Below are 57,671 nucleotides of genomic sequence, written 5' to 3' on the forward strand. Positions count from 1 at the left end.
CGTATATGTCAGAAGAAGGTTACCAGAAACTGGTGGCTGAATTGAAACATCTGGAAGCGGTGGAACGCCCGAAGGTAGTAGCGGCCATCGCCGAAGCCCGTGATAAAGGCGACTTATCGGAAAACGCGGAATATGATGCGGCTAAAGAGGCACAGGCTATGCTGGAAATGAAAATCAACCAGCTGAAAGCGACTATCGGCGATGCGAAAATCATCGACACATCCAAGTTGAAAGCAGATACCGTTCAGATTCTAAGCCGTGTGGAGCTGAAGAATGTAAAGACTGGCATGAAGATGGCATACACCATCGTATCGGAAACGGAAGCCAACTTGAAGCAAGGAAAGATTTCGGTAAATACTCCGATTGCGCAAGGTTTGTTGGGCAAGAAGGTGGGTGATGTAGCTGAAATCACTATTCCGCAGGGAAAAATCAGCTTGGAAGTAACAGGAATTTCATTTTAACAAGTAAGGCAAGCTTGCGTAAGCGCGCAGGTTTGCCTTACTTTTATTATATATAAAGGTATGGCAACAATATTCAGTAAAATCATTGCGGGAGAAATCCCCAGCTATAAAGTGGCAGAAGATGACCGCTTTTATGCTTTCCTCGACATTAACCCGATGGTAAAGGGACATACATTGGTTGTCCCGAAACGGGAAGTAGATTACATCTTTGATTTGGAAGACGAAGAACTGGCGGCTATGCACGTATTTGCCAAACATGTGGCACAGGCCATCCAGAAAGCATTCCCTTGCCGGAAGGTAGGCGAAGCGGTATTGGGCTTGGAAGTGCCTCATGCACACATCCATCTGATTCCGATGCAAAGCGAGAAAGACATGCTGTTCTCCAATCCGAAACTGCAACTGAGCGATGAAGAATTCAAGTCTATAGCCTCAGCTATACACAAAGCCTGGGAAGGCAATGCATGACGGAACCTCCCTCCTGACGATTTAATATATCAGCATAAAGCCATCCCGCAACGGGTGGCTTTAATTTTTTTCCACACCCAAAGCGGTTCATACGTATGATAAGAAAATTAGGGATAAGCTGGATACTGGCTATGCTCGGATGCCTTGCCTTTGCCCAACAGACACTGTATAAGATAGAGGGTACGGTGATAGACCGTAACACACGCGAACCCTTAGAATTTGTCAATGTACTGGTGGTAGGCCTGAATATAGGCTCCTCCACCGATGCGGAAGGCCGCTTCCGCATCGAACAAGTCCCGCCGGGCATCTATGCGCTTCAAGCCTCGATGTTAGGATATAAAACCGTCACGACTTCCGAATACCGGGTAAACCACCGCTCTCCGCATATCCAAATAGAAATGGAGGAAGAAAAGACACAATTGTCCGAGGTCACGGTCACCGCATCCCCCTTCCAGCGCATTACAGAAAGCCCGGTAAGCTTGCGGGTTATCGGCCTGCAGGAAATAGAGAAGGCTCCGGGAGCCAACCGGGACATCTCCCGTGTGGTACAGAATTATCCGGGCGTCGCCTTCTCGCCCGTCGGCTATCGGAATGACCTGATTGTGCGCGGCGGAGGTCCTTCGGAAAACCGGTTTTTCTTAGACGGAGTCGAGATTCCCAACATCAATCACTTCAGTACGCAAGGAGCGTCGGGCGGTCCCGTAGGTTTAATTGATGCCGACTTAATCCGGAACGTGAAATTCTATAGCGGCGCATTCCCAGCCAACCGGGGGAATGCACTGAGTTCGGTACTCGACTTCAGCTTGCGGGACGGAGATATGGAGCACCGTTCCGTAAAAGCCACATTGGGAGCATCCGAAGTCTCGTTAAGCTCTAACGGGCATATCGGCGAAAAGACTTCGTATGTAGTTTCCGTACGGCAATCCTACCTGCAAATGCTATTCAAGGTTTTAGGCTTGCCTTTCCTGCCCAAATATACGGATGCTTCATTCAAGGTCAAAACCCGTTTCGATAGCCATAACGAACTGACATTGTTGGGCTTGGGAGGCATTGACCGGATGAAATTGAATTTAGGCATAGACGGAGAAGACGCCGAATACATTTTAAGCTATCTCCCGAAAATAGAACAGGAAACATTTACATTAGGCGGAGTGTACCGCCATTACGCCGGACCGCATGTCCAGTCGGTCACACTAAGCCATAGCTATCTGAATAACCGCAACCTGAAATACCGAGACAATGATGAGAGCAGCGAAGAAAACCTGACATTGCGCCTGCGCTCCGTAGAACAGGAGACCAAGCTCCGCATGGAGAACACTTCACGCTGGGACGTATGGAAACTGAATGCAGGGATAGAGCTGAACTATTCACATTACACCAATACCACTTACCAGCAAGTCTATACCCAAGAGGCACATACATCCGATTATTATACCGACTTAAATCTGTTCAGGTGGGGGCTGTACGCCTCAATGGACTATACCGCTCCAGACGAACGGTTTACCGCCTCGTTAGGCGTACGTGCCGATGCCAGCAATTACAACGATAAGATGAAAGAGCTATGGCGCCAGCTCTCGCCACGCTTATCCGTATCCTGGAAATTAGCGGACGGATTATATCTGAGCGGGCACACCGGCTTGTATTACCAACTCCCGCCATACACGGCATTAGGTTTTAAAGAGGAAAACAACCGTTATGTAAACCGCCACCTGGACTATACATCGGTATCGCAAACCAGCGCCGGGCTCACTTGGACTCCCAACGAAACCATGGAATTATCGGCAGAAGGCTTCTACAAATACTATAAGAACATGCCTCTATCAGTGGCAGACGGCATCCCCTTGTCATGCAAAGGAAACGATTACGGCGTTATCGGAAATGAAGCACTGGTTTCAGATGCCGAAGGAAGGGCGTATGGGGTAGAGCTTATGTTTAAATGGCTGATTGTCCAGCGCTTGAACCTCTCTTCTTCGCTTACGGTTTTCAAAAGCGAATTCCGCGACCGGCGGAAGGAAAGCGATTATATATCTTCGGCATGGGACAACCGCTTTATCCTGAACGTAAGCGGCACATACAATTTTCCCAAACAATGGAGCGTAGGAATGAAAGCAAGCTGCATTGGCGGTTCCCCTTACACACCCTACGATGCAGAAAAGTCTTCGCTGGTCTCTGCATGGAATGCACAAGGGAAAGCCTATTACAATTACGATTTATACAATACGGAACGCCTCTCTGCCTTCGGCCAACTGGACATACGGGTAGACAAGACATTTTATTGGAAGAAGTGCATGTTTGGTATCTATCTTGATATTCAAAATATTACGGCAAGCAAGTTGCGCCAGCCCGATGTCCTGATGAGTACAGGTCAAATAGACAATCCCTCAGCACCGCTTGCCGAGCAACGTTATGTAATGAAATCCATCAAGCAAGAAAGCGGAACGCTACTTCCTACTCTCGGAATCACATTCGAATACTAACGCCCTTTCATTCACCACGGATTACACAGATTGAAAAATAAGACTGGAATTATTTAGAAGCTGTTTTGAATTTATCGTGCGCTGATTTGGAATGAGTTTTTGAGGCATTTTCGCTTCTGTGATGAGGAAGATAGCGGGCTATCTGACGAAGAACAGGAGCGGAAAGGACCAAAAAATCGCCCAAAGCACACACGAAAACGGATGCATCAAGCCAAGAAAAACTTTTTGGAGAAATTCAAAACAGCTTCTTATTAAATCTGTGTAATCTGTGGTGAAACCAGTTATGAATATTTTTCACCGAATTTCATTTCCACATCATTGATAAATTTACGCATCGCATCCTGATTGTCTTTCTTACAGATAAGCAACGCATTGCCATGCGCCGCAATCAAATAACCGTCCAAATCCTGAATTACCGCCAACTGGCCTTCAGGAAGAGAAACGATATTGTTCCTGCTATTATATAATAAGGTGTTGCTATGGATAATGACATTCTGGTTCACATCCTTAGGCGAAGCATCGTACAAGGACTCCCATGTCCCTAAATCCGCCCAGCCGAAATCACACAACTGCACGTATACATTATCTGCCTTTTCCATAATGCTATAATCAATCGAAATATTAGAGCAAGAAGCGAAATCCGGATTGTCACACTCAATACGCGGACACATGTCCGGCATGATTTCATGGAAAGCCCGCAAAATGGTATTTACATTCCATACGAAAATGCCTGAGTTCCAATAAAACTCATCGCTTTGAATAAATATTTCAGCAAACTCTCTGGCAGGTTTCTCGATAAACGTCTTGACCTTATAGAAATCCCCTTCTTTCTCTTCATCTATCTGAATATAACCGTATCCCGTATCCGGACGGTTGGGCTTGATGCCTAACGTAACCAGCTTATCATTCTTTGAGGCAAAATCCAATCCCTTCAATATCGCTTCCTTAAATTCATCCTGCTTTAGTATCAAGTGGTCGGAAGGAGCTATGACTATCGTTGCATTCGGATTGATTTTCTGAACGACGTACGATGCGTAAGCAATAGACGGAGCCGTATTCCTCCTTTCAGTCTCTACAAGAACATGCCCTTCCGGAAGTTCAGGAAGCGATTCGCGCACCAACGGTTCATAATCTTTATACGTCGTAACATAAATATTCGTGACAGGGATGATTTGCTTATACCGGTCAAATGTCTGCTGCAAAAGTGTCTGACCCGTACCAAAGAAATCCAGGAACTGCTTGGGCAGGTTTTTCCGGCTACTCGGCCAAAACCTGCGTCCCATCCCTCCAGCCATAATAATACAATAAAAGTTGTTATTCATGATAAATCAGAGTAGCTTTAAAAGTTTACGCTAAGATAACTTTTTATTTTGAAAAAACAGGCAGAGATTATTCTAAATAGTGTTAGATGAAAATATTTTCACTTTTTTATTCACTTCTCTTGCTATTTAAAAAGATTTGCCTACCTTTGCATCACAATTCAACGGAACGCCCAGATGGCGGAATCGGTAGACGCGCTGGTCTCAAACACCAGTGGAGTAAAATCCATCCCGGTTCGACCCCGGGTCTGGGTACAGAATAAAAGGCTAAGTGATTAACTATCAGTCACTTAGCCTTTTTATTTGTTTGATTTTTCCCCACATTTTCCCCACTAATGCAAACTATATGATTAAATTTATTTTTTACAGTACTAGAAAATTATTTTTCTTCTAAAGATTCTTTCTTGTTTAGTCCCATATTATATTATCATCACAAAAATTATTTGTTGAAGACTTTAATGTAATGGTTGGATATTTCGTTATATCTTTTTCGTCGAAAATTACATGATATTCAGAAACTTCCTCCAAACAAAAACTTTCCTCTGTAAATAAAGATGGTGCAAAAGCATAGTTAAAACCTTTATATAAGTATCGTACGCTTGGATATATAATTCCTTTTATTTCAGTTTTATCAAGTAGTTGTTTTGAGAAATTAGCAGTAATAAAATAGTCCATATTGGTGTTTGCCTCTTTTGCAAACTGCTCTGCTATAAATCTTGTTTTAAGAAACCATGTTCTGTAGCTATGAGCAGATGATATTTCTTTTCTTTTTAAGCGGCATTTATTATAATAATAAAATAAATCAGTACCAACATTTTGAGTCTTAGGGCAATTACAGATGAGGAGTATAGGTATTCTTTTTTTTATTTTCCATTTAGATACTGTTAGCAAAAATGATCTTTCATGGGATTGACGTAACTTGTCATGACAAGCTTCAAGTAGTGCAACATCATAATTACAAGCATAATAGGCTATAGGTTGCTTCACTAAATTGGCTCTTGATATATAACTAGGCGATGGATTAAATGCAATCCGACTAATAGTCTTAAAATGCTCATTGGCTTGATTCATGACAGCCCTATATATATAATTATTGCTTGATGGTTCTATATCGTGAATATCGTAAGGTATACTTTTTAGTAAGGGAATCTGTTTAAAATACCTTTCTTTATATAGAGAGAAATTAGTTCTATTTAATCGTTTAAGTGTTTTTGATAAAAATCTATTGCTTTTCTTCATACTGATACTTTTACTTTTCATTTATTATTGTCAATGTAGAATTATTGTAATCAATTTCTATTTTTCCTAATTTACTTAATGCGCTTTGCCCTAGGAGTAATGGGGCATTTTCATTATGAACAACGGACGCTTCAACATTTCGAAGTGTCAATCCACCAATTTCAATTTTTTTTATAATTATCTTAGTTCCGACTTGTATGTCGCCACTTGCTGTTTGAAATTGTTGATTACCAAGAATATCATTAACTGATAAATATCCATTTTTCAACATAAAGATAGCTTCACTTTTGGAAATAGAAACGGAGCTAGCACCTGTGTCAAATATGAAATTTAAAGCAAGCCCATTAACTTTACATGGTATAGTATATACATTGCTAGCTTGCCGATATAATTTTATTACTTTTCTAGTATATTTATTTGCATTATTTCCAGAAGTAGGCATATTGTTTGTGCCTAGACTTCCCATAAAGTTACTATTATTTACCAAACTTTGAAAATGACAAAACTCATTATATATTTTCTTTGACAGAATGTCGTCTTTAGTCAAAATAGTCCATAATCCTTCTAATGACTTTTCTCCACATTCCATGATTTCAATGCCATCTGTAGTATTAAATATCTGTACTTGATTATAATTTAGACGGAAAGTTGTACTTTTTAGTGGTGTCGTAATCGAGTTCTTTCCCAATTTTGTTGTTGGTAAAGGAGAATAACCTGGAGCGATTCGTGTATCAAATGAGATTATTATATTAGGATGTTTATATGTCATTTTTACATTTTTATATATAGTTCTCCAATCTTTATCCATAGAACTAATATTATAACTGCGGAATAAAGAATTTATTCGGTCAAAACTGTTTTTCAATTCTTGATTTTGTGCATTAACAGAAATAAAAAATAGACATAGAACAACAAATAATTTAAGACTTAATTTCCTTTGCATATTTAAATATGATTTATTGATTTTACAATAATATAATGAAGCGTGGAACTGTATGTCACATCTTAATTGGAGGTCCTGAGAAAACCTAATGAGCAGATACAACAATAGCAGCCCACGCCATATGCGTGAGAACCACTATGCTATCCTTGCTCATTTGAAAATTTCTCAGGTTTCCAATTACAAGATAAGCATAACGCTTCTTCTAAATTCTTAAATATTATATTGGATGGAGTTGTCTCTATCCGGCTACAAAGGTAACGAAAGTCTCTGATAATTTGCACTATATATTTATAATTTTATACCACGGTTTTTCTTTTCTTCCTGTTGCGGCAGTATTGTTCCGTATTTAAGCCTGTGCCATTGTTCCCTGAACCATTCGGTAATCGGCTTCCTGTTTATAGTCAGGTTCAGCCTGCTTTCATCGTCAGGGTCATTTTCCACCCTTAAAATATCATCCTTTATATCAAAGTTCCGTCTGTGCTGTTCTGAATAGATTTTACCGCTGCATTTCAAGGCTTCTTTCTTGACCAAAAGACTTTCTGTCATTTCTTTAGAGAATCCCAGCATGGCACAGAACTTTTCCATGCGCAGCATTTCCCTGGACATCGGAAACCATCTGAAAGCCTTGTCTATGATTCTGGCGAGCTGTGATAGTTCTTTTTCTTTCATGTCAAGTTCCTGCCTGTGCATTTCTCTGAGATTGTGGATTTGCGTATCATGCTGTTTCTGCATCTGCTGTATTTGGCTCTGCAATTTTTCAATATTGGTGTTCCGTTTTGAAACCTCGTCTTGCAGTTTTTCGTTGGCATGTTCCAGCTCTTTCAGTTTTCCGCTTCCGAAAAGAGAAGCAACTCCGCTTGTTATGGCTGTTGCAGCCGTGGTGGCTGTCTTCTTTAGCTTGTCAGTGCGAATTTCTGATTTTACCTGTTTAAGTTCCTGCTCGGCAAGATTTATCTGTTCTTCTTTGTGCCGTTTGGCAGCATCCATGCGTTGCAGTTCGGCTTTCTGTTTCTCGATGATAAAGTCGTTACGTTCCAGATGTTCCTTGCCTGTAACAGCCTTTGACTGCCCACGCTCCATCAGCAGGATGTCAGATGCCAAGGTCTGCATCTGCATCATGTCATCGTCATTGAGCTTTCGGCTCTTTCCGGTTTCGTGGTTCATCCAGTCGAAAACGATATGGGCATGATAGTTCGGCTTGAACCATCTTTCACCTACTTTGAAACTCTCCCTGTCTTCCACTTCCGGTTGACCGTTCAGCCAATGCCCTTCGTCCTTGTGCAGGAAGATTTGCAGCGGTGTGATTCCCCAGCGTCTCTGGCACTCCTCACCGAATTTGCGCACATCTGCCAGTGTCGTGTCCGACCTGACAAGCAGCACTCCTTCGCGTATGGGGGAGCATCCCGCAATCTTGACTGTCTTGCCGTTCTTGCCTTTGCGCTCCCGTTCTTTTTCCTGCATGGCACGTCCGGTCTTTTCCTTTACCATCTGTCTGATATTGTCATAATGCGTCCGCAAATCCGGACTGCCGAAGTCGGGATTTATCCACTGCTCGTTATCGGTGGAGAGTTCAGGAACTACATAGATTCTGGACTCTCCGATGTGGCGCATATATTCGGCAGTCCTTCTGTTGTGAGCCTCGCTCGATGCGATGTTGCAGGGCTTGATATGTATGCTTGATTTTGTTGCCATAGATACTTGTTCTTGGGTTTGTACTTTATTGTTTGCTTTTCTGCTGTCCGTAAACGCATGGGGTTCTTAGGGGTGCAACCCATAAGCGGAGATTGCAAAGAGAGGGTCACTCTTTGCTCTGGGTTCTCAGGGGAGAAACGCCCTGAGTGGGTTATTAGGGTAAAACCCTAATCCCCTCGGGAGAGCCCACAACTACGTAAGCGAAGCGTGTAGTTATAGTGGGCTATAACCGAAAGCCTCCCGGTTTATTGGGCGGTGTCTTCACTTTGATGGATTGAGCCTGTTTCTTTGTCTCTGCCCGTTTTTGCAGGTATTCGTTCAAATCCTTGCATCCGCTGTAAATGTGTGAAGCGTCACGTATATGTCTGGTATTGTCATACTCCTTTCTGATTTGCTGCAGGGCTTCCATTCCTGCACGGTCATTGTCAAGGAAACAGTGGATGCGTTCATAGCTGCCCAGCGGATAGAGTGCCTTGGAAACATTGGCAACAGAGTTCAGAACCATGTAGTCCTGTCTGTCGAAATCAGGGAATTGCGGACAGCTTTCAAGCCTTAGTGTCAGAAAGGAAAGGTAGTCCATGAACCCCTCAAAAACGTAACATGCTTTTCTCGGCTCTCCCGATTGTCTGATATGTGATATTTCTTTCGGTGCGATGCAGCCCTTGAAATATCGGTTGCGGATTTCATATCCACCCGATATGTTCGGAAAGGCAATGGCGAAATACCGTTTGCCGTTGTTGGTGAAGTGTGCCTCACGGCATTCTTTTTTCGCCAGTGCCGTATTTATCCCCCTTTCCTGCAGGTAAGAGAGCAGGGCAGGAGAAGACAGCTGCACGATGTCAAGTTGCTGGAAACTCGGCTCGGTGGCAGACTGCCTGCGAAAAGAGAAAGACACGGGACGGACATGCGGTGTCTGTTCCTCTATGCGTTTCAGGATATACGGAACACTCTCCGTTGCGTAGAGGTGTGCTGCCAGTGCGATGATGTTGCCGCCCTTTTCCAGACCGAAGTCGAACCATTGTTCACGTTCTGTGTTTACTTTGAACGAGGGCTCGTTCTCTTCCCTGAACGGGGATTTGTACCAGAGGTTTACCCCCTGCTGCTTTACTGGGAAATACCCCAGACTGTGCAGATAGTCTGCGATTCTTATCTTTTTTGCTTCTTCTGTTGTCATTTTCGTACGGTTTTGTGATGAGTGAAAAAACGATGATTTGATGAACTTTGCTTGTAATAAGCTGTTATACAGAATGGTAACACTTCATCATTTTTTCATCAGACTGCTTGCCAAAAAAGAAATGATGATTTCTCTTTTCATCAGCATTATATTCCGATGAATGAATGATGAGCTTGTATTATACTGTAATACAATGTGTTATATACCGTATTCATCATTTCATCAAAATAATCATATAGCGGTCAGCTGTTCTTTGGTTATCGTGTAGAACCTTCCTATTTTCCTTTTCGTCTCGTAGTGGCAGTCACGGTGGGGAGCAATCTCATAGGCGGTGTAGGAAAGTGAGTTCGGTGCGGAAGTCAGCTTCCATACTTCCTGAACCACTTTCCGCACCTGATATTTCTCTGCCTTTACCTGCGAATAGACAAGCAGTGTCATGAGGTCGTTCAGGCAGAATGATACGCTTTCCACATCCATGTTTGACATGATGTCAAGGAACAGTTCAGCCATTTCTATCTCCAGACGGTTGCGGTTGCTCCGGATGATTTTCTGCAGGGCTGCCGTATGTGTCAGCTTCGGGTTGAACCACATACGGCTTTCCTTTTCCGTTGAAAGCTCCCTTTGTGTCAGGAAGAACAGGAAGGCAGGAATTTCCTCTTTCAGCTTTTGCAGGAAATTCGTGTCATCGTTCTGTAGCGGATTTATCTTCCTTACCCAGTATCGTGTTTCCCCTGCGTCTATGATAACAGGCAGATACTCGTTGTTTGAACACAGTACGAACTTGGCGAAGAAGGCTATTTCCGTGCGGTCTTTCCCTTTGGCCTCCACCTTGTAATTGAAAGTAGTGCTCAGGTTCTTCAACCGCTCGCTGTCTTCCCTGCGGTTGAGCAGCACCTCGTCCACGACAATGAGCAGCTTTCCGGCCCAGTCGGAATTGAACTGGCTCCGGAAATCCTCGTTGGTGTTGAATGTCACGTTATCCCCGAATACGGCTTTCAGGAAATTAAGGAACGTGCTCTTGCCCGTGTTCCTCTCTTCCGATACCAGCAGGAGTATGGGGAGTTTCTGCAACGGCTGCAGGAACAGCAGTTGCAGATAGTCCAGTCCCAGATTGTACTGCTCACCGAAAATGTGTAGCACCAGAGAACGTATGTTCGGGAAATCCCCTATCTGCGGAGTATGCTCTATCGGTTCGTACAGATTCAGGAAACCGTCAATTTCCTTCCGGTAGTTCAGATGGTCGGGAACGGTACAGAATCCGTCATACTTCGGGACGGTCGCAAGATAGTTCTTCCCGTAGTCCTGCCTGAGTGTGCTGTTGTTCCATATCACACGTCTTTTCTCATATCCTCCGCTGGCGCAGGGCTGGTTTACGACCTTGTACAGTGTCGTTCCCACACGCATGTATTCTTCCTCTTTCATAGGCTCAGATTGAAGGATTGCGTTCACCCAGGATTTTCTGTATGTCCGACTGTCGGTATCTGACCTTGTTCCCCACCTTTACGGGTTTCAGGTAGTTCTTTTTTGCCCAGTGCCAAAGGGTGGTGTCGCACACGTCGCACATTTTCTTCACTTCCTCCTTTGTGAGGTACTTTTCCTTTCTCGCTTCCGCAATGGCGGTGGAGAGTTCATGCTTGGCACGGCTTATCAGCTGGTTTGAAAACATGAGCAGGTCTTCGCCTGTCACTTCCAGTTTGATGTTGCCGTTTCCGCTTTGGATAATTGCCATCAGGTCTGTCATAGGCTTGTTGAAACTGCCGGTTGTAAGACTTCCCGTTTCGGCAGTATTATAAACGAAAAGCCACTACCCCGATTAGGATAGTGGCACAAATATATAACGAAAAATAATCGTAAATCAATGGATTTCAATGCGTTAAATTCGTAAAATCCAAAAACGAATTAAACGAATTTCAAGCGGATAGATAAGCCTTCAATTCCTCTATGGCAACATGGTCTTCCCCGATGTCCTTTATCAGTTTTTTGCTGCCTCCGAAAGGTGTGGTAAGGTTCCTGTACGCTTTCTGTATTCCCCTTTCGTGTACGATGTTGAGGTCTGTGTATTGCTGTTGCAGTGCGTTCCGGAAAGTCTTTATGGGACAGGGGCGCATGAAGCGGTATTCCACCAGTGCGATGTACAGTCGTGCGATGTCCGTTTCGGTCGTATGTGTTTTCAGCCTTGTTCCGATTCTTTCCATAATGACATCCTTGTTCTCTATCAGCAGCTCCGGCAGGGTGCGTGTGTCGGCTTTTCGTCCGGCACTCTTGGGCTGTCCTTGCTGTAGGCTGTCCGTATCTTCCGTTTTGGTTTCTTCAATGTTTTCTTCATCCTCAATAGACCATTCCACGAGGTTGTTTTCCTCAATGGCTTTCTGCTGCTTCCTGAAAGCCACCCAGTCCTCTTTGGTTCTCATGCCGCTGCTGATGCTCTTTTTGATGATGAACCTGACCATGTAGGAAACAAGCCATTTGTATAGTCCGGTAATACCTTTTCTTTTGGCCAGTTCCTCTCCCTGTTCCACCATGCACTCATAGCTCCGCCCGTAGTACAACCATGCGAGCATGGCAGGTATGATGCTCCGCCTTTTTGAATGATGGAACTCGTTCACAATCTTTTGGGCAAGGTCAGAATCCAGAAGCACATTCTCCAGTTCCTCGAAATCGGAGATTTTGTCGTCTCCGATCCGTCTGCGTGTGGCTTCCTTGTATCTCGGTACCAAGGTTGTGGCAACCTTGAAAACCTTTACGAATCCATTGAACTCCTTGTCGTTCATTTCTTCCACGAAAGTCGCATATTCATCGGGGTGGCTGTCAAGCCACTCCCTTATCAGTCTTTTGAAATTGTCGTATTCCTGTTGTCCCATATAGGCTTAGTCTAAAAGTTTAACGAGGTCTTTCTTCATCTCTTCGTCAATATCCCTGTACCGTCTGAAAGCCTTGCTGCCTTCCTTGTGTCCCGACAGTGCCGAAACAAGATTCGGGTCTTTCACCTTCTTATAAATATTACCGATGAAGGTGCGTCTTGCAAGGTGGCTGCTTGCCACTTCATAAAGCGGTTTTTTGACTTCATCACGTGTCAACGGGTCTAATATAGTGACAATCCTGTCCACTCCTGAAAGTTTGAATATCTTTTTTATTGCCTCATTATATTTCTGTTCGGAAATGAACGGCAGGAGTTTTCCCTCATGGTCTTTATACCGTTCGAGAATTTCCTTTGCCTTGTCGTTCAACGGAACACGTACCGTTACAGGATTGCCCTCTTTGGTTTTCTTCGGTATGTATTCAATGGCTTCATTCACCACGTTCAGTTTGGTCATTCTGTACAGGTCGCTTACTCTGCATCCTATAAGTGTCTGGAAAATGAAGATGTCCCTCTGTATCTCCAGTTGTGGAGTGGCTGACAGATCAGCATTGAAAATCTTGTCCCTTTCTTCAAGGTTGATATAAACAGGGGTTCCGTATTTGCACTCCTCTATCGGAAACTTGTCAAACGGTCTGTTGGCGGTCAGATTGTTGTCGAGGCACCACAGGAAGAATGTGCGTATTCTTGAAAAGCAGTCTATCAGGGTATTTTTCCCTCGTGGTTGCGGAGTTCTCTTTTCTGGAATGGCTTCATAAATGCTTGGGTACAGTTCATAATACTGGTATTCGTTCTCGAAGAAGTCCCACATGTCCCGAAGCGTTTCAGGCGTGACGGTATCAATATCAAGAACAAATCCTTTTTGTCCTCTTTTTGTTTCCCGTACATACAGTTCATAACGCAATAAGGCTCTTTTTACCACCCTGAAATTCTTTTTCCTTACTTCCGATAACGGATGCTTTTCCAGAAAGCTGTCAAACAGCTCTCCGAAAGTCGGCTTGATGACAATCTCTTCCGGTGTGAAATACTTTTCAGGATGATAATATCTGTCTAAGGTCAGTTTCAGCCATTCTTTATCAACGGACTCTTTTTCCGTATGAAAGGATTTTTCCACATAGGTTTTCAGCTTTCGTATCTCTTCATTTATGCCAGTCCTTAAATCTTCGTTGCAGACAGCTTTTGTTTTTACACACTCTGCTTTTTCATCCCACAGGTTGGGATTGATTGAAAGCTGGGTAGGAGCAACAGAATCAAGCTGTCTTCCATTTCTCAGACGGATATAAATAGTTGCGGTTGATTCAGTATCATACCGTTTTGCCGCTTTTTTAATGATGAAAGTTACTTTCATAGGCTTACAGGTTAAATATCTATCTGGATGCAAATATAGATATTTTCCCCACATTTTCCCCACATCTGCTAAATAATTTGCAATCGGATTAATTCGGATTAAAATTTAATATGATTGTAAATAGTTGATATATAGTTTTATTAATGTATTTTTCTGCGTTTTTCTTTTTACCCACATTTTCCCCACTTTAATTATTTCAAATGCGGGTCTGGGTACGAGGTAAAAGCTAAGTCATTGATAGTTCAATGCTTAGCTTTTTCTTATTTTATCCGTATCTATGAAAGGAATTTGGGCTTACCCGATTATCAGTAAGGTTAACATAGAGTTTCATCAGCCTAAAAGGAAAGAACCTGAAGTCAATGACTCCTCTAAGTTATGCCATGAACCATTTTGATACGAAGAACAAACGCGAACGCCCATACAGGCTGAGACGAACGGTCCTACCGGGCACGTCAAGCGGTTACGTTGCACGACACGTACGCCCGTGTTTGGGAGTGTCGCAAGTCATTTGTGCTATAAACGCCCTCGAAAATATTCAAACACTTACGCTAATAACGAATACACGGCTGCTGATATACGTGCCGCAACTTGGGAAGCCTGTGACTCATTGCCCTTAAAATCTTTGATAAATACAGCCAGCGCATAACTTACACCGTTGGGCAGACAAATGTAGGCAACATCATTATGGGCTGCAAGGACTCCGTTTTCGGTATAACCGGAACCGGTCTTGTGGGCAATAGATATCCCTTCCTTTCCAAGGAGAGGGGCTGCGATACGGTCTTTCCCGGTAGTACATTCACCCAAAGATTTCATGATGAAGTCTTGCTTCTCACGGCTTACAAGAGCATCCGTAAACAGCCTGTGAATCAGCATCGCCGCTCCAAGCGGAGATGTACAGTTGGCATAGGCTTTCGCATGGTCTGCCGCCATCTCCGATTCTGTATAAGCTATCCGGAAACTCGAACGGGGAATGAGCGTAGCGATAAAACTATCTGTTTCGGCAACACTTACCAAGCGCTCAAACAGGAGATTGCTCGCGTTATTGTCACTTTGAATGAGTGTATAACGCAACAAATCCCTGACCGGTAAAGTAATCAATGGCTCCCGATGCTCCTTCAGCATGGGACTCCATGTCTTAGGGTCAAGGTCTTCCCGCCGGATAGTCAATGAAGTATCAAGAGACAATCCGTCTTGGTCAAACCGGTTGCAAATAGCCAATGCCTGATGAAGCTTGAACACGCTCATCATCGGATAAATGCTTTTGTTATTGACGGTAACGGTATCGGAGTTGTTGACAATAAGAGCCACCCCGACCTCACCCGGACAGGCTGATACGATTCGGGAGATGCTGTCGGTCAGGACATTAGCCAATGACATGCCAGCACGACCGCCTTTCACCGGTTGGGAAAAGAATAAAGTCAAACCTGCAACGCAGGCCAAAGCCAAGCACAAAAGAACGATATGTTTTTTCCTGATTGTTGCCATCTTCTACTACAATTAATTAACCGCTTGCAAAGATACATGATTTTACCGAAAAAAGATAAAGCCGGAAGCATTTGAGAATTTTGTTTCACTTTACAAGAAAAGCAATATGCACAATGCGGCAAGCTCTAAATTCACGGTTACAAAGATAAGGCTTTTACCTGAAGAAGATACCTGTGCACTTGTACTTCATTATATAAGTTTCCCTTCAATATTATCTGCCTCTCCAGCACGATTACTAATCGTGCAGCGTTACGATTACTAATCGTATCGGTTGACGATTACTAATCGTACAAGCTACGAAGTTATGTTGCTCAGGCGGACAAGGCATGTATTACTTCCCGAGAACATACGTATCCTGACAAAACAAAACCGGCATATAGCTGATTCACATCAGATATATGCCGGTTCATACGGTTAAGAGGGTCTTCCGATTGCCTCCCTGTACGTTTGCAGCAAGTAATGAAATTACTTACGCAGACCGAGTTCCTTCACAATGGCACGGTATCTTTCGATGTCGCGGTTCTTTAAGTAAAGCAACAAAGAACGGCGCTTTCCTACCAATGTAGTCAGAGCTCTTTCAGTGCTATAATCTTTTCTGTTGAGCTTCATGTGCTCAGTCAGGTGAGAAATACGGTATGAAAACAATGCAATCTGAGATTCAGGCGATCCAGTATCAGTGTTAGACTTTCCGTACTTTTCAAAGATTTCTTGTTTTTTAGCTGCGTCTAAATACATAGTTTTGACTGTTTGATTATTAGATAAAATTCGATTTGCGGGTGCAAAGATAGGAATAATCTTTCAGATAGCAATACGTTTACAACATTTTTCTTATGGAAATAAAGCGTGAATCCGCATTTTTTTGTACCTTTAGCCCGATTAAAATAAAAAAGTTTCACACAAAACCTTAGTACAACATGAATACACATCTTCATGCCCGGTTCATCAGGCTCGCCTGCTGGCTCTGCCTCTTGCTTCCGCTCGGAAGCATGGCACAGGAGGTATCTGTCTCACACTTAACCACCGAACACCTTGCCAACCCCATGGGAATCGATACGTCCACACCCCGGCTAAGCTGGCAATTGGAATCGGACCAAAAGAACGTCCGGCAAGAAGCGTATCATATCCTGGTCGCTTCCACGCCGGAATTGCTGGCGCAAGACAAAGGCGACCTTTGGGATTCGGGGAAAACAGCATCCGCCGAGTCACAAAACATCGTATACGCCGGAAAAGCATTGAAAAGCGACACCCGGTGCTATTGGAAAGTGAAAAGCTATACATCGGCGGGCGAAACGGCTTGGAGCGAGACCAGCCGATGGAGCGTCGGGCTATTGGGAGAAGTGCATTGGAAAGGAAGATGGATTGGCTGGGACCAGCCCTCCGCATGGGACAGGGAAGATGCCCATAGCCGTCTGAGCGCGCGCTACCTGCGCAAAGAGTTCGAGGTAAAAAAGCCCGTCAAGCAAGCCACGGTCTACATCTGCGGGCTGGGCATGTACGAACTGTTCATCAACGGCAAGCGGATAGGCGACCAAGTGCTTGCCCCTCTCCCTTCCGATTACCGCAAGACCTTATTCTACGACACATACGATGCAACGTCCTTGCTTACAGACAAGAATGCCATCGGTGTCACACTGGGGAACGGACGCTACTACACCATGCAGCAACACTACCGGACCTATAAAATCGTCAATTTCGGTTATCCCAAGCTCCGCATGAACCTGCTCATCACGTATCAGGACGGAACCACCGAAACCATCAAGAGCGATACCGACTGGCGCATCACCACCGACGGCCCCATCCGGAGCAACAATGAATACGACGGGGAGACGTATGACGCACGCAAGGAACTGGGCGACTGGACCCTGCCCGGATATGACGATAGCCAATGGAAACCGGTGCAACGTGTCGGAGCACCGGGAGGAACTCCGCGTGGAATGATTACTCCGCCGATGAAGGTCATCAAAACCATCCAGCCGGTGCATATACGTGCGAAGGGCGACCGATATATAGTGGACATGGGGCAGAATATAGCCGGATGGCTCCGCGCACGTATATGTGGAAACGAGGGTGACACCATCCGCCTGCGCTTTGCCGAGACTTTGACACCCGAAGGAGAACTGTACACCGCCAACTTGCGCGAAGCACAATCCACCGATTATTATATATGCAACGGGAAGGAGAACGGAAAGACCTGGGCGCCCCGCTTCGTTTACCACGGCTTCCGCTATGTGGAAATATCCGGATACAAGGACGCGGAACTCTCCGACTTTACGGGTGAGGTGGTAAGCGATGAGGTAGAGCCTACCGGCACGTTCGAGTGTTCCGACGAGACCCTGAACCGTGTGTACAAGAATGCCTGGTGGGGTATTTTAGGAAACTATAAAGGCATGCCCGTCGATTGTCCGCAACGCGACGAACGCCAGCCTTGGCTGGGCGACCGCACCATGGGATGCTGGGGCGAAAGTTACCTGTTCGACATCAACACGCTTTATAGCAAATGGACGCGCGACATCTGCGAATCCCAGCGCGAGGACGGATGCTTCAGCAATGTCGCTCCGGCTTTCTGGATGTATTATGATGACAATGTCACCTGGCCTGCCGTGCTTCCTTTCGCCTGCGACATGCTTTACACCCAGTTCGGAAACCGGGAACCGATGGAACGGTGCTACCCTGCCATCCGCAAATGGATGCTTCACCTGCGCCGGGAATACATGCAAGACGGGCTGATTACCAAAGACAAATACGGAGACTGGTGCGTTCCGCCCGAATCGCTGGAACTGATTCATAGCAAAGACCCGGCACGCATCACCGACGGGACATTGATTTCTACGGCTTATTACATCAAATTGCTCGATGTCATGCAACGCTTCGCCTCCCTGCAGAACCTGAAAGAAGACCAGGCGCAATGGGCTGCATGGGCAAAGGAGATGAAAGAAGCGTTCAACCGCAAATACCTGCATATCCGGCGGAGAACTTCCCAAAAGCCCGGGCATCCGCTTTATCCCGACAGTGTCTACTATGGGAATAATACGGTGACTTCCAACGTATTGCCATTGGCATTCAACATCGTCCCCAACGATTGCAAGGAAGATGTTGCCAAACAAATCGTTTCTACCACCATTCTGAAAAACGGAGGACACATCAGTTGCGGAGTCATCGGCGTACAATGGCTATTGCAGGAACTTTCCCGGAACGGCTTTGCCGATGTCGCCTTCCTGCTGGCTTCGAAAAAGACATATCCTTCGTGGGGGTACATGGCAGAGCAAGGAGCCACCACCACATGGGAACTCTGGAACGGGAATACCGCCGACCCCAAGATGAACAGCGGGAATCATGTCATGCTGTTAGGCGGCCTCCTGCCCTGGTGCTACGAGCATGCGGCAGGCATCCGAAGCGACAGCACCCAGACCGGGTTCCGGCATATCATCTTGAAGCCGGACTTTGACATACAGAACTTATTCTGGGCAAAAGCCTCCTACCGTTGCCCGTACGGCACCATCAAAAGCGCATGGAAAAAGACACTGACCCACCTGGAGTGGGACATCACCATACCGTGCAACACCACGGCTGAAGTCCATCTTCCCGACGGGAGAGTAGAGCAAATCGGCTCGGGAGACTATCACTATTCGGCAGACATTCCCGCACTTCACCCAGCGGTACTCGAAAACCAGTTCCTCTATGAAAAAGCCTCATTCCCCGAATGCCATGCCTCTACGATTGTAGAACTGGAAAACGGGGACTTAGTGGCTGCCTTTTTCGGCGGAACCAAAGAGCGCAATCCGGACGTATGCATCTGGGTATGCCGCAAGCCGAAAGGAAGCGACACGTGGACGGAGCCGGTGAAAGTAGCCGACGGAGTATTCGACCTGAACGACCCGGATGCCAAGATAGCCGGCATCACCGCCGATATCAAAGACCACCGGAAAGCTTGCTGGAACCCAGTACTGTTCCAAGTGCCCGGAGGAGACCTGTTGCTCTTCTTCAAAATCGGACTGAACGTGCCCGACTGGACAGGTTGGCTGGTACGCTCTAAAGACGGAGGAAAGACATGGAGCCGGCGCGAAGCACTTCCCCAAGGCTTTTTAGGGCCGATTAAAAACAAGCCCGAATTTATCAACGGACGCATCCTCTGCCCTTCGAGCACCGAAGGAGAACAAGGCTGGCGCATCCACATCGAATATTCGGACGACATGGGCAAGACGTGGAAAACAACAGGCCCGATACCCGCAGAGCTGGAATTCCCCAGCCAATACCGGAACATGAATGCGGACGAAAAGGAAAAACGCCCCATTCTGGTTATCCAGCCCAGCATCCTGAAACACAAAGACGGTACCTTGCAAGTCATCTGCCGCACCCGCAACTCGCACCTTGCCACTTCGTGGAGCAAGGACAACGGAAGCACCTGGAGCAAGGTGACACTCATTGAGGGTCTGCCCAACAACAATTCGGGAACCGATGCCGTCACGTTGCAAGACGGACGCCACGCACTGGTATACAACAACTTCAGCCCGCTATTAGGCGACAAGAAGGGCGTGCGCACGCCTATCAACCTTGCCTTGTCGGACGATGGCATCCACTGGACTCCTGTGCTCACGCTGGAAGATTCGCCGGTACGCGAGTATTCATACCCTGCCATTATCCAAGGGAAAGACGGGAAATTACACATTACGTTCACTTGGAGACGCGAACTTATTAAATACATGGAGATTGATTTGAACAAATTGGAGAAAAAATAGTAACTTTGCGCCCAAATAATAGGTATAGTATGCAAGACATTAGAAACATTGCCATCATTGCCCACGTAGACCATGGAAAGACAACGCTGGTGGACAAGATGATGCTGGCGGGACATTTGTTCCGCAACGACCAGACCAATGGTGAACTGGTATTGGATAACAACGACTTGGAACGTGAAAGAGGGATAACCATCCTTTCGAAGAATGTATCTATCAACTATAAGGGTACGAAAATCAACATCATCGATACGCCGGGACACGCCGACTTCGGTGGTGAAGTGGAACGTGTATTGAATATGGCAGACGGATGCATCCTGCTGGTAGACGCTTTCGAAGGCCCGATGCCGCAGACACGTTTCGTGCTGCAGAAAGCATTGCAAATCGGCTTGAAACCCATCGTAGTAGTGAACAAGGTAGACAAGCCCAATTGCCGTCCCGAAGAAGTATATGAAATGGTGTTCGACCTGATGTTCAGCCTCAACGCAACAGAAGACCAGCTGGATTTCCCCGTATTATACGGCTCGGCAAAAAACAACTGGATGGGCGAAGACTGGAAAACGCCTACGGGCACTATCGAACCGTTGCTGGACGCTATCGTAAAATACATTCCTGCCCCCAAGCAACTGGAAGGCACCCCGCAAATGCTGATTACATCGCTCGACTATTCATCGTACACGGGACGTATCGCCGTGGGGCGTGTTCACCGCGGCACCATTAGCGAAGGCATGAACATCACGCTGGCAAAACGCGACGGAAGTATGGTGAAATCCAAAATCAAGGAAGTACATACCTTCGAAGGATTGGGACGCAAGAAAGTGCAGTCGGTGTCTTCGGGCGATATCTGTGCGGTAATCGGTATAGAAGGATTTGAAATCGGCGACACCATCTGCGATTTCGAAAACCCGGAACCGCTTCCCCCTATCGCCATCGATGAGCCTACGATGAGCATGTTGTTTACCATCAACGACTCTCCTTTCTTCGGGAAAGAGGGCAAATACGTAACTTCTCGCCACATACAAGACCGCCTGATGAAAGAGCTGGACAAGAACCTCGCCCTGCGCGTCCGCAAGACCGAGAATGAAGACGGCAAATGGATTGTATCGGGACGTGGTGTGCTGCACCTTTCGGTACTGATTGAAACCATGCGCCGCGAAGGCTATGAGTTGCAGGTAGGTCAGCCGCAGGTTATCTACAAAGAGATAGACGGGGTGCGTTGCGAGCCGATTGAAGAACTTACCATCAGCGTTCCCGAAGAATTTGCCAGCAAGATGATTGACATGGTGACCCGCCGTAAAGGCGAAATGGTTTCGATGGAAACGCAAGGCGACCGTGTGAACATCGAGTTCGATATGCCATCGCGCGGTATCATCGGATTGCGTACCAACGTATTGACTGCATCGCAAGGAGAAGCCATCATGGCACACCGCTTCAAGGAATACCAACCCTACAAGGGAGATATTCCACGCCGCACCAACGGGTCGATGATTGCCATGGAAAGCGGTACTGCCTTCGCGTATGCCATCGATAAGCTGCAGGACCGCGGACGCTTCTTCATCTATCCGCAAGAAGAAGTCTATGCCGGACAGGTAGTAGGCGAACACGTGCATGAGAACGATTTAGTGATAAACGTCACAAAGTCGAAAAAACTGACCAACATGCGTGCATCGGGTTCGGACGACAAGGCACGCATCATCCCTCCGGTCGTATTCTCGCTGGAAGAAGCATTGGAATACATCAAGGAAGACGAATACGTAGAAGTAACACCCAAGAGCATGCGTATGCGTAAGATTATCCTCGACGAGACCGAGCGCAAACGTGCGAACAAGAACAGCTGATACGTAATAACGGCATAAAAATAAAAAAGCACGGAAAAAGTTTTTTTTAATTCAATAAAGACCTTAATTCCGTGCTTTTTCTATTTTTACCGCTGGTTGATAATTTCAATAATACCAGGCAACTCTGTGATAGAATCAATAACATAATGCGCACCAGCTTTCAGCATACGGAAACGGACGTCCGGACGGCAGATTATCAGAAGTTACACAATTATCCACCACATACCCTTTACAGGCTGCAGCCGGAATCACCACATCCATCATCTGCCGCGTATAACCCGAAGTAAAACCTATCTTAATGCCCACTTCGTGCAATCCTGACATTGTTTCCACACGGCAAGGCATTCGATGGCTACGCTCTCATTGGCTGCCGGAGGCGACCTTTACACGGTTGGCAAGTTGCGCGGACATACCAGTATAAACTCTACAAAAGTCTATGCCGATGTGGTTATGGAGACTAAGATTGAAGCGGTAAAACGAATATCGGATTTCTTCTCAACCCAACATTGAAAAAGCCATTTTGAGCATTTAGTGTGGACTTCTGAAATTCAATACATTAAAACAAAAGAGCCGACTAACGTACCACCAGACTATAAAACTCATGAAGGAACAATTCACGTTCTATTATGCCATTCTTATTATATTACTATAGAATTATTTTTATTGATTATCAGTTAAATCTCTCCGCGTTTATTATCTAAATCAATTATTATTAGTAATTTTGCAACAAAACTTAAATGGCACTACTCCGTAATGGTGGGAATAGGGATCAATTCAGAATGAAGCAAGAAAATGAACTAAAATCGCTTTTGACAAATCAACAATTTGAAGCCTCGGATAATAGGGAACCATTACTCGCTCAAGCAAAAGCGTGTGCAAACGGCTATGCATTAGCAACAGAAGGCATAGCAGTTGTATCAGATTTTCAAAACAACGAATGCCATATTTATGCCGGAAAATTCGGTCAAACTATAATGAATCTTCCAGAATATATGGTAGACCGTAAATCTGCCTTTGAGGACATCGTATTCAGTCATGCAAAAGAAGACGAACTTATTGAACGTCATGTACTGGAACTTCGTTTCTTCAACTTTACAAAAGAACTTTCAATAAAAGAAAAGACAAATTTTTCAGCTTCATGCATCCTTAGTTTTTACCGGACCGGAGACAATGAAAAAGTCAAAATACTCCATACAACGAGATATTTCAGCTGTAGTGCCAACGGAAGTGTTTCACTCGGTCTATGCACTTACATCCCGTACCCTATTTCCCATAACCGACAAGATGGAATAATTGTCAATCTATTGACCGGGGAAACGGTTGGACGAGACATATACGAAGCGAGTGACCGTAAAATTCTTAGCCGCCGACAACTTGAAATACTGTCCTTGATAGCCAAAGGAGTGCCAAGCAAACAAATTGCCGACAACTTAAACATATCCATTTATACGGTTAATCGCCATCGTCAGGATATTTTAGCGACATTAAAAGTTGCCAATACCGCAGCCGCAGTAGAAATTGCATTAAGAATGAACCTTATTTAATGTGCATGCCTGCTTCATGATTGGTTAGAAATCAGTGTTGCACCGGATATTATTGGTTCTTAATTTTGCATTCATATAACAAAAGCGAAATATCTGTATGAACAAATCAGCTGGTATATTAGAAATTGAAGCAGGCATAACAGTAATGCACAATGGATTTGAACGTATTTTTAGTTCCGTTCCAATTCACTTTGGCAAAGGTGTTTCTCTTGCAAACGGTGCTTATATTTATTGCACCGGAAAAGGTGATGACATCTATATAGGAGATTATAGTATTATAGGTGGGGAGCTTATTTTGTCTCCGGGAACAAGAATTGGCACTCATTGTTCTTTTGGTACTGGAACTATAATTGTTGCAGGTAGTTTTTGTATCGGAAATGGATGTGTCATGTCACATGGATGTACTATAACTCAGGATGTTCCTGACAATTCGCTTGTTATCGGCCGTAGAGGGTTGATATTCAATAAATAAAACTGGCATCTATATTGAACAGATGCAAAAAGTGGTTAGAAATCAGTATTGCGCACATCTTATATTCTATCTAATTTTGCAACCGCAAATAAATCACAAGGAAGTTGCAATTTGATAAAAATCAAATCAATATCACAATGAAAAAATTGGTATTTATCGCAATCATTACAAGTCTTGCTATGACTGGATGCACCCAGAAAGAGTCAGAGAAAAAAGTAGGAAGTCCTGACAAGAAAGTTACAGCGGAAAACATTAAACTCGCTACATGCAATATCAATGTAGGAGGAATCCGTTTTACAAAGTCTAAAAACGGCGGAGAGAATGCTGTCACCCTTTTGGATGACACCCTCAAATTTGTGGCCGGTCCCCAAACGGATTATTTCCGTTCTCCGGACGGAAGCGTTGTAAATAGCTCTGCCGTCATCTTTACAGAGGTTGACAACACGAAGCCTTTCACTTTTACGGCTAAAGTACAGCCGGACTTCACCGAAACCGGAACATACTCGGCTGGTGTGCTATACGCATACGAGAATGATACGCATTGTCAAAAACTATGTTTCGAACAGGATGAATATGGTGTTCATCGTGTGGTGTCTGTTCGCACAATAGGCACTTCCGATGACAATAACCATCAGGCAATTATCGGTCCGTGGGTTTATATGAGATTATCATCCGATGGCACTACTCTTGGCAGTTATTTCTCAGAGAATGGAGAAATATGGCACATGGCTCGTCTCTACAAGAATGATTTTCCGGAAAAGCTGCTTCTTGGCCTGAGTTCCCAAAGTCCTAAAGACGATGCACACACCTGCTATTTCACAGAAATATCGCTTAAGCAAGAGGCTGTTGCCAATTTTCGCATAGGTAAACTCAACGAGGAATAAATTCCACACCTTAGTACTATTATCAGATTTTAACAAACATATTGAACATTTCAACAAATGAAGAGAAATCAATTTTTCATAGCATTGTCGCTGCTTGCATGCACTCTGTTGTCATGTCAAAATGAGAAACAACAACCGTCAACAGCAAACAAATCAAATATGGGAAAAAATGACACAATCTTAAAGCCATTTGTGGCGGAAAACTTGTTTTGGATCCGTGAGCCCCAAAAATATACAATCACGGACTCTTTGATTACAATCGTTTCAGAACCTCACACCGACCTGTGGCAGCGCACCTATTATGGGTTCAGCAACGACAATGCTCCAGTGCTGCAAATGAAAACCTCTAACATGTTCTTTTCTTTCACTGTAAAGACATCGTTCAACAGTTCGGCCTTGTTCGATCAGTGCGGAATCGCAATCTATCTTGACAGTGACAACTGGATGAAGGCGTCAATTGAATACGAGAACGAGGAATATCAGAGATTGGGTAGTGTTGTGACAAACAATGGATATTCCGATTGGGCCACGCATGACATTCCCTCTTCCATAAAGGAAATGTGGTATCGTCTTAGCCGTCGGGGAAGCGATTATTATATAGAGACAAGTCTTGACGGTACCACTTTCCACCAAATGCGTACATTCCATTTGGATAAGGGTGATGGAGAGATTTCGTTCGGAATATATGCGGCAAGCCCGGTTGACCATTCATTCACCGCACAGTTCTCTGAAATGAAAGTCGGCGAGTGTAAATGGCAGCCATGGTCAGCGGAAGATACAGGATTCAAACAGACTGCAAACAAGTAAACTGTAATCCAAAGAAAAATTAAGGTCATAATGTCCAAATAGAAAGATTTACCCCTGTCACAGATAACTGTTACGGGGGTAAATTCTTCAAAAATGGAATTTTTATATTCATTTGCAATATGATGTTGCAATATGTCTTTTTTAATTAGCTTAAGATGAATATTCTTCATAACCAACATAAACATCTGCTTGTTTCCAATCGTGTTGCCTTTATGATAATAGGGGTTCTCGAGGCTGCGTGGGCACCGCTTGTACCATACGTCAAGAGTTCTTTTGCAATAGACGAGGGTACTCTTGGGGTACTTATGCTGTGCAGTGGTTTTGGCTCTATCTGCGCACTTCCGCTTTCTGGCTTTCTTGTAAATCATTTTGGTGCAAAGAAGGTGGTTTATGTGTCGGGATTGCTGATGGCTTTCGCATTGTTAGCAATAAGCCTACTTATAAATATATGGCTGACAGGTGTGATGCTTATATTTTTCGGAGGTTGTACCATCACCATTGATGTTGCGGCAAACATGAATGGTGTTACCGTCGAGCGCATGACGGGACGGCATCTTATGTCTGGTTTTCATGGCGGCTATTCGTTGGGTACACTGATTGGTGCCGGAGCGATGAGCGTGCTGTTTACTTTGGGACTCATACCTAAATGGGCTGTTGTTATTTGTATGGTGTTCATATTGCTTGCGCTGGTATTCGGATGTAAGGATTTGTTGCCGAAAGAAGAATTTGTGTTGTCTGACGCACCTGTTGAGAAGCTAAGAAAAAATAAATTATATATTCCTCCTATGGTTATCGTGGTTGGATTGTTGTGCTTTATCATGTATGCCTCGGAGGGTGCTGTGATGGGTTGGTCGGCAATATTTGTCAATCAAGAGCGTGGCGTTGACATGTCCATGGCTGGTTTCTTCTATACGGCATTTGCTGTATCAATGACCATTATGAGGCTCTGTGGAGACAAAACCGTAAATCGATTGGGACAAAGATTTGTAGTGGCTGGAGGAGCGTTACTCATTGCTGTCGGTTTCATGATTGTAGTATTAGTTGATAGTTCCGTTGCTGCTGTCGCCGGCTTTGCGATTGTCGGTTGCGGTGCCGCCAATGTGGTTCCTCAATTGGTTTCCTTCGCGGCACATATCAAAGGAATGGCTGTACACAACATTATCAGTTTCATTAATGCCCTTGGATATTCGGGGATACTCCTCGGTCCAGTAATAATCGGATTCGTAGGGAAACAATATGGTTTACATATATCATTTGTCGGAATTGCTGTTTTTGCTTTAATTGTTGCGGTTGTTTCGTCTATAATATTGAAATCCAAACAGACTATATCGCAAACAGATATAAGCTAAACTTTCGCGAGCCTGTGAAACTATATGTGTACATGCCTGCAACTAAAAAAAGTTTTTGAGGCATTTTCGCTTCTGTGATAAGGAAGATAGCGGGCTATCTGACGAAAAACAGGAGCGAAAAGGACAAAAAAATCGCCCAAATCATCGCACGATAAATTCAAAACAGCTTCTAAAAAAATGCGCTCATTATCTGCAAGAGCATAGCCTTAATCATCAAAACACCCCACTGCATACCTTCCGGCACAAGGATATATTCTATGTTCTCGATATGAAAACCGTACGGTTTCCATATCAAAACCATACGGTTTCCAATTCAAGGCCGTACGGTTTTCATATCGAGAACATAAAATGAAGCCTATAGATTCACCAAACTGACAGAGGCAAAAACGAAAACCATTCTGCCTCCTGCCGAAAAGCCGTAAACGGGATTTTGCCCAACAATTTTGCTTCAAGGACATTGAATTACGGGAAATTGCACTATCTTTGCACCTTATAAATCATCCGTTCCCTTATGAAAGAATTTTTCCAACTCATGCGGCGATTCGTTTCGCCCTATAAAAGATATGTCATGGCGGCGGTTGTGCTGAACATCCTTTCCGCCATCTTTAACGTGTTTTCCTTCTCCCTGCTCATCCCGATACTGAACATTTTGTTCAAGACGGGCGACCCGGACAAGGTTTATTCTTTCATGGAATGGGGAAGCGGAGACATTAAGGACGTGGCGGTCAATAATTTCTATTATTACGCTTCGCGGATGATTGAAGTGTTCGGCACATCCACCACCCTCTTGTGGCTGGGGCTGTTTCTTGCCGGAATGACTTTATTGAAAACAGCATGCTATTTCGGTTCATCCGCAGTCATGATTCCGCTCCGTACGGGAGTGGTGCGCGACATCCGCATCATGGTCTACTCGAAGGTGATGCACCTGCCGCTCAGCTTCCTTTCCGATGAACGGAAAGGCGACATCATTGCCCGCATGAGCGGAGACGTAAGCGAAATCGAAAACTCCATTACCAGCTCGCTCGACATGCTGCTGAAAAACCCGATTCTCATCATCTCCTATTTTGCCACTCTGATTATTACCAGCTGGCAACTCACGCTCTTCACGATTGTCGTGCTTCCGGTAATGGGATGGATTATGGGAAGAGTGGGAAGAAAGCTGAAGCGCAAATCCCTCGCCGCACAAAACAAATGGAGCGAAACCATGTCGCAACTGGAAGAGACCCTGGGCGGAATGCGCATCATCAAAGCGTTTATTGCCGAAGACAAAATGATAAGCCGCTTCGTAAAGTGCAGCAATGAGTTCCGCGATGCCACCAACCGTGTAGCCATGCGCCAAAGCCTTGCCCATCCGATGAGCGAATTCCTGGGCACGGTCCTGATTGTACTGGTATTGTGGTTTGGCGGTTCGCTTATCCTAAGCGACGCCTCCCCGATTGACGCGCCCACCTTTATTTTCTATATGGTCATCCTGTACAGCATCATCAACCCGCTGAAAGACTTTTCGAAAGCAGGATATAGCATTCCGAAAGGGCTGGCTTCCATGGAACGCGTGGATAAAATCCTGAAAACAGAAAACCCCATAAAGGAACGCCCCGATGCCGAACACATCACCGAGATGAAAGAAGGGCTGGAGTTCCGCCATATTTCGTTCAGCTACGGAACACACGAAGTGCTTCACGACATCAGCCTGAGCATTCAGAAAGGCGAAACCATTGCCTTGGTAGGGCAAAGCGGCTCCGGGAAGTCTACCTTGGTCGACCTTGTCCCCCGTTTCCACGATGTGCAAAAAGGCGAGATACTTATCGACGGGAAAAACATCAAAGATTTAGCCGTAAAGGACCTGCGGAGCCTGATAGGGAACGTAAACCAGGAAGCGATTCTTTTCAACGACAGTTTCTACAACAACATCACTTTCGGGGTGGACAACGCAACGATGGAAGAAGTAGTAGCCGCCGCAAAAGTCGCCAATGCCCACGAATTTATCATGGAAAGCGAAGAGGGATACGACACCAACATCGGCGACAGGGGATGCAAGCTCTCCGGAGGCCAGCGCCAGCGCATCTCCATTGCCCGCGCCATCCTGAAGAACCCGGCTATCCTGATACTGGACGAAGCGACCTCCGCCCTCGACACCGAAAGCGAACGCCTGGTACAAGAAGCCTTGGAACGCCTCATGAAAACCCGTACTACGATAGCCATCGCGCACCGCCTCTCCACAATCAAGAATGCCGACCGCATCTATGTGCTTTATGAAGGCAGAATCGTAGAATGCGGCAAACACGAAGAGCTGCTTCAGAAGAACGGATATTACAAACGGCTGAACGACATGCAGGCGTTGTAAATATGCTAATAAATAATGTGCCAATGTGTTAATGTGCTAATGTGTCAATGAACAATGTGCTAATGTGAAAAACAGATTGGCATATTAACACATTGTTTATTAGCACATTATTTATCAGCACATGAATTAACGCACCAGACTTTCTATCACCTCGGGATAATATTGGTATTCCAACTGATGTACACGCTCTGCCAACGTTTCGGGGGTATCATCGGGCAATACCGGACACTTTGCCTGAAAAATATAATCCCCCTCATCATACCGCTCATTAATATATTGAATGGTAATGCCGCTTTCTTTCTCGCCCGCATCCAATACCGCTTCGTGCACATGGATGCCATACATGCCTTTCCCTCCGAACTTCGGGAGCAAAGACGGATGTATGTTTACTATCCGTTGCGGATAAGCATGCAAGATATCATCAGGAATACGCAATAAAAAACCTGCCAATACGACAAAGTCCGCCCTGTATTCCCGCAACACCAGCAATGCCTCTCCCGATGCGAATCCGGCAGAAGTAACTACCCTGCACGGGACATGCAACCGCCCGGCACGCTTAACCACTCCGGCAGTTGCGCGCGATGCGATAACCACCGATACATTTATCTCTTCTTTTTCTTCAAAATAACGGATGAGCCGTTCGGCATTCGTACCTTCACCCGAAGCCAAAATTGCGATATTTTTCATATTTTTGTCCTTTTTCGTGCACATAATATATAAAAATGTGCAAAGAAAGTGCATTTATTTGCCCGAATATTTGTATAGAACGAGAAATATTTATTCCTTTGCACCGAAAATTAAACAAAATTATTCTATTTATAAACTTAAAACAAGAAAATTATGTCTGAAATCGCATCAAAAGTACAGAAAATCATCGTTGATAAACTGGGTGTAGAAGAATCAGAAGTTACTCCGGCTGCTAGCTTCACTAACGATTTGGGTGCAGACTCTTTGGATACTGTAGAACTGATCATGGAATTCGAAAAAGAATTCGGTATTTCTATTCCTGACGACCAGGCAGAAAAAATCCAAACTGTAGGCGACGCTATTTCTTATATCGAAGCTAACGCAAAATAAGTAATTCTGTATATGGAATTAAAAAGAGTTGTAGTAACAGGTCTTGGTGCGGTTACTCCGGTTGGCAATACGGTTCCCGAATTTTGGGAAAACCTGGTGAACGGAGTAAGCGGGGCAGGACCTATTACTCATTTTGATGCATCTAAGTTCAAGACCCAGTTCGCTTGCGAAGTAAAGAACTTCAATGCCACTGACTTCATCGACCGCAAAGAAGCCCGCAAAATGGACTTATATACCCAGTATGCGGTAGTAGCAGCCAAAGAAGCGGTAACCGATGCCGGTCTTGACACGGAAAAAGAAGACTTGAACAAAATCGGAGTCATTCTGGGCGTAGGTATCGGAGGTATACATACGTTCGAAGAAGAAGTAGCCGGATACGAAAAGACCAAAGATACCATCGGTCCTAAATTCAATCCGTTCTTTATTCCTAAAATGATTGCCGACATCGCTTCCGGACAGATTTCCATCATGTACGGATTCCACGGACCGAACTTTACCACGACTTCTGCATGCGCTTCCTCTTCGAATGCCATTGCAGATGCGTTCAATTATATCCGCTTGGGCAAAGCCAACATCATCGTGACAGGCGGCGCCGAAGCTGCTATCTTCCCTGCAGGCGTTGGAGGTTTCAATGCCATGCATGCCCTTTCTACCCGCAACGATGACCCGCAACGTGCCTCACGCCCGTTCAGCGGAAGCCGTGACGGTTTTGTAATGGGTGAAGGTGCAGGATGCCTGATTCTGGAAGAACTGGAACATGCCAAAGCACGCGGAGCCAAGATTTATGCGGAACTTGCCGGCGTAGGCGCTTCGGCAGATGCTTATCACCTGACAGCTTCCCATCCTGAAGGATTAGGAGCCAAACTGGTGATGATGAACGCATTGGAAGATGCCGGTATGCAACCGGAAGATATCGACTATATCAATGTACACGGAACTTCTACCCCTGTAGGCGATGTTTCTGAAGTGAAAGCCATCAAAGACGTGTTCGGAGAACATGCCTACAAGCTGAACATCAGTTCTACCAAATCCATGACCGGACACCTGCTGGGCGCAACCGGAGGAGTAGAAGCCATCGCCTGCGTACTGTCTGTTAAGAATGACATTGTACCCCCGACCATCAACCACGAAGAAGGAGATAACGATGAAAACATCGACTATACCCTGAACTTTACTTTCAACAAGGCACAGGAACGCACTGTCCGTGCGGCGTTGAGCAATACATTTGGTTTCGGTGGACACAATGCATGTGTAATCATTAAAAAATACACTGAATAAACTGTGTTTGGCAATATAACAGATAAGATAAGACTCCTCTTCCGCAAGGACAAGGAGCCTTATCTTTGTTTTTACCGGATGACCGGATTCTATCCGCGGAACATCGACATCTACAAACAGGCATTGCTCCACAAATCATCTTCAATCAAGAATGAAAAAGGCCGCTTGCTGAACAATGAACGTCTGGAATTCTTAGGCGATGCGATATTGGACGCTGTCGTGGCAGATATCGTATACAAGAGATTTGAAAAAAAACGCGAAGGATTCCTTACCAATACGCGTTCTAAAATCGTGCAACGAGAAACATTAAACCATATAGCCGTACAAATCGGACTGGATAAACTGGTGAAATTCACCACGCGCCAGTCTTCGCACAACAGTTATATGGGCGGCAATGCTTTCGAAGCGCTTATCGGGGCACTTTACCTGGACAGAGGCTATCGGGCATGCAAGAAATTCATGGAAGAACGCATCATCAGCCAATACCTTGACATCGATAAACTCTCGCGTAAAGAAGTCAACTTCAAGTCAAAGCTTATCGAATGGAGCCAGAAGAACAAGTTTCAAATAGCGTTCAATCTGGTTAACCAATCGCTTGACGATGAACTGAATCCGATTTTCAATACGCAAATTCTTGTGGAAAATGTTCCGGCAGGAACCGGGAAAGGATACTCGAAAAAAGAATCACAACAGGAAGCGGCACACGAGACTTTGAAAAAAATCAAGTCTGACCCTCAATTCATAGATGCGATTTTTGCATCAAAAGCCGAAAGAGAGAAAGACACGGAACCGGTGTATACAGAAGATTCTCCCAGCGTAATGGAGACCAACGAGGTTAAAACAACCGTTGATGTACGGGAAGAACTCATAACAGAACGCTATGATGATACGGAACGCATCATAGCAGAAGCGGAAGAAGCCGCATTCAAAGAAGAAATTCAAGAAAAGACATCAGCCGATTCCGAAGAGGAACGCATATAGATTCATCGGCTTACGAATATATCATCATCACTTCATGAAGATATATCCGTAAACCGATGAAAGCCATATCAACCCAACCTCTACAAAGGCTTATATTCTACAAACGCCTCCATCGCCTCGTAACAGGCAAGCCCTAATTTATCGTAAAGCGAAGCGGTGCCACGGTTGCGGTCCTCGCTGCGTTGCCAGAAGAGGCGCTCGTCATTGCCCAGGAACGGGGCACTCTCCATCTGAGACTGGTGCTTCAGGATGGAATTCCGTTTCGCACGAAGCTCTTCGGGACTGAACGGCACAGCCATCTCGATGTTCTCGATTTCCCATTCCGCCCACGCCCCGCGGTACATCCAGATGCGGCAATCCTTCAACCATGCGGCACCGGCATTCTTTTCCTCGTCAATAGCTGCCAGTACGGCATCGGTGCATACACGGTGCGTGCCATGAGGGTCGGCAAGGTCGCCGGCTACATAAATCTGGTGGGGCTGCACCTCCTGCAACAGCTTCTGGACGATTTGCACATCCGTCTCGCTAATGGGGTTCTTCTCGATGCGTCCGGTCTCGTAGAAAGGAAGGTCGAGAAAATGCACATGGTCCAGCGGAATGCGGTTATACGTGCATGCCGTGCGTGCCTCTCCCCTACGTATCAGCCCCTTTATGGTCAGGATGTCACGCGTGTCGATGTCGCCTTCCTTCTTCTGAAGCAGGAACTGCTTGATGTCGGCATACATCTTGCGGATGGTCTCGTTCTGATTCTCATCAAAAAGCTGGTTGAAACCGTTGATGAAGTGCATGAAGCGTACCACCTCCTCATCGCCTACGGCAATATTGCCCGAAGTCTCGTATGCCACATGCACGTCGTGACCCTGCTGCACCAGACGGCGGATGGTGCCGCCCATGGATATCACATCGTCATCGGGATGCGGAGAGAAGACGACCACACGCTTGGGGAACGGCTTGGCACGCTCCGGACGGTACGTGTCATCCGCATTGGGCTTGCCGCCGGGCCAGCCGGTGATGGTATGCTGAAGGTCGTTGAATATCTTGATGTTCACATTATAGGCAGAGCCGTAAAGCACCAGCAGCTCGCTCAAGCCGTTCTCGTTATAATCCTTGTTGGTCAGCTTCAGAATCGGTTTTCCGGTCAAAAGGCAAAGCCACACGATGGCACTCCGGATCAGCTTGTCCGTCCATTCGCAGCTGGTCACAAGCCACGGGCGCTGGATGCGCGTCAGGTGTGAAGCTGCGGGCAAGTCGATGCAGACGGTCGCATTCTGGTGCATCTGGAGGTAAGAAGCGGGAAGCGTATCCGAAATCTTATCCTCTACCGCCTGCTTGATAATATCGGTCTTGTCATCGCCCCAGGCAAGCAGATAAACACGGCGGGCTTCCATAATCGTATTGATGCCCATCGTAATGGAACAAGGAGGCAGGTTGTCCACGCCCAGGTTATGCGCCGCTTCCGAGCGGGAAGTACTGTCCACAAATATCAGGCGCGTAATGGAAGCCGCCGTAGAGCCGGGCTCGTTCATGGCGACATTCCCTTCCCTGCCGATGCCCATAAGGACGATGTCCAGTCCGCCGTAGGTCTTGATGCGCTGTTCATACAGCAGGCAATGGTCTATGACCGCATCCTGAGGAATCGTGCCGTCCGGAGTAAACACGTTCTGCCGGTCGATGTCCACCTGGTTCAGGAAAAGCTCATTCAGCTGGCCGATGCTGCTGCTCCCCTGCTCTGATAAAGGATAGTATTCATACAGATTAAATATCACCGCATTACGGAAGCTGACGCCTTCTTCCTTATGGCGGCGCACCAGTTCGGCGTAAAGCGGACGGAGCGAAGCCCCCGTGCCCAAAGCCAACGTACAGAACTTGCCGTCATGCTGGCGTTCCTGTATCTTGCGGATAACCTCATCGGCTATGCACTTCACGCCCTCGTCTACCGTCTCATAGATGTTGGTCGGGATTTTCTCAAAACGGGTCAGCACGGAGCGGTCAATCGTATTCTCCGGCTTGTAATATCGGGTAGACACCTCGCCTCGGTCGGTACGCATATCGTAAAGCTGCTCGCGGTTCTTTCCGGTATCATACAAGACGTATTTATAATAAGGTGTACGAACCATCCAGCCCAACGTGCCTGCGGTCTCCCCGAAGAAGGTTTCGGTCACCACGTACGGACGGTGCGCCTTTGCCGTATCTCCCTCCTCCGCTACCTCGCGGAAGCTGACCCCTTGGCGTCCCGAAGGCACCTCCACTTCTGCCCAGTCGCATACGCTCGGCATCAGGTCTTCTCCATTATTGATAAACTGGGGCAATACCTTTCCCGCATTCTTCCCGCCGGGAAGGCAAACGATGAAAGGCACGTTCACCACCTCTTCATACAGGGCGGTTTTCTGGTTCCATTGGTGTGCGCCGCATCCGTCTCCGTGGTCGCTGGTAAAGATAACCACGGTATTCTCCCACAAGCCCTGCCTGTCCACCTCATCCAGAATCTTCCCGATTTCCTTGTCCACCGCTTCAATCAGGCGGTAATACGCATTGCGGTACCGACGCCAGTCGTCCGGCGTGAAAGTCACGGTCGGATAAAGCCGATGGTTCTGCCTGCGCTCGAAAGCCAGGGCATCGGCATCATACGGATTGACCGCAAAATTGGCAGGCAAGCCGGGACAATCTTCAAGCGCCGGCTCTTCGAACGAAGCATAGGGCGGATTCTGATGACGCGCATACTCGCAAATGTTATGCGGATTATCGAAAGAGGCGACCAGGAAGAAAGGCTGTTCGGGATTGCGGCGCAAGAAGGCAACACATGCCTCGGCAAGACCGAAATCATTATGCCCGTGCAGGTTCTCGAAACCGAAAGCCTCCTTCGCCGGCAAGGAATTGGTATGCGCGTGCCATTTCCCGGCGTATGCGCATTCGTATCCGCTTTCTTCCAATAACGTGCCCAATGTCCGTGTGCGGATAGAGTCGGGCATCGGCGTCCCGTTCTCGGTCAGACCCACCTGACCGGGCGTGTATCCCGTAAACATGGACGAACGTGAGGGGCCGCTCAAGGGCATGCTGCAATAAGCGTTCGAGAAACGCACGCCCCTCTGGGCAAGCCGGTCCATATTGGGGGTATGCACCTCTTCATTTCCGGCACAGCTCATTGCCGTAGCAGTCTGCTGGTCGGTCATAATATAAAGGATATTCGGGCGTTCTTGCGCCCCCAATACGGCAGGCGAGAACAAGGCACAATAAAAAATAGGCTTCATAGGCAATGTGTTTTTTCATTTTTCCGAAAGCAAAATTAAGCATTCTGCCCCGAAACCTGAATCACGCCTGATTCGTGTATGTGCAACCGCGTGCAAATGCTTTCAATTCCGGTTAAAAAACTATCAAATTTGTGCAATCCCTCCGGCATCCCCCACGGCAGGCATGAACGTCATGCCGGATTTGCTGAGTTATTTCTCTTGAAACGCAGATTGACACAGATTAACGCAGATAATTTTATTTTTTTTGAATATCCGCAAACATCCCATGTAGGGGCGTATCGCATACGCCCGAATGCGTCCACTTATCCATGCGGATGCCTTCAGGGCATATGCGATACGCCCCTACAGTCAATTAGGTAAAATGCGGATATTCATTTTATTTTTTTATCCGCGTAAATCTGCGCTAATCTGCGTTTCGTCACGCCCAAACGTCACGAGAGCCAGAACCCGCTATGCGGACTACCCCCTCTCAACAGCTTCCGCCTTCCATTGCTCTATCGGCATGCTGTAGAGCCACGAAGTCTTTTCCTCCTTCCGCTCTACGAAATACACATACGAGATATCATTCTCCACGATGTGGATATTATCGTTCGGAGTCACCACCAGAAGCTGGAGGTGAAGCTGCTTGCAGAGCGTGATGAGGTAGCGCGCCTTGTCTTCATCCTGCGCCTTGAAAGCCTCGTCAATCGCCACAAAGCGGAACGAATCGCTTTGCATGCCGCTCTTGGTCAAGCCGAACTGGTAGGCAATGGCAGAGCCTAATATGGTGTAGGTCAGTTGGGCTTTCTCCCCTCCCGACAGGTGTCCCATGTTCTCGTACGTGGTTTCCTTGCGCCCATCCTGCCGGTTGTATTCCTCTGCCTTATACGTAAACCAGAAACGCACGTCCATCACCCGGTTGCGCCACTCCTCATCCTCCAGCCGGCGCATGAACGGTTCTACATGGTCGTAGAAATGCATCCTCCTGCCATCGGGAAGCGAATTGATTTTCTGCACATCCGGCACCGCCTCATCCATCAGCCGCTTAAACTCGCGTGCCTCCTCGCTTATCTGGGGCAGGGCGGAAAGCTGGATATACGTGACGGGGCGCGTCCGGTAATCGATGCCCTTGAGCGAATCATTCAGCATGTCGATATTGCTCTTGATGGCGTGCATCCAATTGATGAAGAACATCCGGAACTCACCCACCTTATCGGTCAAGGTCTTTTGCAGATACCCGTCGAACTGGCTTTCGTACTTGGGCAGGTTCTCTTTCTCCAGCCTCTCCAACATCTGCCGGTACGCATCTATCAGCTCGATGTGCGCGGCATCGGGCAGAGCATCAACATCCGCACGCCAATCCTTGAAGCGTGCCAGTATCTCCTCTTCGGGATGCTTGAACTCCGTGATTTTCATCTTGGCTTCATCCTCACAAGCACGCTTCTCGGCATCCAGCTTCTTGCGGTCGCGCTCGTTCTTTGCCTGAAACTTCCCCCGCTCCTGCTTCAGCTGGTCGTACGAAAGCTCGCACAAATACGCGTAGCTTTTCTCAAAATCGGTGAAGAGCAACGACTTAATCGAAGAAACCACCCGCTGGTTCTCCTCGATTTCCTTCTGAAGCTGTTCGATACGGTATTCGGCATGAATCACCTTGCGGGTAGATTCCGGTATGTCTGTATTCCCCAAGCGATGCTGCTCCTCGCGTACCTTGTCCAGCTGAACCTGAAGTGTATGAAGGCGGTCGTTCCCTTTCTCCAACGCCTCTTTCTCGTCCTGCTTTTCCTGAAGCTGTGCGGCGTACGCCTGCCAGTTCACTTTCTCGAAATCAGCGAACACATCCGCCAGCTTCCGGTGCAGTCCGGCTTGTGCCTCACACTCCTTAGCCGCCTGCCCAATCCGTTCCGCCTCTTGCGAAAGCGCCTCGTCCCGCTCCTGAAGCTGGACCAACTCCTGCTGGAGAAGCTTGATTTTCTCCTTGTTCTCCCATCCCAACACGAAGTTCTCCCGACGCAAGATATGCGGGCGGTCATCCTTCTCATGCCTTTCGCCGGGGAACTTGACCAGTCCTTCACGGGTAACGGCTTTCTCCTTATACCGCTCGAACGCTTTCAAATCCTCGGCACAGACATAATTGTATTTCTCGAAAATCATGTCACGCACCCATTCCTCGTACTCGCTGTCCGAGCGGATTTCTATCTTGTCAATCAATTGCTGTTCCTCCCCGCCGTTTCCATACGCCTGCAAATCCGACAAGGAGTTATAAGGCACATACCGGTAAAACAAGATGCGCCCTTTCAGGTTTGTGGCATTCACATACTCGTTCACCTGATGATAGTATTTATCAGGCACAATCAGGTGAAGGGCAAAATGATGCAGAATCTTTTCCAACGCCGCTTCCCATGCTTCCTCGCCCTCTGCCACCCGGCACAGTTCTCCGACAAAAGGAATTTCCTCCTTCGATGCCCCGGTGTGCTTCAGGATAGCCTCGCGGATTTCGGTCTCGCGCAAGGGAATGTTATTCTTATTCTGGCGGAGCACCTCTACAGTACGCATCAGTTCCTCTATCTGCAGGGCAAGCTCTTTCCGTTCCTGCTCGGCATGAATCTGTTTCCGGATGTATGTCTCTTTCTCTTCCGCCAATGCCTCCGCCTTAGCACGTGCTTCCGTACGCCGAGCCTGAAACGTCTCTTCATCCGCCGGCAACGAAGGGAAGTTTATCTTTCCGGCAAGCCCGTTGTATTCCTCCATCCGCTTCACCCGCTCGTCACGTTCCTTGGCAAGAAGCTCGATGTCGTTTTCCAGCTCCTTCAACTTACGCCCTACCTCGTCCTTCTCGATGGCAAGCGCCAAAGTGCGTTCCTCCTGCTTCAGCTTTTCCTCTTTCCGACGGAACTTAGCGGTTTCCGCCTCCAGGCGTTCTTTCTCCTTCAAGGCTTGGTCCAACTTCTCCTCCGCCATGCGGATGATTTGCCTGGCGAACCAATATACGGCAGTATCCTTATCGGTAGACAACTGGCGAAGCCGCTCATCGGCTTGCCGGATTTTCTCTGCCAGCTCCGCTATCGGATGCAAACGTTCAATCTGCATGCGTGCCTTCTCGATGTTCACCTTCGCTTCTATCAGGGTCGTGAAACTATCCTTCAACTGAAGGTATTGGCTCTCGGCATCGTGCTCCTCCAGCATATTGGTACGGATAAATTCATCCAGGTCGTCCAAGACCTTCACCCCTACGATCTGGTTGAAAAGGCTCAATGCCTTTACCGAACGCATGCCGAAAAGCTGGGTGATGCGTTCGGCATAGCCGGTCGGTCCCTCAAAGAATTCCACCAACGCGCGCGTACCTTTATAAGATGCCTCTAACCGGCGTCTCCAGATTCCCTTCCCGTCAAAAGGCTGGAAGTCCTTCTGTATCTCCAGCGGCACATGCGCCAACCCGAATGTACGGCGCAATTCTCCCCCCGAGAACCAGCGTACCTGAAAGACCGTCACTACCCGCTCGCCGGCACTCGCAAACGATGCCAGCAAAATGGAATAGGCGCTTTTGTCGCGCAAGGCTTGTGTGGTCACTCCCCGTTCACCTTCCTTCTGGATGTTTCCGTAATGCCCCAACACATAGGTCTCTTCCGTCCGGTTTCCTTTCTTTTCCACCCCGGAAGACTGGTTATAGAAACGGTCTTTCTTTGCCGGAACCAGCAAGGTGAGCAACGCATCAATGATGGTGCTCTTTCCCGAAGCGTTCGCTCCGGTAAGCAAGGCATTATTCCCTTGCGGAGCCAGACGGAAGATACGCTCGTGAAACGTTCCCCAATTATAGATTTCCATGTATTGCAAGCGGAACCCCGCCGTATCGGAAGATGTACTAAACAGATTCAACATAGCTTTCAAGTTTCTTTTTAAATTCTACCAACTGGTCGAGCGTGACCTTCTCTTTGATGATGCGGTGTATCTGGTAACAGACCGCATTGTCCTGCCGCTTCTCTATCAAAAAGCCCAATTGCACCATCCGGGCAATGTAGGTGTCCAGCTCGTTCAATAGCTTTACCCGGTTGAAACGTTCGGGCAAGAACAATTCGATGCGTTCCTTCAAGGCTTTATCCGTAACGTAACACTCCGCCGCATACAGTTCATCCAAATTGCTGTCGAATTCCTCCAGCATTTCCCGAAGAACAATCGCCAGCACCGAACACTCAAACCCCAACGGCTTGCGCGGAATAAGCCCCAAGGTATTCCCGCCCTCATCGGTCATCTGCTTCAGGTAAGCAAAGCCTTCGTCGCGCTTTACAATCAATTCCAGTCCGATTTGGGCAACATACTTCTGTATTTCAGACTGGTAATGCAAAAGGTCGTTCCAGCAACGGTCGGATGCATTGACCGCTCCTTTCAACAGGCAAACCACCGCCCTCGCATAAGGAGTTATATAAGATTCTAAGTTCATTTGTTCTTGAATTTTTGAGTTCTTGAGTTTATTTGTTTGAAACGCAGATTAACACAGATTTTCGCAAATTCTTATTTTGATTGAACGCAGGAAAATCCTTGTCTATTGCCAATTAAAACAATCTGCGTCAATCTGCGTTAATCTGTGTTTCAAACAAGCATACGCTAAAAAAGCAAGATTTCGGGAATGACAATGGCTTTGTGCTGCTCTTCATCGAACACCACCGTCTGTGTCCGTTCGGCACTCACGGTATGATGAAAATCGCGCACTACGCCGATATAGCCGAACAACTCGGACAAGCCTTGGCTCAATCCCCCGTTTTCTTCTATCACCGCTCCCAGCGAAACTTGCTTCTTCTTCCGCAATGCCTGCTGGACGCGTTGCTTCAGGATGCGCCGGTCTACCCGGTTCTGCACGAACAAGTTCCCAGCCGAACGGGCTTCGCTTATATCCGAGTTTGCCATCTCCAAAGCCTGGCTATAAGTCACTTCCATAGATTGTTCCAACGTAAGTTTGCGTTCCATCGGCATAGCAATCTCCGGCAAGGTCTCGACTTCCAACGTTATATCCGGCGTGATGCCCTTCTGCGCCAGCTGGAGCAAGGAAGCCTGAATGTCCCCTATCACTTGCTGTGCCAGTACCGCAGGCATGGCTCCGTTCTCGCAGATAATCCGGCTCAGCTTCTCCGCCATCTTGTCGTTCGCCTGATATACTTTCTTTCCCGCGGCATACAGATATTGTTTCATGTTTTTCAGGAACGTATCGTTCACCTCCAAGCGCTTCTCGTCCAGCGTATCATACAGATGCTCCACCAATTCATCCCATGTATGCTGCAGGGAAGGAGTCAGCAAGAAGTCCCAAAAGGCATAAAAGCTCTTGCCTTGCGAGCTTTGTTGCAGATTTCCCAAGGCATCAAACGTAAAGCCTAAGATATCGCCCTTGGAATATTCGCCTTCCGCATGTTTGCGGTAAATGTCTTTGGTAATGCGCTTGAAGTTCTCCTCCACTTCCTTAAAATCGGAAAGCAGTTCCTTTGCCGACTGGCTTATCTGCTTGAAGCGTGGCACTATCTGGTATTCTTCGAAAATCTCGGCATCGCCTCCCTCCTGAATCGCTTGGATTTGGCATTCTATCTCACGTTTCTTCTCTTCCAGCATCCGGATGCGTTCTTCCTTGTCCTCGTTGGTAAACTCTACCAGTTCTTTCAATTGCCCGAACAAGTTCATAAACTTCGATTCCGTACCAACAAACTCTTCGCGTTTCAGGCTCAAAAGCCAATCTATGGTCTTGCTTGCATAAAGCGAAAGTTCGTAAAAAACCTCACCCGTTTCCTCCTGATAATTGCGCAAGAAACCCTTATCGGTCCACCGCTGGATATACTTGCTTGCCTTTTCCTCGAACGTATCGAAAGCCGTAATCCCGCTTTCCTCATCCTGCTCCAAATGCACGGCATTCAGATAATCGGCAAGCTGCATCCGCAAAGACTCGAAAGGTACGGCGGTCTGCCGGTGATAGAACGTCTTAAAAAGGAACAAGATAATCAGCTGACGATTGCGCAAGCGAAGCAATTCCACGCAAGGCGAAGTATGCAAGATTTCAGATAAAACTTCAGTTTGTGACGCCATTCTCATTTTCAATTAACGTGCAAAAATACAAACTTCTTGCGGAAATAAAAAATGAATTATCCAAAGGCATTTATTTTTCTACACGTCCGACATCCGTCCGGAAGCCTGTTTCATTTATCGCCGCATATAGCCGCGTTGCTTGTACGATTAGTAATCGTCACGCCGCACGATTAATAATTGTCATGCTGTACGATTAGTAATCGTACCGGCTGCGCGGCTATAAAACAATTTGCCCGGACCTGTATCCAATTACAAGTCCGGGCAAACAAAATTCTCTTTGCTCTTAATTCTTCCTATAGAATCAGAACTGATATCCTGTCCAATCGAAGTCTGCGGCAGAAGCTCCGGTATTGCCATCGGCTACGGTAACCTCACCTGTTCCGTGTATTTCATCGCCTGTAAGCGTCGAAGTCAATTCATTGGTTACAGAAATAACTGTAGTTGCTTGTGCATCGCCTTTGCTATCTGTCAGGTCTACCAAGTCGTCTACCGTACCTGTACCGATAACCAATGCATTGGTAATGGTAGCTTTCGCACCACGGCGAATCTTGATAGCGTCTACCATTTCGGCTGCTTCAGACAAGTTTTCGATAGTCATGTTCTCGATGGTGAAGTCGGATTGCGGAGCGTGGTCAGCACCGTTTCCGTCCAGATTTCCGTCAGCTTCTACACCACGCGGGTCTTCTTCGGTGCTGGTGAATCCGGCTTCCCAACGTCCGTAGCAGTCCTTCAGCGTACCGCAATAGCCTTGAGTGAAGTCGAACATATCGTCATCGCAGTTTACGGCAAGCAGTCCGGTTACGTTTACCGAGCCTCCGAAGAATTCGATGGCATCATCGGCACCTTCTGCAATATAAATGTTTTCAATCACCGTTCCGTTTCCTACTGCATTCAGTGTAAGTCCGTTGTGTTCGACATCGGCATTCGAACGTGCTCCGGTATAAAGCAGCTTGACATAACGCAATACGCCCGAATTGTCGGCATTGTCATCGCCTCCGTAGGGTTGGTTGTTATCAATCTCGGTAGCACCTTCGGTTACAGTTCCCTCTACGCCTGAGATGCGGGCATAACCGTTGATAATCAATCCGCCCCAGTAACCCGGTCCGGCATTGGCTTCATCTTCTGCCGTAAAGGTAATGGGAGCCTCAGCAGTTCCTTCTGCCATAATCTTACCGCCACGTTCTACCAGCAAGTAATTGCCAAAACCTTCTTTTGCCTTGATGGTCAACCCGGCAGGGATGGTCAGCGTAGCACCTTCTTTCACTACTACAGCACCTTCGAGTGTATATCCAGTATTCGCATCGAGAGTCATATCCGAAGCGATATCGCCTGAAAGGGTTGCCGTAGCAGGTTCCGGAGCTTCGGTTTCGCCCGGGAACTGATAGCCTGTCCATGACAGTGCACTGGTATTGGCACCCGTATTTCCTGCCTCCATCACGATGCCTTCGTAAGTGCCTTCTGCGTTCAAGTCGCCATCGGTAGTAGCCGAAGCCAACTGATTGCTTACACTCATTTCAGTACCTTCACCTGCTCCGCCTTTTCCATCGGTCACGTCAATCAGGTTTTCTACAGGACCTGTACCCATTACCAAAGCGTTGGTGATGTGTGCTGTAGCACCGCGGCGTACCTTGATAGCATCGTTCATCGAATAATCAGAGAAATTAGCGATAGTCATGTTCTCTATACGGAAGTCTGATTGCGGGGTATGGTCAGGACCATTCCCGTCCAAGTTTCCATCCGCTTCAATGCCGCGCGGGTCTTCTTCGGTGCTGGTGAAACCTTCTTCCCAAATGCCGTAGCAGTTAGACAAGGTACCAGAATAACCCTGAGTAAAGTCGAACATATCGTCATCACAGTTTACAGCAAGCAAATTGCTTACATTTGCTGTACCTCCGAAGAACTCGATAGCATCGTCGGCACCTTCTACAATATATACATTGTTAATGGTAGTACCATTACCTACACCGTTTAAGGTCAAACCGTTGTGCTCGATGTCTGCACTTGAGCGCGCTCCGGTGTACCACAATTCGATGTATTGCAATGTTCCGCTATTGTCGGCAGCATCGCTTCCTCCGTAAGCCATGTTGTTGTCCACCTCGGTAGCACCGGTAGCGGTACTTCCTGCAGGACCTGAAATAGGAGCCTTACCATTGATAATCAAACCGCCCCAATAGCCCGGCTCAGCCTTGCTTTCATCGTCTACCGTAAACACGATGGGAGCCTGTGCCGTACCTTGGGCATTGATGCGTCCGCCCTGTGCCACAATGATGTATTTGTCGAAGCCCTGTTGCGCCTTGATGGTAGTTCCGGCAGGAATTTCAAGAACAGCGCCATCGGGTACAGTCAGCGTACCAGTCAAAAGATATTCCGTATTGGCATCCAAGGTCATCGTTCCTTCCACATTACCCGAAAGCTCAACGGTTTCTGTAGGTTCTTCACCTCCGCCTTGGTCTCCGCCTTGAGGATCGTCATCGTCACTACAAGAAGTCAGTGATACACTGCTTGCCAATGCGGCAAACAACATCGCATTTAAGAAAAACTTTTTCATTGTTCGATAATTTGGTTAAAATTATAGTTTGGTTTATTGTTCTGATTATATTTTTCCAAGCAGACTTAGAACGTGCATGCCACCCCAAGGCTGAAATCGATTCCTCTGCGGTACTTGCTTAACACCACCTCTTCATTCGTTGCATTTCCTTTACGTGTCAGCTGGTGAACGGAGTTCAACAAGTTTTGCGCTTTCAGGCTGATGGTAAAGTGCTCGCCAATCTTAGCCGAAGATACAAAGTCAAGCGTCGGAATCCCGTTTTCTACAATGTCCTGGTATCCTTGTGTGCCGATGGTGTACAGACGGTCGCTGAAATAATTGAACACCAATGCATTGGTAAACGAGTTGCTTCCTTTACGCACCAAGTAAGTCAGGTCGGCATTGACAAGCCAGGGAGCCGCGCCTTCCAACTGGGAACCGGTCGGGTCGGTAGCCAAAGGCACTTTCGCACACGTATATGTATAAGCGCCGTTCACACCGAGACTCAGCTTATGCAGACCTCCGTCTTGCATCGGATGAGAAAACAAGTCTTTCCGTATCTCGATTTCCGCACCGGCTACAGTAGCATGGTCGGCTATGTTTTCATACGAAAGGAATCCGCCGGCACTGGCAATCTCGATACGTGAAATCGGATTTTTGATGTATTTATAGAATCCGGTCACCGAAATCAGTTCGCCGGACGAAAGATACCAGTCCCATTTCAAATCCACGTTATAGTTATCCGACGGTTGCAAATCAGGATTACCCTGGCTATTGAATGTAACGTTTACATAACGGAACGGAGATATTTCCTTTGCCTGAGGCAAGGTATAAGTCTTGCTGGCTGCAAACCGGAGCGAATGCTTGTCATTGAAATTATAACGCAAGTTGATGCTGGGCAGCACATAGTCTTTGTTGATGGACTGGCTTCCCTGCGTTCCGCCACGGTTCACATTATAATCTACATCCATATTCACTTTATCATACTTCACACCCACGTTGGCAATGAACCCTTCGGTAAACTGGTAGGTAGCCTCTGCGTATGCCGAATGGATTTTCTTATCCACGGTGTACTCGTCTACGTTCTTGTCGAGGACAAAGTAGTTATTATCCAGATTCTCTTGTGTATAATAATTATCAAACCGTACATTATTGATATCAAACTCTTCCTGACGCACTACCGACATATCATACTCGGTAGCTGTAAAATTATCGTCCACAATGCGTCCGGCATAGCCCAACTGGATGTTGGATTCCTGTGAAAAGTCATCGGGAAGTTTATAAGTAAAACCTGCACGGATATTCAAGTCGTCTTCGTTCAGCTCCGAAAAATACCGCTGCTGGATACCGGTACCTCTCATCGGCACATAACCCTCATCGCGTTTCACCAGGTTGTTGATGCGCCGGTCAGGTTCCAGTCCTTTGATAATGTTATAAGCGGCACCTACATTAAAGTCGAGCTTATCCGCCAACGCCCATTTGGTATCCAGCTGATTGACGAAAAGCAAGTTGTCATTGGTCTGCTGGCGGCGCATGAAACCTTCGTAGGTGTCCGAAGACTGGTAATCGGCATCCATACCCAAGTAGTCGCCCACCGATTCGCGCGAAGCGTGCAACATGATGAAATTGTATGTCAATTCATGCTTGTTATTATGCAGATAGTTCAGATTTGCCATCACGACTTGCGAAGTCTCCACATTCGACTTCTTCCCGAGCATATCCTGCGAAAGCTCACCCGTGGTAATCGAATTGCGCACTTCTTCTTCATAATAAGAATAATCGCGGTTATGACTGGCAATCAGGTAGAACGAAAGCGGATTGTCGTGGATATCAAATTTCTTTCCGCCCGAAATGCTATAACTTTGGTTTACCAGCCCGTTCTTCTTCGAAGGATCCAAGCGGTTCTGGAAGTTGTATACAGAAAGATCATCGCCCGGCTGCTTGCTATTGGCGAAACCAAAGGCATTCGCTCCGTCCATTTTCAAGAAATCGGACGAAAGCGATTGCGTATTGAAGCCGCCCGAAACGCTGGCGTTCACTTCACCATAGCCCGTCAGCTCTTTCGAAGAAATGTTGATGTTGGCTCCCGCCACATCGGCGTATGTATTGCCATAAAAAGCTTTGTTGACATCTACCGACTGGATAATGTCAGTAGAAAAGAAATCGAGCGCAATGTTCTTGTATTCCGGATCTTCCGAAGGAATCGGATAACGGTTCAATGTGGTCAGATTATACCGGTCGCCCAATCCACGTACAAATACGTTCTTTACACCGTCTTGCTTCGAGATTCCTGATATCTTTGTAACGGCTCCTTCGGCATCCCCTACCCCCTTACGGGATAATTCCTGAGCACCCACCGACTGAATTGCCACCACCGATTTCTTTTGCTCCAATAAAGTAACGTTCTCCGACTCGCGGTTCGCCTTAGCCACAACCACCACATCCGACAACATTTGTGTATCGGGCTCCAACTCGAAATCGAGTGTGGTCACTTTGTTATCCTCTACCTTTACTTGGCGTTTGACCGTCGTTTTATAACCAACATATTTGATTTCAATATCATAGATACCGTCTTCCACCCCTTTCAGCTGGAAGTTTCCGTCTATATCCGTTACAGCTCCGATATTGCTTCCCATAATCCGGATAGTAGCACCAATAAGAGGCTCCTTGGATTGGTGGTCCTTGATGCTCCCTTTTACGTTTACATTCACCTCAACTGCAAATACACTGGCGGCAAACATCGGTAAGAATGCAGCCGTCATCATCCATCGTTTAACTCTTTTCATTACCTTCTTTTTACTAAACTTTTACCGAGTGCAAAGAAAGAGCTTCCCTTTTACAGGTATACGACAATCGGATAACTTTCCGTTTACAAGTCCGTTGCAATAAGATTACAATATTGAAGAAGTTGTATGCCCCTGCATACCGAATAAGGCAGAATGCCGGAAACGGACATGTAAGCGTTTTACTTCTTTACTCTTTTCCTGTCTTCAATAATGGCATCCTTGTTCTCCAACGCCCAACTTATCAGCGCATTGATGTGCGGAAGCAACGAATGGGTACGCGGTGTCAGGGCATACTCCACCCTCGGAGGCACTTCCGGATAGACGGTACGGGTAATATAGCCGTCCTCCTCTAACGTCCGCAAGGTTACGGTCAGCATCTTCTGCGATATGTCCGGGATTTCGCGCTGCAACTCCTTGAAGCGCATGACTTCCTTACCCGCCTTGTTAGCGTATATATAACCAGAAGCGACCATTTGTCACAGAGCCTTGCCAAGATGTTCCGTATCGGGCAATCCGGAAACATCATATCTTCTATCATTGTCCTATCCATATTATATTGCTTTTCAATTCACTCTACAAAAGTAATCAAATTCCTTTTATGTAGCAAGCTTTTATCGGATGGGCGGCAATCAGCCCTTATCCTCCACATTATTTATTATAAAAGACAAGCCAATTTCATTGAACCGATAACTGAAAATCTTCATGCACTTAGCTACATTCTATATTCCACCAGCCGGAATATACATTCCACGGGCTGGAATGTACGTTCCATGGGCTGGAATATACATTCCACGCCGTGGAATGTAGAATGGAACTAACTGCATACAAGAAACAAGCTCGTTGAAAACACATAGTGAGCACACGCAATCTGCCAAATATAGAAGCTGATGAAACTACGGACATTCACTCATTTTTTTCAAAAAATATGGGTCTGTAACTAACTTGTATACAGCAATGGTTACTTCCTCGTAAGTATCTGACGCACAAGTGCTTACTTGCAAAAGTGGATTTCCCTTGATAACTTTGCAATACCAAAGGAAACAAAGACACTTTTGGTAAGTAATCAAATTAACCTATTAAACAAGCAAGAGTATGAAAAATGTAACATTGAAATTATTTATTCTGTTCAACCTTTTAACAATTACAGCTATGGCACAGACAAAAGGACGTTTCGAGGTACACGACCTCGGCAATTTCACACTGCACGTGTATTATACCAACGATGCGTTGGGCGATGCAAGCTACATCATCGAGGGCAAGGATGCGCTCGTGACCATGGAACAACCGCTGTTCAAGGACAACGTAGCGGAATTTGACGCTTATCTTTCCAAACTGGGCAAAACGGTAGAGACACGCATCACGGACTATCATGTGGGCGGAACCGGAAATCATGAGGTGGTGATGGCGGAAGGTATGCCCGAATTTACGAAGGGGGAAATCTATGGCGGCATGATGAAAGGATTCGCGCAGGTTTTCGGCGATGCCCTGACCAACATGCCTACAGGCAAGGCTTCGGAAGTGGCATTCGGCACTACGCAGACTTGGGCAGGAGTTCCGTTCGAGTTCCGCCACGGAGCGACATCCGATTTTCCGGGCGCAAGCATCCTGATAGGAGGCAAGGTTTATTATACGCACTGGACTCCGGCAAAGGCACACGTAAGCCATTTGCAGGTTTCTTCTCCGGCTGCCATTGATGCGGAAATAGCAGAAGCGAAAAAGTCACTGGCATCGGGAGCGGAACTGTTCATCGGCGGACACGGAGGTGCGGCAAAGCGCGATGCGGTAGAGTTCAAAATCGACTATCTGAAAAAGATGAAAGAAGTGCTCGGCAATAACCAGACGGCACAAGCTTTTATGGACGACATGAAGAAAGCTTTCCCCGGACTGCCGGGAGAAGCCGGACTGGAAGAATTGAGTAAGGCACTCTACAAATAATTATCGAATAAAACCAATCAGGAGTTAAAAGGGAGTTATAAGGAGTTATCGTCCGCCTGGCGGACTGGGAGTTAGACGCCAATACTTTTTGCATCGTTTTCAGAAGCAAGACTATTGACCTTTAACTCCTATAACTCCTGTGAAACATAACTACGTTTATACTATGCATGGTATAAATTTGTGCATTTCCTTGAACATCTCGTACCGTTTCTGTAGAGACGATGTGCACATCGTCTCTACTACGTGGCATATACAAAATACATATTTTAATGCCGTTTAAAGTATAATCCTGATTCGCATAAATAGTAAATACCCTCACTTTCCTGTCACGATACGTTTAATGTCATTCAGTTTGTTCAACGCTTCTATCGGTGTCAAGTTGTTCACATCCAGATGCAGGATTTCATCCCGTATCTGGCACAACACGGGGTCATCAAGCTGGAAGAAGCTGAGCTGGACGCCGTCTTTAGGAGCAGAAGCCTGTACCTTCGGACGCGACACCATACCCTCCTGCCGGTTCTCTTGCTCCAGACGATGCAGGATTTCATCGGCACGCTTCACGATGCTTTGAGGCATGCCCGCCATTTTTGCCACATGAATACCAAACGAATGCTCGCTCCCTCCGCGCTCCAGCTTGCGAAGGAAAATCACCTTATTGTTGACCTCCTTAACCGTTACATTATAATTCTTGATACGCGGGAAGAGTGCTTCCATATCGTTCAACTCGTGATAGTGCGTGGCAAAAAGCGTACGGGCATGAGCCTTCTTGTTCTCGTGGATATGCTCCACGATAGCCCATGCAATGGAGATGCCGTCATACGTGGAAGTGCCGCGCCCCAGCTCATCGAAGAGCACCAGGCTTCGGGGAGAGAGGTTGTTCAGGATATTGGCGGCTTCATTCATCTCGACCATGAACGTTGATTCGCCCACCGATATGTTGTCACTTGCTCCGACACGGGTGAATATTTTGTCCACCAGCCCGATATGCGCACTTTCGGCTGGCACGAAGCAGCCTATCTGAGCCAAGAGCGTGATAAGCGCCGTCTGGCGGAGCAAGGCAGACTTACCCGCCATATTGGGACCGGTGATAATGATAATCTGTTGTGATTCCGTATCGAGATAGACATCGTTGGCAATGTATTTCTCGCCCACGGGCAATTGCTTCTCGATGACCGGATGGCGCCCTTGCTTGATGTCGAGCACATCATCGTCGGCTACCACCGGACGGATATACTTGTTCTCGCGCGCCACATCGGCAAAGGAGAGCAGGCAATCCAGACGTGCGATTTGCGTGGCATTGATCTGGATAGCCGGAATAAACTCGGCAAGGTCTGCCACCAAGTCATTATAAAGCTTGGTTTCCAGTACCAGGATTTTATCTTCCGCCCCCAATATCTTCTCTTCGTATTCTTTCAGTTCCTGCGTGATATACCGCTCGGCGTTCACCAGCGTCTGCTTGCGTATCCACTCGGCAGGCACTTTCTCCTTGTGTGCGTTCCGCACTTCGATGTAATAGCCAAACACATTGTTATAGGCAATCTTCAGGCTGGGGATGCCGGTCTGCTCGATTTCGCGTTGCTGGATTTGAAGCAGGTAATCCTTTCCCGAATAGGAAATGCGGCGCAGCTCATCCAGCTCGGCATTCACTCCGTCGGCTATCACTCCGCCCTTGTTCACCAGCAGAGGCGGGTCGTTCACTATCTCCTTCGCTATTTTATCCCGAATCGAGACGCAGAGGTTCAATTGTTCCCCGATGCGCCGGAGGCTTTCGTTATCTGCGTTCAGACAAGCATTCTTGATAGGCTCAATGGCTTGGAGCGCCACCTTCAGTTGCACCACTTCACGGGGCGAGATACGTCCCACCGCGGCTTTTGATACGATGCGTTCCAAGTCGCCTATACGGTGCAGCTTCTCTTCGATAAAGTCCTTGAAGTCGGGCTCGCGGAAGAAATACTCCACTACATCCAGCCGGGCGTTAATCGGTTTTACTTCCTTCAGGGGAAACACCATCCAGCGTTTCAGCAGGCGGGCACCCATGGGGCTGATGGTATGGTCTATCACGTCCAGCAGGCTGGTGCCTCCCTCGTTCATGCTGCTTATCAGCTCCAGGCTGTGCACCGTAAACTTGTCCAGCCGCACGTAGCGTTCCTCCTCGATGCGTGCCAGCGAAGTGATATGCCCTATCTGATAATGCTGGGTCATGTCGAGGTATTGCAGGATGGCTCCAGCCGCGATGATGCCGTTCTTCAGATGCTCTACGCCGAAGCCTTTCAGGTTCTTGGTCTCGAAATGCTTCAAGAGCTTCTCGCGTGCCGAAGCTTCGGTAAACACCCAGTCATCCAGCTCGAAGGTGAAAAACTTGCTTCCGAAATTGCCTTCGAACATGGGTTTCTTGCCCCGCTCGAACAACACTTCCTTGGGAGCGAAATTATTCAGAAGCTTGTCGATGTAGTCAAAAGGCCCCTCGGCGGTCAGGAACTCGCCGGTAGAGATGTCCAGAAAAGCGATGCCGCACGCGGTTTTCCCGAAATGGATGGCGGCAAGGAAATTGTTCTCCTTATACGACAACACATTGTCGCTGATGGCAACGCCCGGCGTCACCAGTTCGGTAATGCCCCGCTTCACCAGCTTCTTCGTGGTTTTCGGGTCTTCCAGCTGGTCGCAGATAGCCACACGCCTTCCGGCACGTATCAGCTTGGGCAGATACGTATCGAGGGCATGGTGCGGAAATCCTGCCATTTCCACCGTCTTCGCCTGCCCGTTGGCACGCCTGGTCAAGGTTATTCCCAGTATTTGCGAAGCGGTCACGGCATCTTCGGAATAGGTTTCGTAAAAGTCGCCGCACCGGAAAAGCATCAGCGCGTCGGGATGCTTCGCCTTCAGGTCGAAATACTGTTTCATCATGGGGGTCAATACCACGTCGTTATCTTTAGCCACTGTGTTGTCCTTTCTTTTATTAATGTGTTGTCCGTACCTGCAAAGGTACGAAAATTTCCCAAATATCTGCCTTCCGTGACGCAAGTATCTGCAACGCCCGGCGCAAGCACCTGCATGAACGGATGCATGTATATGCGCAGGCGGAAGAAGGCAGGCACCTTTTCCGGGACATGCAACTCCGGAAAAAGGAAAACCCCGCAAAAACGACGTTTTTACGGGGTTTTACCTTAAATGACTGTGATTTGCGTTGGACTACCTGGATTCGAACCAAGACAAACAGAACCAAAACCTGTTGTGCTGCCATTACACCATAGTCCAAACTTCGTGTGCCTCTCTCAAGAAGCGGTGCAAAGATAAGTGTTTTTTGCAATATCTTCCAAATTATTTTGCACTTTTTTTTGTTCCTGCCCAATATTCTGTATCTTTGTCACATAAAAAAAGAGAAGTTTATGAAAAAATTAGCATTAGGACTCCTGTTAGGAGCAAGTTGCGCGTCCCTTTCGGCGGTAACTCCGCTTTGGATGCGTGATGCCGTCATTTCTCCGGACGGAAACGAAATCGCCTTTTGCTATAAAGGCGACATCTATAAAGTGAAGGCTTCGGGAGGCGAAGCCGTGCGGCTGACCACCCAGCCCTCGTATGAATCAACCCCCGTATGGTCTCCCGACGGGAAGCAAATCGCTTTCGCCAGCGACCGGTTCGGCAATATGGACGTGTTTATCATGCCTTCCCAGGGCGGGGAAGCCCGGAGGCTGACCTTCAACTCGGCTTCGGAAATCCCTTCCGCCTTTACTCCGGACGGGAAACAAGTGGTGTTCTCGGCATCGATTCAAGACCCTGCGGGCAGTGCCCTCTTCCCTAAAAGCGCCATGACAGAGCTGTATCAGGTGCCCGCCGAAGGAGGCCGCACCGCCCAAATCATCGGCACGCCGGCGGAGATGGTCTGCTATGAGCCTTCGGGCAAGTTTTTCCTCTATCAAGACCAGAAAGGTGTAGAAAGCGAATGGCGCAAGCACCATACCTCGTCCATTACCCGTGACGTATGGATGTATGACGTAGCGGCGGGGAAACACACCAACCTGACCAACCGTGCCGGAGAAGACCGTAATCCGGTATTAAGCCCCGACGGGACGCAAGTGTATTTCCTGAGCGAGCGCGACGGAGGCTCGTTCAACGTCTACCGTTTCCCGCTCGACCGGCCCCAGGACGTGCAAGCGGTCACCTCGTTCAAAGGCAATCCGGTGCGTTTCCTCTCGGTAAGCCGGAACGGCACGCTCTGCTATACTTATGACGGAGAACTGTACACCCAATCCCTGCAAGCGGGACAAGCGAAGAAGGTACCCGTCTCGCTGACCTCAGACGAAGAAAATATTCCTGTAAGCTATACGTTTACGCGGGGCGCTTCGGAAGCTACGGTATCGCCCGACGGCAAACAGGTGGCGTTCGTGGTGCGGGGTGAAGTGTTCGTGACATCCGTCGAATACGGCACCACCAAGCAAATCACCCATACGCCCGAAGCCGAAGAAGGCGTTTCGTTCGGTGCGGACAACCGCACCTTGGTCTATGCCAGCGAGCGCGATGGAATAAGCGGACTTTACACCGCAAAAATCTCACGCGAGGAAGAAAAGAATTTCCCCAATGCCACGCTGATAGAAGAAGAAGCCCTGCTTCCCTCGAAAACCGTAGAGCGGAGCTATCCGAAGTTCTCGCCCGACGGGAAAGAAATCGCCTTCATCGAAGGGCGTACCCGCCTCATGGTGCTGAACCTGAAGAGCAAGAAGGTGCGTCAGGTGACCGACGGGTCTACGTGGTACTCGCTTTCGGGAGGCTTTGACTATCAGTGGTCGCCCGACGGGAAATGGTTTGCACTGGAATTCATCGCCCACAAGCACGAGCCTTATTCGGACATCGGACTGGTTTGCGCCGACGGGAAAAGCCCGATTATCAACCTGACCAACAGCGGTTATACGAGCGGCATGCCCCGCTGGACCATGGACGGAAACGCCCTGCTCTTCACTACCGAACGGTATGGTATGCGCAATCATGCCTCGTGGGGCTCGCTGGACGATGTGATGATGGTCTTCCTGAACCAGGACGCATACGACAAGTTCCGCCTGAGCAAAGAGGATTACGAATTGCAAAAGGAACTGGAGAAAGAGCAGGAAAAAGCGGGTGAAACCGCTTCGAAAGACAAGAAAAAGGATAAAAAAGCGGATGCAAAAACAGATAGCGTGAAATTAATCACGGTTGAACCGGACGGCATAGAAGACCGCATCGTACGCCTCACGCCCAACTCATCGCGCTTGTCCTCAGCCGCTATCTCGAAAGACGGAGAAACCCTGTACTATTTATCTGCGTTCGAAGGCGGATTCGACATGTGGAAAATGGACTTGCGCAAGCATGAGACCAAGCTTCTGCACAAAATGGACGCGCGCTGGGCAAACATGGAAACCGACCGCGATGGGAATTTCTTCGTACTGGGAGGCGGAACCATGCAGAAGATGGACGGGAAATCGGAAAAGCTGGAACCGATTACCTACCGTGCCGAAGTGAAGATGAATCCCTACGAAGAACGCGAATACATCTTCGACAACATCTACCGCGAGGAAAAGGCACGCTTCTACAACGTGAACATGCACGGCGTGGACTGGGATGCCTTGACGGAGACCTACCGCAAGTTCCTGCCTCATATCAATAACAATTATGATTTCGCCGAAATGCTGAGCGAATGGCTGGGCGAACTGAACGTATCTCATACCGGCGGACGCTTCTATCCCGAACTGGATACCGAAAGCACTGCCCAGCTGGGGCTATTGTATGACTGGGACTATACGGGCAACGGATTGCGCATCGCCGAAATCATCGAGAAAGGACCTTTCGACCGCAAGAGCACCCGTGCCAAATCCGGTGTGATTATCGAGAAAATCAACGGCCAGGCTCTCGAAGCCGATAAAGACTATACTCCTTTATTAAATGGGCAGGCAGGCAAGAAAACCTTGGTATCGCTTTACGACCCTGAAACAAAGGAACGCTGGGAAGAAGTGGTGAAGCCCATAAGCAGCAGGACGATGAGCGGCTTGCTCTATACGCGCTGGGTAAAACAACGTGCGGAGGACGTAAAACGCTGGTCGAACGGACGTTTGGGCTATGTGCACATCGAATCGATGGATGATTCCAGTTTCCGTTCGGTTTACTCGGACATCTTGGGCAAGTACAACCAATGCGAAGGCATCGTGATAGACACCCGCTTCAATGGAGGCGGACGCTTGCACGAGGACATCGAAGTATTGTTCAGCGGAAAGAAATACTTTACCCAAGTCATTCGCGGACGCGAGACCTGCGATATGCCCAGCCGACGTTGGAACAAACCTTCCATCATGGTGCAATGTGAAGCAAACTACTCGAACGCACACGGCACCCCGTGGGTATACAAGCATCGCGGACTGGGCAAGCTGGTAGGTGCGCCCGTTCCCGGAACCATGACCAGCGTAAACTGGGTAACCACGCAAGACCCGACCCTCGTATTCGGCATTCCGGTGGTAGGCTATCGCCTCCCCGACGGAAGCTATCTGGAAAACACCCAGCTTGACCCCGACATCTATGTGCTGAACGCTCCCGAAACGATTGTGAAAGGAGAAGACACACAATTGAAAGCAGCCGTAGATGAATTGCTGAAGGAAATCGGAGAATAAAAAGCATGAATAAAAATAATTGATGAATATCCGCAAACAGCCCCTGTAGGGGCGTATTGCATACGCCCGAATACGCCAACTTATCCATGTGGATGCTTTTAGGGGCGTATGCGATACGCCCCTACAGTTTATTGGGCGGAAATGCGGATATTCAATAAAATGAACCCCAGCATGCATCTTTCCCGCTCAACCAATCCTTCAATGAAGTTCGTACAAGAAAATCGGGCAATAAACTCGTGTCCTGATTCCGTTCATCGGGCCGTACAAAATACGAATGGCTGATGTAAGCTTGGGTTTGGGTATAAGGAAGCTCTACGCAAAGCACATCGCCGAAACAGGTCGGCTTTTGGGAGGTAGGAGTCCCGATAATCGGGAAAAGCGCATTGTCTTTGATGAGCGTCAACAGATAATTGGCACTGCTGAAGGTATTCTGCCCTTGAATAAACGCCACTTCTCCATGAAAACGATTGGAAGGCTTCGGCATATCACCGGTAAAATCATTCATTACTTGATGTTGTTCCGCCAACTCCCCTTTCATTGATTCATACTTGTCACGGATAAAAAGCGTAGGATAACACGTTTGCAAGAAATCAGACACACGGATGTAGGAATGAAACGGACAAATATCCCGAAGGGAGACACCCAGAAATTCAAGCAACACATCGCCCAATACACTATTTCCTCCTCCATTATAACGCATGTCTATCACCAGCCGATTCACGTTATGCACCGCCATTGCACGTGCCATTTCATCCAGGAAATCCGCAAACAACGGAAGACTATCCTCCACGGCTTTATCTGGAGAGACCTGCATCAAACGGCATCCTTGCCAATAAGTAAACCGGTCTATCATCGCATTGAACTGAAAATAACACGTATCGCCGATTATCTGATAATGAAAAGGCTCGTTTCTCCTTGCCGTAACCGGATGCGGAACCTGCTTCACCTGATACAAGCCTGATGCACCTTCATTTAAGGACGAAGGCAAACACACTTCACTTCCATCCGCAAACATAAAGCGGACACCCCTGTCCGTATCTATCCCCAAAGCGTTCAGAAACGCTTTATTGTTCATAAAAAAGCTTCCCGTAATACAAGCCTTTATCTGATTCTCCGAAGGAACATAAACCTTTAATTTTTGTATCAATGAAGCAATCGGACACGCATTAATAGCTATAAGTTCCTTTCCCGTGCAATTCGGAACCGAATCCGGAAGACTTCGAAAATAAAAACTCCCCTCATAATAACGTAACGTGAAAGGATAAAGCGATGTATCGTCAAGCATCACAAATGTATGCGCATCTTGAAGCAAAGCCAGCCAACGGTTCAGTTCTACCTGAAACGCCGGACGTTCCATCCGCTCGTCCAACTTATCGCATAAAGATTCGGCATACTTCTCGAAACGTGCAAAAGCCGCTTCATCCACCAGCGGAAGCGGATGAAACGCCTTGATGAAAGCCAACAGATTCATCACTTCATGCTGATACGGATTGCCGGCTTTCTCCTTATATAATATAGGTATAGGAAAAACGTTATCCATTTTCAATCAAATAAAATGCCATACCCACGATGCCTGCCACGACTCCTATCACACATCCGCACCAGAAATAGAATGCTAATTTCTTCTTATCCATATTGCTTTTCCGACTCATCTGTTTGATCAGGCCCGCCATACTTCCGCCAAACACGCCCAAACCAATACCGATAACAAGTCCGGCTGAAGAGTCTAACACCATTTTC

Annotated in this window: 37 protein-coding genes, 2 tRNA genes and 4 pseudogenes (2 of these 43 cut by a window edge); 18 read left to right on the forward strand and 25 right to left on the reverse strand. The window is 47.2% G+C overall.

Features of this window, described 5'->3' with window-relative positions:
• The 3 genes from greA to BACSA_RS11055 form a co-directional block, all read left to right on the forward strand.
• Nucleotides 1-461: the 3' portion of a transcription elongation factor GreA gene (greA, locus tag BACSA_RS11045; RefSeq protein ID WP_022039826.1), read on the forward strand. Its footprint begins 4 nt before the window's first position; 461 of the gene's 465 nt are visible here — the last part of the coding sequence; the start codon falls outside the window, past its left edge; the stop codon is at nt 459-461.
• 60 nt (nt 462-521) lie between these two features.
• Nucleotides 522-926 (forward strand): HIT family protein, encoded by a 405-nt coding sequence (locus BACSA_RS11050; protein ID WP_013618191.1) that lies wholly within the window; start codon nt 522-524, stop codon nt 924-926.
• 131 nt (nt 927-1,057) lie between these two features.
• Nucleotides 1,058-3,403 carry a TonB-dependent receptor gene (locus BACSA_RS11055; protein ID WP_013618192.1) on the forward strand — a complete coding sequence of 782 codons (2,346 nt, stop codon included), beginning with the start codon at nt 1,058-1,060 and terminating at the stop codon, nt 3,401-3,403.
• Between the two features lie 281 nt (nt 3,404-3,684).
• Here BACSA_RS11055 and BACSA_RS11060 read toward each other — a convergent pair whose 3' ends face one another.
• Entirely contained in the window at nt 3,685-4,728 is a 1,044-nt protein-coding gene (locus BACSA_RS11060; RefSeq protein WP_041584002.1) for a mannose-1-phosphate guanylyltransferase, read from the reverse strand.
• Nucleotides 4,729-4,893: 165 nt separating this feature from the next.
• Here BACSA_RS11060 and BACSA_RS11065 point away from each other — a divergent pair.
• A tRNA-Leu gene (locus tag BACSA_RS11065) sits at nt 4,894-4,977 on the forward strand.
• 153 nt (nt 4,978-5,130) lie between these two features.
• Here BACSA_RS11065 and BACSA_RS11070 read toward each other — a convergent pair.
• The 10 genes from BACSA_RS11070 to rpsO form a co-directional block, all read right to left on the reverse strand.
• Entirely contained in the window at nt 5,131-5,961 is an 831-nt protein-coding gene (locus tag BACSA_RS11070) for a hypothetical protein (RefSeq protein ID WP_013618194.1), read from the reverse strand.
• A gap of 10 nt (nt 5,962-5,971) precedes the next feature.
• Nucleotides 5,972-6,769 (reverse strand): retropepsin-like aspartic protease family protein, encoded by a 798-nt coding sequence (locus tag BACSA_RS11075; protein WP_234144217.1) that lies wholly within the window; start codon nt 6,767-6,769, stop codon nt 5,972-5,974.
• Between the two features lie 423 nt (nt 6,770-7,192).
• On the reverse strand, nt 7,193-8,596 hold the full coding sequence (locus BACSA_RS11080) for a hypothetical protein (RefSeq protein ID WP_013618196.1): 1,404 nt from the start codon (nt 8,594-8,596) through the stop codon (nt 7,193-7,195).
• 223 nt (nt 8,597-8,819) lie between these two features.
• Entirely contained in the window at nt 8,820-9,770 is a 951-nt protein-coding gene (locus tag BACSA_RS11085; RefSeq protein WP_013618197.1) for a toprim domain-containing protein, read from the reverse strand.
• Nucleotides 9,771-10,001: 231 nt separating this feature from the next.
• A complete protein-coding gene (locus tag BACSA_RS11090; RefSeq protein ID WP_013618198.1) occupies nt 10,002-11,192 on the reverse strand; it encodes a primase-helicase family protein in 1,191 nt (396 codons plus the stop codon).
• A 4-nt stretch (nt 11,193-11,196) separates the two neighbouring features.
• Complete coding sequence (locus BACSA_RS11095) at nt 11,197-11,511, reverse strand: helix-turn-helix domain-containing protein (RefSeq protein WP_005797547.1); 315 nt, start codon at nt 11,509-11,511, stop codon at nt 11,197-11,199.
• A 169-nt stretch (nt 11,512-11,680) separates the two neighbouring features.
• Entirely contained in the window at nt 11,681-12,631 is a 951-nt protein-coding gene (locus BACSA_RS11100; protein WP_013618199.1) for a DUF6043 family protein, read from the reverse strand.
• Nucleotides 12,632-12,637: 6 nt separating this feature from the next.
• The gene (locus BACSA_RS11105; RefSeq protein ID WP_013618200.1) at nt 12,638-13,975 is read right to left on the reverse strand and encodes a site-specific integrase; all 1,338 of its coding nucleotides are present in this window, start codon (nt 13,973-13,975) and stop codon (nt 12,638-12,640) included.
• Between the two features lie 543 nt (nt 13,976-14,518).
• A complete protein-coding gene (gene bla, locus BACSA_RS11110) occupies nt 14,519-15,460 on the reverse strand; it encodes a class A beta-lactamase, subclass A2 (protein ID WP_013618201.1) in 942 nt (313 codons plus the stop codon).
• A 465-nt stretch (nt 15,461-15,925) separates the two neighbouring features.
• Nucleotides 15,926-16,195 (reverse strand): 30S ribosomal protein S15, encoded by a 270-nt coding sequence (gene rpsO, locus BACSA_RS11115; RefSeq protein WP_013618202.1) that lies wholly within the window; start codon nt 16,193-16,195, stop codon nt 15,926-15,928.
• Nucleotides 16,196-16,374: 179 nt separating this feature from the next.
• Between rpsO and BACSA_RS11120 the strand changes: the two genes are divergently transcribed.
• Complete coding sequence (locus BACSA_RS11120; RefSeq protein WP_013618203.1) at nt 16,375-20,196, forward strand: family 78 glycoside hydrolase catalytic domain; 3,822 nt, start codon at nt 16,375-16,377, stop codon at nt 20,194-20,196.
• Between the two features lie 29 nt (nt 20,197-20,225).
• Entirely contained in the window at nt 20,226-22,031 is a 1,806-nt protein-coding gene (gene typA, locus BACSA_RS11125; protein WP_013618204.1) for a translational GTPase TypA, read from the forward strand.
• A gap of 165 nt (nt 22,032-22,196) precedes the next feature.
• On the opposite strand, the pseudogene BACSA_RS20850 reads toward typA, so the two are convergent.
• Nucleotides 22,197-22,358, reverse strand: a pseudogene (locus BACSA_RS20850) (phosphonoacetaldehyde hydrolase); the annotation flags it as partial.
• Nucleotides 22,359-22,379: 21 nt separating this feature from the next.
• On the opposite strand from BACSA_RS20850, the gene BACSA_RS19365 reads away from it, so the two are divergent.
• From BACSA_RS19365 to BACSA_RS11160, 7 genes are all read left to right on the forward strand, one after another.
• A complete protein-coding gene (locus BACSA_RS19365; protein ID WP_083802582.1) occupies nt 22,380-22,541 on the forward strand; it encodes a hypothetical protein in 162 nt (53 codons plus the stop codon).
• Nucleotides 22,542-22,810: 269 nt separating this feature from the next.
• On the forward strand, nt 22,811-23,575 hold the full coding sequence (locus BACSA_RS11135; protein ID WP_041584371.1) for a response regulator transcription factor: 765 nt from the start codon (nt 22,811-22,813) through the stop codon (nt 23,573-23,575).
• 97 nt (nt 23,576-23,672) lie between these two features.
• Complete coding sequence (locus BACSA_RS11140; protein WP_013618206.1) at nt 23,673-24,047, forward strand: acyltransferase; 375 nt, start codon at nt 23,673-23,675, stop codon at nt 24,045-24,047.
• A 137-nt stretch (nt 24,048-24,184) separates the two neighbouring features.
• Nucleotides 24,185-24,931, forward strand: coding sequence for a DUF1349 domain-containing protein (locus BACSA_RS11145; RefSeq protein WP_013618207.1), 747 nt, complete (start codon nt 24,185-24,187; stop codon nt 24,929-24,931).
• A gap of 159 nt (nt 24,932-25,090) precedes the next feature.
• Nucleotides 25,091-25,738, forward strand: a complete 648-nt coding sequence (locus BACSA_RS11150) for a DUF1349 domain-containing protein (RefSeq protein ID WP_013618208.1) — start codon at nt 25,091-25,093, stop codon at nt 25,736-25,738.
• A gap of 155 nt (nt 25,739-25,893) precedes the next feature.
• Nucleotides 25,894-27,087: an MFS transporter gene (locus BACSA_RS11155; protein ID WP_013618209.1), complete on the forward strand. Its 1,194-nt coding sequence runs from the start codon at nt 25,894-25,896 to the stop codon at nt 27,085-27,087.
• Between the two features lie 511 nt (nt 27,088-27,598).
• The gene (locus BACSA_RS11160) at nt 27,599-29,431 is read left to right on the forward strand and encodes an ABC transporter ATP-binding protein (RefSeq protein WP_013618210.1); all 1,833 of its coding nucleotides are present in this window, start codon (nt 27,599-27,601) and stop codon (nt 29,429-29,431) included.
• A 126-nt stretch (nt 29,432-29,557) separates the two neighbouring features.
• Here the strand turns inward: BACSA_RS11160 and purN are convergent, their stop codons facing one another.
• Complete coding sequence (gene purN / locus BACSA_RS11165; protein ID WP_013618211.1) at nt 29,558-30,118, reverse strand: phosphoribosylglycinamide formyltransferase; 561 nt, start codon at nt 30,116-30,118, stop codon at nt 29,558-29,560.
• A gap of 153 nt (nt 30,119-30,271) precedes the next feature.
• On the opposite strand from purN, the gene BACSA_RS11170 reads away from it, so the two are divergent.
• Genes BACSA_RS11170 through rnc form a run of 3 tightly spaced genes read left to right on the forward strand, consistent with a single transcriptional unit; the run spans nt 30,272 to nt 32,767 of the window.
• Entirely contained in the window at nt 30,272-30,508 is a 237-nt protein-coding gene (locus BACSA_RS11170; RefSeq protein ID WP_007567505.1) for an acyl carrier protein, read from the forward strand.
• A 12-nt stretch (nt 30,509-30,520) separates the two neighbouring features.
• Nucleotides 30,521-31,786, forward strand: a complete 1,266-nt coding sequence (fabF, locus tag BACSA_RS11175) for a beta-ketoacyl-ACP synthase II (protein ID WP_013618212.1) — start codon at nt 30,521-30,523, stop codon at nt 31,784-31,786.
• A 3-nt stretch (nt 31,787-31,789) separates the two neighbouring features.
• Nucleotides 31,790-32,767: a ribonuclease III gene (rnc, locus tag BACSA_RS11180; protein ID WP_013618213.1), complete on the forward strand. Its 978-nt coding sequence runs from the start codon at nt 31,790-31,792 to the stop codon at nt 32,765-32,767.
• Between the two features lie 80 nt (nt 32,768-32,847).
• Here rnc and BACSA_RS20855 read toward each other — a convergent pair whose 3' ends face one another.
• From BACSA_RS20855 to BACSA_RS11220, 8 genes and pseudogenes are all read right to left on the reverse strand, one after another.
• On the reverse strand, nt 32,848-36,015 hold the full coding sequence (locus BACSA_RS20855) for a sulfatase-like hydrolase/transferase (protein ID WP_013618214.1): 3,168 nt from the start codon (nt 36,013-36,015) through the stop codon (nt 32,848-32,850).
• A 459-nt stretch (nt 36,016-36,474) separates the two neighbouring features.
• On the reverse strand, nt 36,475-39,870 hold the full coding sequence (locus tag BACSA_RS11190; RefSeq protein ID WP_013618215.1) for an ATP-binding protein: 3,396 nt from the start codon (nt 39,868-39,870) through the stop codon (nt 36,475-36,477).
• The gene (locus BACSA_RS11195; protein ID WP_013618216.1) at nt 39,854-40,429 is read right to left on the reverse strand and encodes a DUF4194 domain-containing protein; all 576 of its coding nucleotides are present in this window, start codon (nt 40,427-40,429) and stop codon (nt 39,854-39,856) included. The genes BACSA_RS11190 and BACSA_RS11195 overlap by 17 nt, the downstream gene beginning before the upstream one ends.
• 164 nt (nt 40,430-40,593) lie before the next feature.
• Nucleotides 40,594-42,054 carry a DUF3375 domain-containing protein gene (locus BACSA_RS11200; RefSeq protein ID WP_013618217.1) on the reverse strand — a complete coding sequence of 487 codons (1,461 nt, stop codon included), beginning with the start codon at nt 42,052-42,054 and terminating at the stop codon, nt 40,594-40,596.
• A gap of 301 nt (nt 42,055-42,355) precedes the next feature.
• A pseudogene (locus BACSA_RS20925) lies at nt 42,356-43,390 on the reverse strand (hypothetical protein); the annotation flags it as partial.
• A 39-nt stretch (nt 43,391-43,429) separates the two neighbouring features.
• Nucleotides 43,430-44,602 (reverse strand): annotated as a pseudogene (locus BACSA_RS19375) (hypothetical protein); the annotation flags it as partial.
• Nucleotides 44,603-44,667: 65 nt separating this feature from the next.
• Nucleotides 44,668-47,343 carry a TonB-dependent receptor gene (locus tag BACSA_RS11215; protein ID WP_394358867.1) on the reverse strand — a complete coding sequence of 892 codons (2,676 nt, stop codon included), beginning with the start codon at nt 47,341-47,343 and terminating at the stop codon, nt 44,668-44,670.
• Nucleotides 47,344-47,546: 203 nt separating this feature from the next.
• A pseudogene (locus BACSA_RS11220) lies at nt 47,547-47,917 on the reverse strand (winged helix-turn-helix transcriptional regulator).
• Between the two features lie 542 nt (nt 47,918-48,459).
• On the opposite strand from BACSA_RS11220, the gene BACSA_RS11225 reads away from it, so the two are divergent.
• Nucleotides 48,460-49,302 carry a hypothetical protein gene (locus BACSA_RS11225; RefSeq protein ID WP_013618220.1) on the forward strand — a complete coding sequence of 281 codons (843 nt, stop codon included), beginning with the start codon at nt 48,460-48,462 and terminating at the stop codon, nt 49,300-49,302.
• A gap of 315 nt (nt 49,303-49,617) precedes the next feature.
• Here BACSA_RS11225 and mutS read toward each other — a convergent pair whose 3' ends face one another.
• Together mutS and BACSA_RS11240 are read right to left on the reverse strand one after the other, a co-directional pair.
• The gene (gene mutS, locus BACSA_RS11230) at nt 49,618-52,206 is read right to left on the reverse strand and encodes a DNA mismatch repair protein MutS (RefSeq protein WP_041584003.1); all 2,589 of its coding nucleotides are present in this window, start codon (nt 52,204-52,206) and stop codon (nt 49,618-49,620) included.
• Nucleotides 52,207-52,486: 280 nt separating this feature from the next.
• Nucleotides 52,487-52,557, reverse strand: a tRNA-Gln gene (locus tag BACSA_RS11240).
• A 131-nt stretch (nt 52,558-52,688) separates the two neighbouring features.
• Between BACSA_RS11240 and BACSA_RS11245 the strand changes: the two genes are divergently transcribed.
• Nucleotides 52,689-55,931: a S41 family peptidase gene (locus BACSA_RS11245; RefSeq protein ID WP_013618222.1), complete on the forward strand. Its 3,243-nt coding sequence runs from the start codon at nt 52,689-52,691 to the stop codon at nt 55,929-55,931.
• Nucleotides 55,932-56,082: 151 nt separating this feature from the next.
• Here the strand turns inward: BACSA_RS11245 and BACSA_RS11250 are convergent, their stop codons facing one another.
• Both BACSA_RS11250 and BACSA_RS11255 read right to left on the reverse strand, forming a co-directional pair.
• Nucleotides 56,083-57,471: a S41 family peptidase gene (locus BACSA_RS11250; protein WP_013618223.1), complete on the reverse strand. Its 1,389-nt coding sequence runs from the start codon at nt 57,469-57,471 to the stop codon at nt 56,083-56,085.
• Nucleotides 57,464-57,671 carry the 3' portion of a hypothetical protein gene (locus BACSA_RS11255; protein WP_013618224.1) on the reverse strand. Its footprint extends 71 nt past the window's final position, so 208 of the gene's 279 nt are visible here — the last part of the coding sequence; its start codon lies off the right edge, out of view; it ends in the stop codon at nt 57,464-57,466. Before BACSA_RS11255 ends, BACSA_RS11250 begins: the two co-directional genes overlap by 8 nt.

This window comes from Phocaeicola salanitronis DSM 18170, assembly GCF_000190575.1.
Classification (GTDB): Bacteria; Bacteroidota; Bacteroidia; order Bacteroidales; family Bacteroidaceae; genus Phocaeicola; species Phocaeicola salanitronis.

Bases quoted from the DNA above. Each gene is read 5' to 3' on its own strand.
- BACSA_RS11050 (WP_013618191.1), top strand. From the start codon at position 522: ATGGCAACAATATTCAGTAAAATCATTGCGGGAGAAATCCCCAGCTAT.
- BACSA_RS11055 (WP_013618192.1), top strand. From the start codon at position 1,058: ATGCTCGGATGCCTTGCCTTTGCCCAACAGACACTGTATAAGATAGAG.
- BACSA_RS11070 (WP_013618194.1), bottom strand. From the start codon at position 5,961: ATGAAGAAAAGCAATAGATTTTTATCAAAAACACTTAAACGATTAAAT.
- BACSA_RS11075 (WP_234144217.1), bottom strand. From the start codon at position 6,769: ATGGATAAAGATTGGAGAACTATATATAAAAATGTAAAAATGACATAT.
- BACSA_RS11080 (WP_013618196.1), bottom strand. From the start codon at position 8,596: ATGGCAACAAAATCAAGCATACATATCAAGCCCTGCAACATCGCATCG.
- BACSA_RS11085 (WP_013618197.1), bottom strand. From the start codon at position 9,770: ATGACAACAGAAGAAGCAAAAAAGATAAGAATCGCAGACTATCTGCAC.
- BACSA_RS11090 (WP_013618198.1), bottom strand. From the start codon at position 11,192: ATGAAAGAGGAAGAATACATGCGTGTGGGAACGACACTGTACAAGGTC.
- BACSA_RS11095 (WP_005797547.1), bottom strand. From the start codon at position 11,511: ATGACAGACCTGATGGCAATTATCCAAAGCGGAAACGGCAACATCAAA.
- BACSA_RS11100 (WP_013618199.1), bottom strand. From the start codon at position 12,631: ATGGGACAACAGGAATACGACAATTTCAAAAGACTGATAAGGGAGTGG.
- BACSA_RS11105 (WP_013618200.1), bottom strand. From the start codon at position 13,975: ATGAAAGTAACTTTCATCATTAAAAAAGCGGCAAAACGGTATGATACT.
- bla (WP_013618201.1), bottom strand. From the start codon at position 15,460: ATGGCAACAATCAGGAAAAAACATATCGTTCTTTTGTGCTTGGCTTTG.
- rpsO (WP_013618202.1), bottom strand. From the start codon at position 16,195: ATGTATTTAGACGCAGCTAAAAAACAAGAAATCTTTGAAAAGTACGGA.
- BACSA_RS11120 (WP_013618203.1), top strand. From the start codon at position 16,375: ATGAATACACATCTTCATGCCCGGTTCATCAGGCTCGCCTGCTGGCTC.
- typA (WP_013618204.1), top strand. From the start codon at position 20,226: ATGCAAGACATTAGAAACATTGCCATCATTGCCCACGTAGACCATGGA.
- BACSA_RS19365 (WP_083802582.1), top strand. From the start codon at position 22,380: ATGGCTACGCTCTCATTGGCTGCCGGAGGCGACCTTTACACGGTTGGC.
- BACSA_RS11135 (WP_041584371.1), top strand. From the start codon at position 22,811: ATGAAGCAAGAAAATGAACTAAAATCGCTTTTGACAAATCAACAATTT.
- BACSA_RS11140 (WP_013618206.1), top strand. From the start codon at position 23,673: ATGAACAAATCAGCTGGTATATTAGAAATTGAAGCAGGCATAACAGTA.
- BACSA_RS11145 (WP_013618207.1), top strand. From the start codon at position 24,185: ATGAAAAAATTGGTATTTATCGCAATCATTACAAGTCTTGCTATGACT.
- BACSA_RS11150 (WP_013618208.1), top strand. From the start codon at position 25,091: ATGGGAAAAAATGACACAATCTTAAAGCCATTTGTGGCGGAAAACTTG.
- BACSA_RS11155 (WP_013618209.1), top strand. From the start codon at position 25,894: ATGAATATTCTTCATAACCAACATAAACATCTGCTTGTTTCCAATCGT.
- BACSA_RS11160 (WP_013618210.1), top strand. From the start codon at position 27,599: ATGAAAGAATTTTTCCAACTCATGCGGCGATTCGTTTCGCCCTATAAA.
- purN (WP_013618211.1), bottom strand. From the start codon at position 30,118: ATGAAAAATATCGCAATTTTGGCTTCGGGTGAAGGTACGAATGCCGAA.
- BACSA_RS11170 (WP_007567505.1), top strand. From the start codon at position 30,272: ATGTCTGAAATCGCATCAAAAGTACAGAAAATCATCGTTGATAAACTG.
- fabF (WP_013618212.1), top strand. From the start codon at position 30,521: ATGGAATTAAAAAGAGTTGTAGTAACAGGTCTTGGTGCGGTTACTCCG.
- BACSA_RS20855 (WP_013618214.1), bottom strand. From the start codon at position 36,015: ATGAAGCCTATTTTTTATTGTGCCTTGTTCTCGCCTGCCGTATTGGGG.
- BACSA_RS11190 (WP_013618215.1), bottom strand. From the start codon at position 39,870: ATGTTGAATCTGTTTAGTACATCTTCCGATACGGCGGGGTTCCGCTTG.
- BACSA_RS11195 (WP_013618216.1), bottom strand. From the start codon at position 40,429: ATGAACTTAGAATCTTATATAACTCCTTATGCGAGGGCGGTGGTTTGC.
- BACSA_RS11200 (WP_013618217.1), bottom strand. From the start codon at position 42,054: ATGGCGTCACAAACTGAAGTTTTATCTGAAATCTTGCATACTTCGCCT.
- BACSA_RS11215 (WP_394358867.1), bottom strand. From the start codon at position 47,343: ATGACGGCTGCATTCTTACCGATGTTTGCCGCCAGTGTATTTGCAGTT.
- BACSA_RS11225 (WP_013618220.1), top strand. From the start codon at position 48,460: ATGAAAAATGTAACATTGAAATTATTTATTCTGTTCAACCTTTTAACA.
- mutS (WP_041584003.1), bottom strand. From the start codon at position 52,206: ATGATGAAACAGTATTTCGACCTGAAGGCGAAGCATCCCGACGCGCTG.
- BACSA_RS11245 (WP_013618222.1), top strand. From the start codon at position 52,689: ATGAAAAAATTAGCATTAGGACTCCTGTTAGGAGCAAGTTGCGCGTCC.
- BACSA_RS11250 (WP_013618223.1), bottom strand. From the start codon at position 57,471: ATGGATAACGTTTTTCCTATACCTATATTATATAAGGAGAAAGCCGGC.